This window comes from Micromonospora sp. NPDC048947 (assembly GCF_040649495.1).
In the GTDB taxonomy this organism is placed as follows: domain Bacteria; phylum Actinomycetota; class Actinomycetes; order Mycobacteriales; family Micromonosporaceae; genus Micromonospora; species Micromonospora alfalfae.
On record NZ_JBEZFO010000017.1, the window covers coordinates 113,090 to 168,284 of the forward strand.

Genomic DNA, 55,195 nt, shown 5'->3' on the forward strand with positions numbered 1-55,195 from the left:
GAACGAAGTGCCGCTGGAGCATAAAGAAGATCACCAGGGTGGGGATCGCGACGAGCACGCTGCCCGCCGAGACCAGGTTGTTGTCGGTGAAGAACTCACCGCGCAGGTTGTTGAGTGAGCTGGTCACCGGGAACTTGTCGCCGGTACGCATGAGGACCGTGGCCCAGAAGAACTCGTTGTAGATCCAGGTCACCTCCAGCGTCGCCAGCGCGGCCAGGGCCGGCCGGCACAGCGGCATGGTGACCTGCCAGTACTGTCGCCAGATGCTCGCCCCGTCGACCATCGCCGCCTCGTACAGGTCACGGGGCAGCGCCTTCATGTAGTTGCTGAGCACGAAGACGCAGAAGCCGCACTGGAAGGCCACGTTGATCAGGATCAGGCCCCAGTAGCTGTCGTAGAGCAGCTCCGAGTCGCTCATGAACTCCGGCAGCGGCACCTCGGTGAACAGCCGGAACAGCGGGATGAGCAGCGCCTGCTGGGGCAGCAGGTTGGCCGCGGTGAAGATTCCGAGCAGGACGAGGTTGAGCTTCCAACTGAACCGGGCGATGACGAACGCCACGCAGGAGGCGAGGAAGAGGGTGAGCAGCACCGCCGGCACTGTGATGTACACCGAGTTGAGGAAGTGCTGCCCGAACTCCGCCGTCCGCCAGGCGGTGACGTAGTTGTCGAAGGTCCAGCCGCCGAAGGAGACGTAGCCGTTCGCGGCGGTGTAGTCGTACGAGCGCAGCGAGGTCAGCACCGCCCAGGCGATCGGGAAGAGCCAGGCCAGCGAGACGGCGATGAGGAAGCCGTGCAGCAGCATCCGCAGCGGGGTCAGTTTGCGACGACGAACCGGAGTGTCCACGCTCATTCCCGGTTCTCCCTCATCACGGTCGCCAGGTAGATGGTGATGAAGACCAGCGAGACGACCAGCATGATCGTTGCCAGTGCCGAGCCGAAGCCGATCCGGCTGGCCTCACCGACCACGTTCTGGGTGACCAGCGCGGAGATCAGCTCCAGCCCGTTGCGGCCCTTGTTGACCACCCAGACCAGGTCGAACGCGCGCAGCGACTCGATCACTGTCACCACCAGCACGATGATGTTGATGGGCCGCATGACAGGGAACACGACTCGGAAGAACGTCCGGCTCTCCGAGGCGCCGTCGACCGCCGCTGCCTCGCGCAGGGACGGATCGACGCCCTTCAGGCCGGCGAGGTAGAGCAGCATGATGTACCCGACGTGCCGCCACCCGGAGGCGACCATGACCGCCCAGATGTTGACGTTCGAGTCGCCGTACCAGTCGATGGTGCTGCCGAAGACGGCGTTGATCAGCCCCTGGTCCCGGGAGTAGAGCAGTTGCCAGACGAAGCCGATCAGCGCCAGCGAGAGCACCACCGGCAGGTAGAGCGCTGTCTGGTAGAAGCGGCTGCCGCGCAGCTCCTTGTCCAACAGCACGGCCAGGAACATGCCGAACGGGGTGGCGACCACGAAGAGCGCTGCCAGCCAGAGCAGGTTGTGTTGGATCGCCGGTACGAACGGCGGGTAGATGTTCACCACGTCGCTGTAGTTGCGTGCGCCGACGAACTCGATTTCGTTGAGGGGGCCGATGCCGTCCCAGTTGGTGCCGGAGAGCAGCACTGTTGCTGCCGCCGGCAACCAGACGAACCCGGTGACGAGCAGCAGCGGGACGAGCACCATCAGCGTGATGACCACGCGGTCGGTGCGGGACAGGAGCCGTAGCCGCCGGCGACGACCACCAGTGGAGGTGGTCGCGGCCGGCGGCGGCACGGCGCGATCCGCTTGGATCAGGGGCAGGTCGGACACGATGTCCTCCCCCTTCCGCCGTCAGTCAGTGAAGATCGACTTTTTCTGGTTCTCAATGGACGAGGTGAGCCCGCCGATGTCCTTGGGGTTCTTGATGAACTGCTGGAGCGCCGGGATGATCACTGTCGAGGCGAAGTCCGGCCGGGTGTCCCGGTCGAGGAACTGGGCGATCTCGGTGGCCGACCCGACCAGTTCGGCTGCCTTCTTCTGCAGCGCGGTGTAGCCGCCGACGTCCGCGCCGCTGTTGGCGACGAGGACGGCCGGGTCGTTCTTCAGGTTGATGTCCGCGGCGGCCTTGCCACCGAAGTACTCCAGCAGCTTGCGCGCGTTGTCCTCGTTCTTGGGCTTGCGGGCCATCATGTAGCCGTCGATCGGGGCGTCCAGCGCTTTCGCGCCGATGGCCGGGTCGATCTCGGGGAAGGTGAAGAAGTCGAGATCGTCCTGCTCGTCGTTGCTGAACTGCTGACCGACGAAGAGGCCGAGCAGGTACATGCCGCTCTTCTTCTGCTGCAACGACTGCGCCGCCTCCTGCCAGGTGCGGCCGAGGCTGTCGGGCTGGTGCAGGGGGAGCAGTCCGGCCCAGGTGTCGAAGACCTTCTTGACCTTGTCGGAGGTCCAGGCTTCCTTGCCGGCCATCAGGTCGATGTGGAACTGGTAGCCGTTGATGCGCAGGTTGAGGATGTCGAAGGTGCCCATCGCCGGCCAGCCGTCCTTGTCGGCGAAGGCGATGGGGATGAGGCCGTCCCTCTTCATCTGCGCGCCGAGCGCGGTGAACTGGTCCAGGGTGGTGGGCACCTGGTAGCCGCGTTGCTGCCACACCGACTTGCGGTAGAAGACCGCCCACGGGTAGTACGTCCCCGGTACGAAGTACTGTTTGCCGTCGTCGCCGGTGGATGCCTTCTTGAAGGCGTCGGAGTAGCCGGAGAGCTTGCCCCACACGTCGCTGATGTCACTGGCCAGGCCCTTTTGCGCGAAGAAGCGCATCCGGTAGCCGGCGAACCAGGTGAACACGTCGTCCGGCTTGCCCTGTAGGTAATTGTTGATGTTCTCCTGGAACGTGTTGTGGTCGACCGTATTGACAGCTACCTGCACCCCGGATGAGGTCTTGAAGCCGTCGGTGATCTTGACCAGGACGTCTTTCGGCTTCGGGTCGGACTGGTTCGAGCCGAGCGACACGTCAGTGCTGGACCCGCCGGAGCCGGAGTCGTCGCCGCAGCCGGCGAGCAGGCCGGTGCCGAGCAGCGCGCCGGTGCCGGTCGCGCCGGCCAGCAGCGATCGTCGGTTGATGCCGGCGACTGAGGGCGGTACGAGCCGAGCCAGGTACTCGGCTTGGGATTGGGGACGGGACATCTGTGCCTCCTGCGGATGAGAAGGAGCTACGCCCAAGGGCCGTCAGTGTGGTGAAGGCAGGTCCGGCGTCGTGATCGCACATTGAGATCCACCGAGAATCCACATTGGCGAACACGAACGGCCATTGGGGCCTCAAGCTACCCTGCAGTCGAGCGCTGTCAAGAGGGCTGTTCGCCTCTGATAACCCAGTCGTGACACGGCCGTTACCTGGTAAACGTTGGAAAGAAGCTCGATGTTGGAACCTGTTGACTTCCGTAGGTCGGCGGGTGCACCCTCAGCTGTCATGCGGCGATGGCAGGGTGACAACATCCATTTCGGCGGCGACTACAACCCCGAGCAGTGGCCCGAAGAAACCTGGTCCGAGGACGTCGAACTGATGCGCCAGGCCGGGGTCAACCTGGTCTCCGTCGGCATCTTCTCCTGGGCGCTGCTGGAGCCCACCCCGGGGCGGTTCGAGTTCGGCTGGCTGGACCGGGTGCTGGGCCTCCTGCACGACGGCGGGATCCAGGTCGACCTGGCCACCGCCACCGCCAGCCCACCGCCGTGGTTGGCCCGCGCGCACCCGGAGACGCTGCCCCGCCGGGCCGACGGCGCGATCCTCTGGCCGGGCGGACGGCAGGCGTACTGCCCCAGCTCGCCTGTGTTCCGCGAGCGGTCACTGGAGCTGGTACGCGCGGTCGCCGGCCGGTATGCCGAGCACCCCGCCGTGGTCATGTGGCACGTCTCCAACGAGCTGGGCTGCCACAACGTGCACTGTTACTGCGACGTCAGCGCCGAGGCGTTCCGCGGCTGGCTGCGCGAGCGCTACGGCGACCTGGACCGGCTCAACGACGCCTGGGGCACCGCGTTCTGGAGCCAACGCTACGGCGACTGGGCCGAGATCAACCCACCCCGTACCGCGCTGACCTTCGCCAACCCGACGCAGCAGCTCGACTTCCTGCGCTTCTCCTCCGACGAGCAGCGCGCCCAACTGCGCGCCGAACGCGAGGTCCTGAAGACACTGGTCCGGCAGCCGATCACCACCAACTTCATGATCGGCATGGCCAAGCACATGGACTACCACTCCTGGGCGTCCGACGTGGACCTGGTCTCCAACGACCACTACCTGACCGCCGCCGACCCGCAGGCGCACCTCGGTCTGTCGCTCGCCGCCGATCACACCCGGGGCGTCGCCGGCGGCGATCCGTGGTTGCTGATGGAGCACTCCACCAGCGCTGTGAACTGGCAGCCGCGCAACGTGGCCAAACTGCCTGGGCAGCTGCGCCGCAACAGCCTGGCGCACGTCGCCCGGGGCGCCGACGGGGTGCTCTTCTTCCAGTGGCGTGCCTCCCGGGCCGGCGCGGAGAAGTTCCACTCCGCGCTGGTGCCGCACGCCGGGCCGGACACCAAGGTGTTCCGCGAGGTCTGCCAGCTCGGCGCGGACCTCAAGGCCCTCGCGGAGGTACGCGGCAGCCGGGTGGACGCCGACGTGGCGATCCTGTTCGACTGGGAGGCGTGGTGGGGCGTCGAGCTGGATTCGCACCCCAGCGTCGACGTCACCTACGCCGACCGGCTGAACGCGCTGTACGGCTCGCTCTGGCGGGCCGGCGTGACCGCCGACATCGTCCACCCGTCTACCGACCTCAGCGGCTACCGGCTGGTCCTGGTGCCGACCCTCTACCTGGTCCGGGACGCGGACGTCGCCGCGCTGCACCGGTTCGTCGCGGCCGGTGGCACGGCGGCGGTCACCTACTTCAGCGGCATCGTCGACAGCAACGACCACATCCGGCTGGGCGGCTACCCGGGCGCGTTCCGGGAGTTGCTCGGCGTCCGGACCGAGGAGTTCTTCCCGCTGCGCGAGGGCGAGCAGGTCCACCTCGACGACGGCGCCACCGCCGACGTGTGGACCGAGTGGGTGCACCCCGACGGCGCCGAGGTGCTCGCCTCGTACACCGATGGGCCCCTGCCGGGCGTGCCGGCGCTGACCCGGCACCGGGTGGGCGACGGCGCGGCCTGGTATGTCGGCACCCGCCTGGACGAGCCGGCCACCGACCGGCTGGTGGCCCGGCTGCTCACCGAGGCCGGTGTTCGCCCGACGGTGTCGGCGCCGTCCGGGGTGGAGGTGGTCCGCCGCCGCGACGGCGACCGGACCTGGCTGTTCGCGATCAACCACACCGACACCGAGGTACGCCTGCCGGTGCACGGCGTCGAGCTGTTGACCGGAGGACACTGCGCCGGTGAGCTGTCACTGCCGGCCGGTGAGGTGGCGGTGGTCCGTGAGGATCGGACCTGATTCTGACGACAGTCACTGCGCGAAGGAGGTTCCCCACATGCTCGCCCAGCAGCGGCAGACCGCCATCCTCGATCTGATCCGCCAACGCGGCGGGGTGCGGGTGAGTCACCTGGTCAGTCGGTTCGGCGTGTCAGACATGACGATCCGGCGTGACCTGGAGGTGTTGGCCGAACGCGGACTGGTCGACAAGGTGCACGGCGGCGCTACCCTCGCCGGGCCCGGCTCGGCCGAGGAACCCGGCTTCGCCGCCAAGTCGATCCGGCAACAGGCGGAGAAGCGGGCCATCGCCGAGCGGGCGGCGACGATGGTGGAGCCGGGGATGGCCATCGCGCTGTCCGCCGGCACCACCACCGCCGCGCTGGCCACGCTGCTCTCCGACGTACGTGGGCTGACGGTGGTGACCAACTCGATCCCGGTGGCCGACGCGCTCTACCAGAACCCGCGCGCCGACCAGACAGTCGTGTTGACCGGTGGCATCCGCACCCCGTCGGACGCGTTGACCGGGCCGGTGGCCGAGGCGGCGATCAGCGCGCTCAACGTCGACCTGCTGTTCCTCGGTGTGCACGGCCTCAGCCCACGCACCGGGTTCACCACACCCAACCTGCTGGAGGCCGGCGTCAACCGCTGCCTCATCGGCGCGGCCCGCCGGCTCGTGGTGCTCGCCGACCACACCAAGTGGGAGACCATCGGCATCGCCACCATCGCCCCACTGGAGGCTGCCGACGTGCTGATCACCGACCGTGGGCTGCCGACCGAGGCACGCACCACGATCGGCGAGCAGGTCGGCGAGCTCGTCATCGTCGAGCCTGACTGAGGCCGTCCGCTGTGCGTTGCGTCGATCATGGAGCTCTGGTGGCCGGAAGGGGAAGCCGTGCGGACTTTGTCCGGCACCACAACTCCATGATCGATCTAGGGATCGTCGACAGAGCAACAGGCATCGCCGTGGTCGGCCTTCCGCCCGCAGCGGCGGCGATCGGGCATGATCCGGTCGCAGAAAACCCAGTGTCGTACGTGCTGCGCGTCCTCGGCCGAGACGGTGGTGCCGCCGAGGTCGACCTGGGGCGTGGAGGCCAGGGAACGGGCGAGCGTCCGCGCCAGGTCCAGCGCCTCGGCCAGGTTGGTGACCGCCACCGGCAGGTGGATCACATACCGAGGTCTCTCCGTGTACGCCTCGACGGCAAACCGCGGCAACGGCGTGAAAAGCCCGCTGTACTGGTGCTCCCATCCCGGGCTCACGGCTGACGCCGCTCGGACCAGGCGCTCTGCCAATCGCGCAGCGCGCGCTTCACCCGGGCGTTCTCCTCGCTGAGCCGAGCCACATCGTGGTGCAGCGTCGCCAGGTCGAACGCGACGCGGTGCAGGAACCGCCGTACCTCCCGGGGATCCAGGCCTCGCCGGCCGAAACCGACGATGGTGAACTGCCGGTCGCGGACCTGGCTCGGGTGCAGCCGCGCCAGCCGAGCGCCGCCGTGGAGCGTGCCGTCGTAGAGAGTGCCTCGGGTCATTCATCACCTCACGCGTCGTCGATCGATGGGCGGGTCAGGGTCGCGAAGGCGCCCTTTGCCGTGGTAGTTATTCGTTCAAGTCGGTTCGGAGCCGGGATTCGCACATCCCGACGCTCTAGTTGAGACCCGACGAGAGCCGGTATGCGCCTGCCACTCGCGAGGCCGTCTCTCGTCACCTTCTCGGCTGTTGGCACAGCCGCGGTTGCCGTGTTTGCACCGGGCGTCCCCGGGGGCCGGCGATCACCTCACCCGAAGGCCACGTTTCCAGTGGCCCCGGTATTGGTGCAACGACACCAACAAAATTCGTCGTGAGGGTCCGCGAGGAGAGGGGCACCATGCCCGCCAGGCGTGAATCGTTCGTGCAGACATTGCGTGCCCAGTGGCTCGGTCAGCAGATGCGGCAGCTACGGGAGCAACGCGGCATCACTCTGAAGCAGGCCGCCGAGTTCCTGGAGCGCGACTTCTCGTCCATTGCCCGCTGGGAGCGCGCGGAGTGGCCGTTCCGACGCGGCGTTGTCGTGTCGCTGCTCGATCTCTACGGCGAGCACGACGGGCGCGAGCGGAACCGTTTCATCCAGCTCGCCGAGGATGCTTGGCGAACGGATCGGTGGGACGACGACTATGACGAGTTGGTTGACGCCTCATTCATCGACTTCCCCTGGCTGGAGAGCAGGGCCGAACGCATCTACTCGTGGGATGCCTTCCTCATGCCGGGGCTCATGCAGACGCCGGCTTACGCGGAGGCGGTGATCCGTAACGCGGAGGGGGAGGGGGCGACAGATTTCTCCGTCGGCAAATGGCTACAACTCAGGATTGACCGTCAACGTGTGCTGGCGCGGGACCCGACCGTCCGGGTGGCGGCGATTATCGACGAGAGCGTGCTGCGCCGACCTGTCGGTGGCCCTGCCGTGATGCGCGGCCAGCTCCACCACCTGGCTGAGCTGATCAAGCAGCCGAACGTCGATGTCCGAGTGCTGCCATCAAGGGTGGGGCTGCACGCCGGTCTCGATGGCTCGTTCGTACTCTTCGGGATGCCCAAGCCGTACCCGGAGGTCGCCTATGCCGAGACACTGGGCGGGCGCCGTTTCATGGAATCTCCAACGTCGAAGCGCTACGCGCCTGCGTACGATCGGCTTCGTGATGTCGCGTTGGATCGGCGCGAGGCGGCCGAGCTGATCGCGGAGATCAAGGAGGAACTGCCATGAGTGAAGCCTTGCCTGCGGTGGCCTGGCATGTCAGCACCCGGAGCAACAGCAACGGCGGTAGCTGCGTGGAGGCGGGGCCCGTCCTGGACGGTTCCGGCCGGGTGGCGGTGCGCGACAGCAAGGATCGCGCGGCGGCGACCCTCGTCTACCCGGCCGGCGGCTGGATGGCGTTCGTCGACGGGGTGAAGGGCGGCGAGTTCGCGCCCTGATGCGTGATCAACTCGGGTTCCTGGAAGTCGGGGTGTCACCGCGATCCGGATACCCCGACTTCAATGAATGCGAGTCGATCACCTCTGCTGGTGTCACCTTCCCGCACGCTGCGGCGCGGAAGCTCGGCCCGAACCTCGCTTGGCGGCCCGCGTCGCCGTCGACGATCTGATCGGTCGCGGGTCCAAGGTCGCGGGTCCAAGGGTGCTGCGCAGCGGAGGCCCGGACGCCTGATTCGTTTACGACATCAGCTCCAAAGGCTCGCCGACAGACATTGGCCCGCCGCTGACTGTGAACGTGGACGCCGACATCGGGCGGCCGAGGTGGCGCTTCACAGCCACCTCACAGGGGTGCTGGATAGGGTGCCGTTCGAGTCAACGTCCGACTCCAACCTGGAGCGGTCGGCGTCGCACAGGAGTTCCGATGGTCTTCAAGAAGATGTTGAGCGCGTTCGGTGTGGGCGGTCCCAGCGTGGACACCGTGCTGACCAACCCCAACACCCGGCCCGGTCTGACCCTCGACGGGCAGGTCAACCTCGTCGGTGGCGACGCTGAGGCAGCCATCGAGCAGGTGGTGATCGGCCTTGTCACCCGGGTCGAGGTCGAGGGACACGACACCGAGTACGCGGGCACGATGGAGTTCCACCGCATGGCGGTCAGCGGGTCGCTCGTACTCGCCCCGAAGCAGCAGCTCTCGATCCCGTTCCAGCTGCCGGTGCCGTGGGAGACCCCGATCACCGACGTGTACGGCCAGCGCCTGCACGGCATGACGATGGGTCTGCGCACCGAGTTGGCTATCGCCCGCGCGGTCGACAAGAGCGACCTGGACCAGGTGGCGGTGCACCCACTGCCGGTGCACGAGCGGATCCTGGAGGCGTTCCAGCGGCTCGGCTTCCGGTTCAAGCACGCCGACCTGGAGCGTGGTCACATCCGGGGCGTGCAGCAGACGCTGCCGTTCTACCAGGAGATCGAGTTCTTCGCCTCCCCGCAGTACGCAAGCACCATCAACGAGGTCGAGCTGACCTTCGTGACCAGCCAGCGCGGTGTGGAGGTCATCCTGGAGTGCGACAAGCGCGGCGGGTTCCTCAGCGCCGGGCACGACGCGTTCGGTCGCTACCAGGTGGCGCACACCGACGCTGACCGCGTCGACTGGGCGCAGGTCGTCGACGGCTGGCTGCGCGAGACCACGTCCCGTTACGGCAGCCTGCGCTCCCAGTACGGCCCCAGCCACGGTCACGGGCACAGCCGCGGGCACGGCATGGGCGGCATGGTGGCCGGAGCGGCGCTCGGCGTCGCCGGGGGCATGATCGCCGGCGAGATGATCGAAGACGCGTTCGAGGGCGACTTCGGCGACTTCGGTGGCGACGAGTAACTGGTCCACAAGCGACGACGGTGGCCTCCGGGAGTCCTCCCGGAGGCCACCGTCCTACGCGTGACGCGTCAGTGCTTGTTGCGTTCCTTGCCGGACCGGCGCGCGGAGCCGGCCTTCGACAGACCACGGCTGACCAGGTAACCACCGGTCAGAATGGTCAGGAACAGCCACGCCTGGTTCGGGTTGTTGATGTTCAGCCCGTTGGCGGTGGTGCCCTTCCAGAACGCGGCGATCACCACGAGCGCGACCGCAGCGGCGTAGACCCAGAATTCCGTCGTCAGGAACGCCTGCTTGGTCTCCGTGCCCGGCGACGGCATCGGGTCTCGGTGCCCGTCCCGCATGGACGGCATCTGCTGGGTCTGCATGTCCCGCATCGACGCGGGATTCTGCGGGTCGTTCATGGGCCGGTTCATCGGCCGGGTGGAAGCAGCCTGCGTGCTCATCTGGTCCTCCTCAGGATGCGATGAGTCGTACCTGCATTCCCTCGCCCCGCTACCGCGTGTCGGCCACGGCACGGTTCGCTTTCGTGGCGGGGACAACCCCCGACTACCCGAGGCCCCGGAGCAGGTAACACCGATCGCCGGCCGGAAAACCGGCCGGCGATCGGATGGTCGACGGGTCAGCGCAGGCCGTTACGCCTGGCCACGCTCACCAGAAGGTCCGGGTCGTCGGTGATGATGCCGTCGACGCCCAGGTCGATGACCCGCTGCATCACCGTCGCGTCATCCACGGTGTACGGGATCACCTTCAGGTTGTCGCGCGTCTGCAGGGTCCGAACGTCCGGTCCGTGGAAGTATGCCGGGTTCTCCCGCAGGTACCAGTCGGTCGAGGCGACAGTGCCCTGCCTCGGGTCGTGCACCTGCCAGTTGGCGGAAACCGTGCCAGCTCCCGCGGCCCGGGTCAGCTTGCCGAGGTCCTGGTACTTCCACCAGTCCAGCCCACCGGTCCAGGGGCTCTTCACCGACGGGTTGCCGTAGACCGCCTCCAGGGAGCACTCGTCCGCGAGGGTGACGCACTCGGCCGGACCGTACTGCCAGACCAGGCCGACAGTGCCGATGCGGCGGTCGAGCTGCTTGGCGTACGTGATGGTGCGCCAGTCGAACGACTGGATGGTGGCCCTGCTGGTGAAGCCGGCCCGCTGGATCGCGTCGACGAGTTTGCGGGTGAAGCTGCGGTACGGCTCGGTGTCGTTCACCACCGGACTGATCTTCGTTTCGATGTTCATTCCGATGTCGGTGCGGCCACTCGCCTTCACCAGGGCGAAGACCTCGTCAAGGGTCGGGATCCGGGCACCGGGCGCGGGCACCTGGGCGGGCAGTTCGGGCAGCGTCTTCGTGCCGCAGTCGACGGTCTTGAGCTGCGCCAGGGTCAACTCGTGCACCGGCTTGCCCACGTACGGGAACTTCCGGTCCCCCTTGCGCACCGGGGCGGTGTCGACGCAGTGCGACCCGTTGACGGTCCGGTCGTGCAGCACCACGAGCTTGCCGTCGGCCGTCACGTTGGTGTCCAGCTCAAGGGTGGAGATGGCCCGGTTGGACAGCGCGTTCGCGAACGCCGGCAGTGTGTTCTCCGGTCGGCTGGCCCGACCGCCCCGGTGTGCCTGGATGTCGAACGGCGCTGCGTACGCCTTCGGCAGCCGGTAACCACGCTGCGCCAGCACGCCGCGCAACCGGTCCGGGTAGTCGGTGATCATGCCGTCCACGCCGTCGTCGATCAGCTTGCTCATGGTCGGCACGTCGTCGACGGTCCACGGGATCACCTTGATCCCGTAGCGGTGCGCCTGGGCGACCATCTCCTTCGTGACGTACGGCTTGTAACCCGGGTCGGTGACAGTCCCGTTCTGCGGGGACCCGTGCACCGGCGAGAAGGCGCTGGCGCCGAAGCTACGGATCGCCTTGATCGGGTCGCCGCCGAAGTCGTCGATGTCCAGCCCGCCCAGCCACGGCGACGCACCCGGCTGACCGGTCTGCAGGAAGTCGTAGTTGGTCAGGGCGACCAGCGGCAGCTTCGGCTCGACCTGACGCATGCGCATCAGCGCGCCCCAGTCGAAGCTCTGGATGGTGACCTGCTTGAGCAGCCCGGCAGCGCGGATCTCGGCGGCGGTGACAGTGACGAACTGCTCGCGGGGGGCGGTCTCGGTCGGTGCGCCAGCCTCGACCTTGGTCTCGACGTTGAGCTTCACGTCCTTGGCCTGGTAGCGGTTGACCAGCGCGAAGACCTCACGCAGCAGCGGCATCCGGGCACCGGGGACGGCGAGTTGGCCGGGCTTGTCCGACAGTGTCTTCGAACCGCAGTCCAGCGAGCGCACCTGGGCCAGGCTGAGCGTGTTGATGTACTTCCCGACGTACGGGAACTCCGGGTCGCCGGGCGTCACCGCAGCGGTGTCGACGCACTTGGTGCCGGTGACCTTCCGGTCGTGGGTGACGACGGCCTGACCGTCCTCGGTGATCTGCACGTCCAGTTCGAGGGTGCTCACCCCGAGTTGGAGGGCGTTACCGAAGGAGGCGAGGGTGTTCTCCACCCGCAGCCCGAGGCCGCCCCGGTGGGCCTGCACGTCGAATGTCCGGTCCGGTCGTGGCTTCGCCTGGGCGGGCACCGCGAGCCCGGTCGTCACCGTCGCGGCCACCAGGGCCGCGACGGCGGTACGGCGTACTGTGCGCACGCTGTCATCCCCTCCTGCCGGCGGGCATCTCCCACCGGTCGCGGGACAGCATGGACATCTCGGGCTGCGGGCAGGCGGCCAGCGGGCGGCGTGCCGGTGAACCGCCGTGGACGACCTCCCGGTCACGCCGGGTTTGGTCGGCCGGTGGTCGGGCACCCAGTCAGTTCCACAGCTTCTGCGAGGTGATGGACGTGCGTGAGGACGACATGCGGCAGGACGCCGCCCGCGAGGCCGAGGACCGGATCGCCGGTGGCGTGTACGGCAAGGGCGCCCTCGACGAGGTGACTGTGCCACGCACCGATGTGGAGAGTCAGATCCAGCGCGACGACCCCTTCGATCCGGCCAAGGAGCGGATCGACCCACAGGTGCTGCGCGACGGTGGCCCTGTCGGCGGGCAGGGCGCGGTGACGACCACCGGTGGCACCGCCGGGCCGGCGAGCGTACGCCGGGTGGCCCGACAGCCGGAGCGACACCCGGGCAAGGTAGCGCCGACCACCACCGGTGATGCCACCACCGGCGGCCTGAGCACCCCGATGGGCGGTGGCACCAGCGACCAGTCCACGTCGGCGACCGGCCCAGCAAAGTCCATCAGGGACAAATCCACCGACTGACCCACCCGCCGCCCCGACCGCGTGACAGCTTCGGTCGGGGCGGTGAGCCTCGTGGTCAGCTCGCCGGGCGGAGGACGCCCAGGCGTTGAGTGGCGCGGGTCAGGGCCACGTACAGGTCGCTGCGCCCACGGGGGGACTCGGCCACCATCCGGTCCGGATCGACCACCAGCACCGAGTCGAACTCCAACCCCTTGGCCTGCGCGACTGTCAAGACCACCACCCGGCTCTCCAGCTCCGGATGCTCGCCGACGGCGGCCTCCGGCAGGGCGGCGGTCACCGCCGCGCCCAACTCACCCACCCGGCCGGCCGGCACGAGGACCCCGAGCCGCCCCTCGGTCAACCCGGCCGCCTCCCGGGTGGCCTCGGCGACCAACTCCGGCGCCAACCGGCCGGCGGGGACCGTCCGGTCCCACGGCGGTACGCCGCTCTCCCGCACCGAGCGCGGCGGCCGCAGTGCCGGGTCGATCTCGGCCAGTACGTCGGCGGCGACCGCCATGATCTCGGCGGGAGTGCGGTAGCTGACCGTCAGCTCGGTGAGCCGCCACCGCTGCTCGACGTACGGGGCGAGGGCGTCCGCCCACGACGGCGTACCGCTCAGCGCGCCGGTCTGTGCCACATCTCCGACGATCGTCATCGACCGGCTCGGGCAGCGGCGCATCAGCAGTCGCCAGGCCATCGGCGAGAGCTCCTGCGCCTCGTCCACGATCACGTGGCCGAACGCCCAGGTGCGGTCGGCGGCGGCCCGCTGCGCGGTGGTCAGCCGGTCGGCCTCCTCCTGCCGCTCCAACAGTCGATCCGCGTCGATCAGGTCGGTCACGCCCAGGATCTCACCGCCCTCGGCCTCGTCCTCGACGTCGATCGAGCGGGAACCCCTGGCGATCTCCAGCACGCCCTCGGCGTACTCCCGTTCCATCATCCGGATGCGGTCCCGCCGGGCGGCGGCGGCGCGTTCGTCCTCGCCGAGCAGTTCGGCGGCCTCGTCCAGCAGCGGGACGTCGGCCGGCGCCCAACCACCGCGCTCACGGTGCAGCAGCGCCCGCTCGTCCTCGCTGAGCATCGGCGCGGCGGCGGCGATCCGGTCCCTGTCGGCGTACAGGTCGGCGAGCAGCCGCTGCGGGGTGAGCACCGGCCACAGCCGGTCCAGGGCGGCCTGGATCTCCGTCTCCTCGCGCAGCTCGCGGCGGATCTCGGCGCGGTCCGCCTCGTCGAGGAGGTTGTCCCCGCCGAGCGGGTCGGCGCCGATCCGTTCGGCCACCTGGTCGGCGAGCGCGTGCACGATCTCCACGTCGAACAGCGCGCGGGCCAGGTTGTGCGGTCGGTCGGCGCGACGGACCCGTTCCCGGGCCGCGCGCACGATCTCCGGGTCGAGGGTCAGCGTCTCCCGCTCGACCTCGATCTCCAGCGGCTCGTCCGGCACCCACTGCCGGTCCCGTACGGCCAGCGCCAACACCTCGGCCAGCACCTCCCGGCCCTTGAGCGCCGCGGTCTCGGCCGGCTCGGTCCGTTGGGCGCTGACCCCGGGAAAGAGATCACCCTGGGTACGCAGCAGCACGCCGGTCTCGGCCAGCGTCGGCAGCACCTGGGAGATGTAGCGCAGGAAAGTCGCGTTCGGGCCGACCAGCAGCACGCCACGGCTGGAGAGTTCCCGGCGGTGCGTGTAGAGCAGGTACGCTGCCCGGTGCAGCGCGACAGCGGTCTTGCCGGTGCCGGGGCCGCCCTGGACCACCATCACGCCCGGAAGCTCCGCGCGGATGACCTCGTCCTGTTCGGCCTGAATGGTCTCGACGATGTCGCGCATCCGGCCGGTACGGCCCGCGTTGAGCGCGGCGAACAGCGACGCCTCACCGGTCAGCTCCTCGTGGGCGCCGGGGGAGGCGGTGTCGATGTCGAGCACCTCGTCGTTGAGCCCGGTCACCTTGCGCTGCCGGGTACGCAGGTGCCGGCGACGGCGTACGCCCTGCGGGTTGGCGGCGGTGGCGAGGTAGAACGGGCGGGCGGCGGGTGCCCGCCAGTCCATCAGCAGCGGGTCGTAGTCACCACTGGTGTCGAAGATGCCGATCCGGCCGATGTAGCGGCGGGAGTCGTCGTCGCCGTCGAGACGGCCGAAGCAGAGCCCGTTCTCCACTGCGGAGAACTGTTCGACCTGATCGGCGTACATCGCTACCGAGCTGTCGCGCTGCGAGCGATCCTGGAGGGTGCCGCCGGTGTTGTGCAGCTCGGCGGTGAGCCGGTGGGCGGCCTGCTCACGCAGCTCGTCCAGCCGGTTGTAGAGCATCGAGACGTACTCCTGCTCGCGACCGATCTCGTCGTCGAGCGGCAATTCGCCGGAACCGCCGGAGTGCCTTGACAAGCCGTCTCCCTAAAGATTAGAATCCTTTGCAGGAACGGCTTTAAGCCGTTCTTTTTTGTGCCTTCGAACTGTTGAAGATAGCGCGTTCCGCCGGTTCTCACCAAGCCGGGCGGTCCGGCGCGCCGGTGATCGCGAGGTGACGGCGGATGATCCTGCGGACCGGCCAACGGGTGGTCTTCATCGGGGACAGCATCACCGATTGTGGTCGACGCGACGTCGCCGCGCCGTACGGCAGCGGATATGTGAGTCTCGTGCGTGCCCTGGTCGACGCCCGGCACCCGGAGTTGGAGCTGGAGTGGGTCAACCGGGGTGTGGGCGGCGACACGGTGCGGGACCTGGCCGCCCGTTGGGACGACGACGCCATCGCCGAGCGCCCCGACTGGCTCGCGGTGCTGATCGGCATCAACGACATCTGGCGGCACTACGGTGACCGGCCGGATGAGGCGGTCGGCATCGAGGAGTACGAGCGCACCCTGCGCGACCTGCTCCGTCGGGCGGTCGACGCCACCGGCTGCCGCCTGATCCTCGGTGACCCGTTCTTCATCGAGGCCGACCGGAGCGTCCCGCAACGCGCCGACACCGACCGGTACGCGGCGGTCGTCGCGGGGCTGGCGACCGAGTTCGACGCGGTGCACGTGCCCAACCAGGCGGCGTTCGACAGGGTGCTGGCGGTGAGTCCGGCGACGCGGTGGGCCGACGACCGGGTCCACCCGCACCTGCCCGGCCACGCGGTCCTCGCCGACGCGTACCTCAACGCCCTCGGCGTCTCCTGACCTCGGCCTGACCCACAGCGAAGCGCCGGGCCGACCGTCAGGTCGACCCGGCGCGAACACCGCGGAGATCAGCCGCGCGCGGCCTGGTAGAGCCGCTCCGGCGTCACCGCTCCGGCGAGCACCCGGCCGTCGTCGGTGAGCAGCACGCTGAACAGTTTGCTGCTGAAGAGCCGACCGCTGCCCCAGTCGCCGCTGACCGCCGGCAGACCGCCGAGCAGCTTCGACATGTCCAGGTCCGACCCGGCGCCGGCGGGGGGAGCCGCCGGCTTCGGGGCGGGCTTCCCGGCGACATCGGCGCCGTCGAGGCGGCCAACCAGCACTGTCGTCCAGCCGTCGCCCACCGCGCGGACCTGCCTGTCACCCGCCGGCTCGACGTGACCGGGCTCGCCAGTCGGCTTTCCCGTCGGGCGCTCGGCCTTCTCCTCGTCGACGGTCACGCCGGGCGGCGGGTTGAAGCGGAACTGGTCGGCGTCCGGGCGGCGGTAGTCGACCTGGGTGAACGCCACCTCGAACGCCGGCCGGTCGCTGCCCTTCGCGAGCACCTCGAAGCGCAGCGGCACGTGCTGCTTGGCGTCGATGGCGATCCGCAGCTGGTGCACCAGGGAGTCCTGGTCGCGCGGCTGGAGCACCAACTCGTACGCGTCCCGGCCGGCGACGGTGGCCGACCGGCCGACGCTGACCTCGGTGCTCGGGTCGATAGCGTCCAACGCCAGGTCGGCGGCCTGCTGCGGGGTGGCCGGCAGGCTCGCTGCCGGCTCGGGAGCGGGCTTCCAGGCCCCGGCGTCGCCGCCCAGCGTGCGGTGGGTGGCGGTGTTGCTGCGGCTCTGCCACGTCCACAGGTCCCGGCCGTTGCGGATGATGTCCTGCTCGCCCAGCGTGTCCATCAGCGCGACCCGCTGCTGGTCCGGCCCGGAATACCAGACCCGCAGGGTGTGGGTGCCGGTCAGCAGGGTGGTCAGCTCGTTGCCGGGAATCAGCCCGACGAGGGGCGGCAGGCCGAGGTCGGCGCGTTGCACGACGGTCCCGGACAACCCCTCCAGCCGGGATGTCTGCAGGTCGACCAGGAGCTGAGCGGCGGTTCGGGGCGGCAGGCTCGGCTCGGCCTCGGCGGCGAACGTGCCGATCGCCGCGCCGCCGCCGATGACGGCGACGGCCGCGGTGGCCGGAACCAGCCAACGAAGGACGGGACGGCTTCTCAGGACGGACATGGTGGCACCTCCTGCGGCCATCTTGCCTCGTCCGTGCTGTGAACGCGCTGAGGACACCGAACCGTGCCGATTGACCCGGGTGGCACCCTTGAGCTGTGCGGGTGCTGGTGGTGGAGGACGAGGCCCGGTTGGCGGCTGCCCTGCAACGCGGTCTCCAGGCGGAGGGGTTCGCGGTGGACGTGGCGGCAACCGGCCCGGCGGGCCTGGACGCGGCCCGGCACGGCGGGTACGACGCCATGATCCTCGACGTGATGCTGCCCGGCCTCTCCGGGTACGAGTTGGTCCGGCGGCTGCGCGCGGAGCAGCACTGGTTGCCGGTGCTGATGCTCTCCGCCAAGGACGGCGAGTACGACCAGGCCGACGGCCTCGACTGCGGCGCCGACGACTACCTGACCAAACCCTTCTCGTACGTGGTGCTGCTGGCCCGGTTGCGGGCGCTGCTGCGTCGGGGCGCGCCGGAGCGCCCGACCGTGCTGGCGGTCGGTGACCTGCGGCTGGACCCGGCCCGACGGCGGGTGACCAGGGCGGACGCCGAGGTGGCGTTGACCGCGCGGGAGTTCGCGTTGCTGGACTACCTGATGCGCCGGCCGGGCCAGGTCATCTCCAAGATCGAGTTGTTGGACCACGTCTGGGACGCCAGCCTGGAGACCGCGCCGAACGCCGTCGAGGTGTACGTCGGCTACCTGCGCCGCAAGCTCGGCCGGGACCGGCTGGAGACGGTCCGTGGCGCCGGCTACCGGCTGGCGACGTGACCGTCGACGGCCCGGCACCCACCCGTCGGGCCTGGCCCGGCCGGATGCCGGTCCTCGGGCTGCGCGGGCGGCTCATGGCGATCGGTGTGGTCGGTCTCACCATCGGGCTGGCCCTGGGCGGGGTGGTGCTGCTCGGCGCGCTCAGCTTCGTGCTCCAGCGCACTGTCGACACCGAGGCGTTCCGCACCGCCGACGCGGTCGCCCTGCTCGCCGCCGAGGATGCGCTGCCCGACCCGCTGCCGGTGGCCGGGGGGCAGGTCCGCGTGCAGGTGATCGACGGGCAGGGACGGATCCGGGCGGCCTCGATCGACGCCGATCGCCTGGTGCCGATGGTCCGCCCGGAGCGACTGAACCGCGACGGTCGGCAGCGGCTGGAGGTGCCGGCCGAGCGGGTCGGGCTCGTCGGCCCGGTGCGGGTGGTCGCCGTGCCCGCCGGCACCGCGGCCGACCCGCTCACCGTGCTGGTCGCCCGCTCGATGGCCGACGTGCGGCACAGCACCCATGTGGTCCGGACCATCCTGCTGGTGGCGTTCCCGCTGCTGGTCGCGGTGTTGGCCGGGGTGGCGTGGCGGGTGGTGGGCGCCACCCTGCGGCCGGTCGAGGCGTTACGTCGAGGCGCCGAGGAGATCACCGGGAGGGCCGGCGCCGGCCGGCTGCCGGTGCCGGCGTCGGCCGACGAGATCCACCGCCTGGCGGTTACCCTCAACGGCATGCTGGGCCGGCTGGAGTCCGCCCGCGTCCGGCAGCGGGCCTTCGTCTCCGACGCCGCGCACGAGCTGCGCAGCCCGTTGACCAACATCCGGACCGAGCTGGAGGTGGCCCAGCGCCTCGCCGACCGGACCGACTGGACTGCTGTGACCGCCAACCTGCTCGCCGACACCGACCGGCTGAGCCGCCTGGTCGACGATCTCCTGCTGCTGGCCCGCCTGGACGAGACTCCGCCGGCCCGGGGGACCGGTCCGGTGGAGTTGGGCGCGTTGCTGACCGAGGTCGCCGCCCGCTACCCGTCACCGCCGGTGCGGGTGACGCCGCCGGCCGGCCCGCTCTGGACAGTCGGCACCGTCGAGGAGTTGCGTCGCGTGCTGGCCAACCTGGTCGACAACGCGGTACGCCACGCGTCCGGCAGTGTCGTGCTCGCCGCCGAGGCGACGTCGGCGGCGGGTGCCACGGTCGGGCCCGGCGTCGGGGCGTACCACCTGGTGACGGTGACCGACGACGGCCCGGGGATCGCGTTGGCGGACCGGGAGCGGGTCTTCGACCGGTTCACCCGGCTGGATGACGGAAGGGCCCGCGACGACGGGGGCGCGGGTCTGGGGCTGGCCATCGTCCGGGAGTTGGTCCGACGCGCGGGCGGCAGCATCACCCTGACCGACGCGCCGGAGCAGCGAGGACTACGGGTCTGCCTGCTGCTGCCAGCGTTGCCGGCCGAGGACGGTCAACGGTAGACGGTCCGTGAGCGCGGACGTGACCGCTAACCGGGGGCGAGCCGGACGAGTGGCCACGGCGCCCCCCCAACCGCCCGCCGGCGACCCTTTGCTCTGCACCTGCGGACGCGACAGTTACGTAACGTGATGCTTGCCGACGGGTGTCGAAGCGGGCTGTCGCGACGTTTCAGCTGCTCGTCGGGGATGGTGCGCATAGGTAAGCAGAGCAAAGCCTGGGCCGGAGTATGGACGGGGGCGTCGGGTGTGACGGTGTGTCACGGTGGGTTCGTCAACGGGTAGCCCACGCTGAGTGAGGTCTGCGGGGCATAGTCGGCAGGGCGTGCCGGGCAGGGCAGCGGCGGGCGGGGCACAGCCGGCGGGGCGTGGCGGACAGGGCAGTGGAGGACGGGTCAGCGGCGGCGGGTGCAGACCTGCTTGGAACGCGCCACGGTGTCGGTGGACCAGGCGACGGCGACGGTGAAGCAGAAGTCGTTGGTGCGGTTGAGCGCATAGATGACGAAGCTGGTGGTGCCGGCGGGCAGCGTCGCGAAGATGTTGTGGGTCTGGCCGGTGCGCCCACCCGCGATGACCACCGGGCCCTCGCCGCCGGCCGGATAGGTCCAGTTCAGCGCGATGCTGTCCCGGGTGTCGCGCAGGGTCACCGCGCTGGGTGGGGTGCCGGGTGGGGCCGCGGCGGCAGCCGACGTCGGTGCCGTGCCGCCCGGGGCGGGCGCGGTGCTGGCCGGCGCGCCGGCGGTGGGGGAGGCACTTGCCGGCGGCGGGTTCGGTTCGTCGTCGCCGTCGACCCGGGCCACCCCGGCGATCACCGCCGCCGCGCCGAGGAGCACCACGACCACCCCGGCCACCAGCACCGGGACCAGCCGGTTGCGCTGCTCCGGCGGCGCGCGGTGCACGGGCACCGGCAGCAGCCGCGACGGCGTGTACGGCTCGACCTGCCCGTACGGATCAGGCCGCGCGTACGGATCGGGCTGGGTGTACGGGTCGGGCTGGGCGTACGGGTCGGACGGTTGGTGCTGGTCGGACGGCGGGTTCGGGTCGGGCGACCCGTACGGGTCGGCGGGTCGGTGCAGTCGGTACACCCCGGGCTGCTCCTCCGTGCCGCCGGCCAGCCCGACCACCGACGGGGGCACCGGAGGGTCGCTGTGGTGGGGCGACGACTCGTCCGCCGCTTCGGGCGACCATCTGCCGCCCGACGACCCGACCGACTCGTCGGAGGGCAGCCGGGGGTTCGGCACCGCACCGGCGTGGTGGGTTGCGGCTGCCGGCGGGTGGTAGCCGGATTCGGCCGGCCCGTCACTGTGCGGTGGGACGCGGGCGGCCGGCACGACCGGCGTGTCCCGAGCCGTGGGCTGGTTGTCCGCGCAGGCGTGGTCGGGACTGGCCGCCGCCCGGGCCAGGGCCGCCACCTGGGTGGCCAGCGGGTCGTCGCCGGGCAGGTGCTGGCGACACAACTCGCGGGCGAGCGCCAGGTTGTCGTGTGCCTCGGCGAACTGCCCGCAGTCGCGCTGCATCGCCCCGAGCCGCGCCAGCATCTTGATGCCACTGGGGTGCCCGTCGCCGTACACCTCGCGGTGCAGCTCCCAGGCGTCCTGGAGGCGATCGCGGGCCACTGTGCACTGGCCGCGCGCGTACTCGACGGTGGCCAGGTCGGCGTGCGCGGCGAGCACCCGCAGCGACTCCGGGCCGTCCTGCGCGGTCAGCTCGATGATGACTTCCTGGTAGAGCCGCGCCGCCCGGGAGTGGCTGCCGACCCGGTGCAACACCGCGGCCAGGGTCGCCGCCGCGGCCACCGTGCGCGGGTCGGCACGGCCGTGCAGGCGGGTGGTGGCCGCGTACGCGAAGGCGGCCCACCCCCGGGCCGAGTGCGGCTCGCCGAGGGCGATCAGCACCCGCGCCTGGAGGCTGGCGGCCTCGGCCAGCTCGGGGGTGGCGTTGGCCGGGCGGGGGTCGGCGTCGGTGAGCGCGTCGGACAGCAGTTGCTGTGCGCCGGCCAGATCGCCGGAGGACACGAGGTGGTGCGCCTGATCAGTCAGTTCACCGAAGCCGGAAGACACGCCCCATCGTGCTCATCCGACGACGGTAAGTACAAGACCCGCGCCGGTGTCGATTGGTCAGGATCCGGTCAGGTGCTCGGCCAGGGTCTCGCTGATCCGGCGCAACTGGTCGACCTGGGCGGGGCTCAACGCGTCGAACAGATGTTGGCGTACCCCCTCGACGTGGCCGGGTGCGGCGGCCGCGAGGGTGGCGAAACCCTCGTCGGTGAGGACCGCGATCTGCCCGCGTCGGTCGGTGGGGCAGTCCTCGCGGCGCACCCAGCCGGCGGCCTCCAGTCGGGCCACGGCGTGCGAGAGCCGGCTGCGGGATGACCCCGCGGCCTGCGCCAACTGGCTCATGCGCAGTTGCCGACCGGGGGCCTCGGAGAGCTGAACCAAAATCTCGTAGTACGCGTGCGGCATGCCCGCGTCGCGTTGCAGCTCGCGGTCGAGAGTGTCCATCAGCACCCGGGAGGCGGTGAGGTACGCGCGCCACGTGCGCTGCTCGTCGGGGTCCAACCAGCGGGTCATGGCCGCCATCATACTCCCGATGGTTGAATGTTCAACTAAACCGCGCTAGTCTCGGGTCATGGGTATTCATCGGCTCAACCACGCGGTCCTCTACGTCAGTGACCTCGCCCGCAGCGTCGCGTTCTACAGCGACGTGCTGGGCTTCCGCCCGGTGGCGATGACCCCGGACGGCTTCCGGGGTGCCACCTTCCTCCAGGCCCCCGACTCCACAAACGACCACGACCTCGGCCTCTTCGAGATCGGCGCGGGCGCCGGGCGGTCGGCCGCCGGCCGGTCCACCGTCGGCCTCTACCACCTCGCCTGGGAGGTGGACACGCTCGACGAGCTGGCCGCCACCGCCGAGCGGCTCGCCGCGGCCGGAGCGCTGGCCGGCACCTCCGACCACGGCACTACCAAGAGCCTCTACGGCAAGGACCCGGACGGTCTGGAGTTCGAGGTGGTCTGGCTGATCCCGGCCGACCTGCTCGACGACACCGCGCTAGCTGCCCGCAAGCAGATCGGTCGGCTCGACCTGGACGCCGAACGGCAGCGTTACGGCGGGCAGACCCGGGGCGGGGTGGGGATCTCCGTCCCGGCCTGACCGCCCGTACGGTAGAACGGACCGATGCCGACCGACCGGACCACTGAATTCCTCCGCGAGCTGCTGGTCCGCCAGTTGACGACCTGGCTGCCCGCGGCCCTGCACCGCTCCCGGCGGGCCACCATCGCCCTCGCGGGCGCCGACGCGGGTAGCGCGGAGGCCGCGCTGCGCCTGGTCGCCACCCACGGCGACCAGGTACGCGGCCGGCAGGTGTCGGTGCTGGTGCTGGCCGACGCCGCAGCCGACCTGCCGGCCCGACTCGGCCCGATCGAGGCGGAACTGCCCGCCGAGGTCACCGTGCACCTGCTGCCCGGCGAGCCGTACCGACTGCCGGTCGCGGTCAAGGCCGCCGGGGCGGCCGGCGCGCCGCTGTTCTCCTTCGTGGACCTGCCCGGCGCGGTGACGCCGAAGCTGCTCACCGCCGCAACCAACGGCCGGACCGGAGAACTGCTGCTGCACACCGGCGACAGCGCCCGAGACATGCTCGTCTCCGCCGGCTTCCCCCTGGTCGCCGAGGTGGCACCGGTGCTGCCCGGCGGCGAGGCCGCCGGGGTGATCGCCTTCGGCAGTCGCTCCGACCGGAGTCTCGAGGCGGTCCGTGACGCCCTCTGGGCGATCGGCGCGGACCTCGACGTGCGCTACCGCGACCCACTCGACCCGACCGGCACGACTGTCGACGTGGTCGGCGATCCCGACCTCGAACCGCTGGCCCACGAGTTGCTGGCCGAGTTGCGGGCGGGTGGGCCACGGCCGGTCACCGAGCTGCGTCGGCACACCCTCACCGCGACCGTCTACCGCGCCGCCGACGCCAATCAGGCGCTCGTCGACCTTCTCGACGCCGGCGCCCTGCGACGCGATCGCGAGTCCGGGCGGCTGGCCGGCGACGAGATCATCACCCTGGCGCGCTGACCGCCCCACCCCACAGACGCCGAGCGGGGTGCCGGTGAATCACCGGCACCCCGCTCGACTCCCGGGATACTTACGACCGGGACTTGTCCTGCTTCCAGCTCAGTGGACCCGGCAGGTCGACCCGGTGCGCGCGGGCCTTGGAGTTCCAGGACCAGCGACCGATCTTGATGCTCCACGAGGAGAAGCCGTTCTCGGTGAAGTTCAGGATGATCGGACCGTACTTCTTGCGCTTGCGAAACATGAGGCCCATCGGAGGTCTCCCCTCGTCACCGTTCCCTGCCGTGTCGAGATCGAACATGCCCGAACCGACAACTTTTGAAACCCTCTCGCTGTCCGTCCTGGACGGTCGCCCACCGGATGCCGCAATCTCTACCCATCAGATATGTGTTGCGCCACGGTAAACCCTGTTCGGGGCGCTTCGTAACATCGGCAGCGATAGAAGTCTCACCTTCTGGAAGGCCGTTGACCGCTCGTTCCGATCGCGGGCAGCATGGGGTCATGTCGCAGCGGGATGAGCTTCTCCTCACCGCTCGTGTGCACGTCGACCTGGTCCGACACGCGAGCGCGCTCTGTTGAGCTGACCGGTCCCATCCGGCTCGGCTCCAGCGCCGCACCGGTCCCATCCGGCTCGGCTCCGCGCCGCACTCCCACCGCACGCCCGCGCACCGCGCAGCGGCGTGCCCGCACGCCCTCATCCGGGCGTTCCCGCTTCCCATCGTGGACAGATCAGGAGACTCCCCATGTCCCCACCCCGTCGTGCCATTCTGCGTGAGCTCGCCGCCGTTGCCGCGCTGGCCGTGCTCACCGCCACCGCCACCGCCACCGCTGGCTGCGCCGGTGACGCGGCAGCCGACGGCACCCAGGCCAGCGAGCTGCGCTACCAGGGCTCGGTCGGCCAGGTCACCCTCCCCGAACTCGCCGCCGATCTCGGCTACCTCGGCGACGTCAAGCTCAGGTGGATCGGCAACGTCACCGGTGGCCCGCAGGACATCCAGGCCACTGCCACCGGTCAGAGCGACTTCGGCGGCGCGTTCAACGGCGCCATCGTCAAGCTCGCCACCGCCAACGCCCCGATCACCGCGGTGGTCAGCTACTACGGCTCGGACGCGCACACCTTCCAGGGCTACTACGTGCTCGACGACAGCCCGGTCCGCAGCCCCCGTGACCTGATCGGCAGGAAGGTCGGCATGAACACCCTCGGCGCGCACGCCGAGGCTGTGCTCAAGACCTGGCTCGCCCGCGGCGGCCTCACTCCCGCCGAAATCAAGCAGGTCGAGCTGGTCGCCCTGCCACCTGTCAACACCGAGCAGTCGCTGCGGCAGCGGCAGATCGACGTCGCGGTGCTCGGCGGGGTGATCCGGGACAAGGCGGTCGCCAGCGGCGGCATCCGCACCATCTTCACCGACTACGAGCTGCTCGGCGCCTTCAGCGGCGGCACCTACGTCTTCCGGGACGACTTCATCAAGCGCAACCCGGAGACCGTCAAGGCGTTCGTCACCGGGGTCGGCAAGGCCATCGAGTGGGCCCGCACCCAACCCCGGGAAACAGTGGTCGCCCGGATGCGGGACATCATCGGCAAGCGCGGCCGCAATGAGGACCCGTCGCTCGTCGCGTACTGGAAGAGCAGTGGCGTCGCCGGCCGTGGCGGGGTGATCGGCGAGCAGGAGTTCGGCACCTGGATCGACTGGCTCGCCGCCGAGGGCGAGATCAAGGGCGACCGTCCGAAGCCGGGCGACATCTACACCAACCGGTTCAACCCCTTCGTGGACGGGGGGAGCGCGTGAGCACCGACAAGATCCTCTTTGATCGGGTGAGCAAGACCTTCCCGGTCCGAGCCAGCCGGCGTGGCGGCGCCGGCGCGGTCACCGCGCTGGACGAGGTCACCCTGGGGGTACGCCCCGGCGAGTTCCTTGTCGTCGTCGGCCCCAGCGGCTGCGGCAAGTCCACTCTGCTCGACCTGCTCGGCGGGCTCACCGAGCCGACAGCGGGGCGGGTGCTCGTCGACGGTCGGCCCGTCACCGGCCCCGGCCTGGACCGGGGCATCGTCTTCCAGCAGTACGCGCTGCTGCCCTGGCGCACCGCCGCCGGCAACGTCGCGTTCGGCCTGGAGGCCAAGGGGGTGCCCCGCGCCGATCGCGCCGCCCTGATCGAGCACCACCTGGACCTGGTGGGCCTGCGCGGGTTCGCCGACCGCTACCCGCACGAGCTGTCCGGCGGGATGAAGCAGCGAGTGGCCATCGCCCGCAGCCTCGCGTACGACCCGGACGTACTGCTGATGGATGAGCCGTTCGCCGCCCTGGACGCGCAGACCCGCGACTCGTTGCAGGACGAGCTGGTGCGGATCTGGGCCCGTAACGGCAAGACGATCGTGTTCATCACCCACGGCATCGACGAGGCCGTCCACCTGGGTCAGCGGGTGGCGGTGCTGACGTCGCGGCCTGGGCGGCTCAAACAGGTCATCGACATCGACCTCGGTGACCGGGACGCGGTCGAGGACGTCCGCTCCACCGACGCGTTCCGCCACCACCGTCACCAGATCTGGACCCTGCTGCGGGACGAGGTGCGGGCCGCGCAGGCCGCCGAGGGCGCCACCGGCAGCCGCACCGCGCACACCGGAGCAGTTGGTGCTCGTACTCCCGTCGTCGCCGGAGCCGACGCGCGGCGCGCGGCGCCAGCGGCGGCCCACACCGAGGAGGCCCGCGTTGGTTGACATCGCCGAACGTCCCGCCCGGCTGGCGGCCCATGCGGCCGTGCCCGATGCGGTGGCCGCCGTCGGACCCGGCTCCGGCGGGCTTGCCGGCCGGCTGCTCGGCATCGGCGCGAAGGTGCTGCACCGCACCGTCGCGATCGTCGCGCTGGCCGCGATCTGGGAGGGCGCACCTCGGCTCGGGCTGGTGGACCGGGTCTTCCTGCCGCCGCTGTCCGAGGTGCTGGTGGCCTGGTGGGAGTTGCTGCGCAGCGGGCAGCTCGCCGAGCACGTGGGCGCGAGCCTCACCCGGTCGTTGGCCGGGCTCGGCCTGGCGGTGCTCACCGCCATCCCGCTCGGGTTGCTGATCGGCTGGTACCGGCCGCTCGCCGAGCTGCTCAGCCCGCTGTTGGAGGTGTTCCGCAACACCGCCGCGCTGGCCCTGCTGCCGGTGTTCGTGCTCATCCTCGGCCTGGGGGAGACTTCCAAGATCGCCCTGGTGCTGTACGCGTGCTCCTGGCCGATCCTGCTGAACACCATCGCCGGGGTGAAGGGCGTCGACCCGCTGCTGATCCGGTCGGCCCGCTCGATGGGGCTCAACCACCTGCGGTTGTTCCAGAAGGTGATCCTGCCGGCCGCGGTGCCGACCATCTTCACCGGCGTCCGGCTGGCCGGGGCGTACTCGATCCTGGTGCTGGTCGCGGCCGAGATGGTCGGCGCGAAGGCCGGGCTCGGCTACCTCATCAACTACGCGCAGTACAACTTCGCGATCGCCGACATGTACTCCGGGATCATCACGATCTCCGCCATCGGCCTGGTCGTCAACCAACTCCTTGTCGCCCTCGAACGTCGCTTCTCCACCTGGCGCGTCGACGTCTCTGCCGGATAGGACGGACAACAATGACCCGCACTCTGCACCTCAACGCGTTCCTGATGGGCGTCGGCCACCACGAGGCCGCCTGGCGGCACCCCCGCACCGACCCGCGTCGGGTCACCGACGTACGGCACTTCCAGGAGCTGGCCCGGATCGCCGAACGCGGCACCCTCGACTCGCTCTTCCTCGCCGACGGTCTGTCGGTCGGGCCGAACCCCCGGCACAACATCCAGGCCGTCTTCGAACCGCTGACCCTGCTCGCGTCGCTCGCCGCGGTGACCGAACACATCGGTCTCATCGCGACGGTCTCCACCACCTACAACGAGCCGTTCCACGTCGCCCGCAAGTTCGCTTCGCTGGACCACCTCAGCGGCGGTCGGGCCGGCTGGAACATCGTCACCTCGGCCCAGGAGCGGGAGGCTGTCAACTTCAACCGGGACAGCCACCCCGAACACGCCGACCGTTACCGGCGGGCCGCCGAGTTCGTCGACGTGGCGATCAAGCTCTGGGACAGCTGGGAGGACGATGCGCTGGTCTTCGACACCACGGCCGGGGTGTTCGCCGACACCGACCGGGTGCACGAGGTGGCGCACCGCGGGCCGGAGTTCCAGGTCCGTGGCCCCTTGAACATCCCCCGGGGGCCGCAGGGTCGACCGCTGCTGGTGCAGGCCGGCTCGTCGCCGGACGGCATCGCCTTCGCCGCCCGCTACGCCGAGGCGGTCTTCACCGCGCAGCAGACCCTCGCCGACGGGCAGAGCTTCTACGCCGAGCTGCGCCGGCAGGTCACCGCCGCCGGCCGCGACCCGGACCTGGTGAAGGTCCTGCCCGGCATCGCGCCGGTGCTCGGCGGCACCGAGGCCGAGGCGCGGGCACTCGCCGCCGAGTTGGAGGAGCTGATCGTCCCCGACTACGCCCTGGCCCAGCTCTCCGGGATGCTCGGCATCGACCTGACCGGCCTGCCGCTGGACGGGCCGCTGCCGGAGCTGCCGGCCGCCGGCACCGTGCAGGCCCACCAGAGCCGCTACCAGCTCGTCACCGAGCTGGCCCGCCGGGAACAGCTCACCATCCGCCAGCTGATCGCCCGGCTCGGCGGCGGTCGGGGTCACCGGGTCGTCGCCGGTACGCCCGAGCAGATCGCCGACCAGATCGAGCTGTGGTTCACCCAGGGCGCCGCCGACGGGTTCAACATCATGCCGCCGCACCTGCCCGGCGGGCTCGCCGACTTCGTCGACCACGTGGTGCCCGTGCTGCGCTCCCGTGGGCTGTTTCGCACCGAGTACGCCGGTCGGACGCTGCGCGAGCACTACGGCCTGCCCCGACCGGCCAGCGCGTACGCCGCGTCGGGCCTGGTGCCGGCATGACCACGGTGGAGCGCCCGGCGGCGGACATCGCCGGGCTGCGACCGGTGAACCCGGACCTGTTCCGCGCTCTGCTGCGGCGCCAGGCCAGCACCGTCACAGTGGTCACCGCTGTCGCCCGCGCCACCGACCCCGCCTGCCTGGGTGGGATCGGCGCGCCCATCCGGGCGGGCTTCACCGCGACCTCGTTCACGTCGGTGTCGCTTGACCCTCCGCTGGTCTCGTTCTGCCTCGGGGTGGCGTCGTCGAGTTGGCCGGTGCTCGCCCGCGCCGAGCACGTCGCCGTGCACCTGCTGGGCGCGGGGCAGCGGGAGGCCGCCACTGTCTTCGCGACCAGCGGCATCGACCGGTTCGCCGCGTACCCGGACTGGACATCGGGACCGTTCGGGGTGCCGCTGCTCGACGACGTGCTGGCCCGGCTGCTCTGCCGGGTGGTGCACCGGGTCCCGGCGGGCGACCACACGCTGGTGATCGCCGAGCCGCTGGCGCTCGGCGACGGTGGCGACGGCCCGCCGCTGGTCCACCACCGGGGCGGCTACACCACCGCCGTGCCAACGTGAGCGCGGTCACCACTGCCGACCTGCTCGCGTTGGACCGGGCCGCCCAGGACCTGCTGTTCCGGGCGGCCCGCACTGCCAACACGTTCACCGACGAGCCGGTCACCGACGCCCAGGTCGCGGCGATCCACGACCTGATCCGGTACGGGCCGACCGCGTACAACGGTCAGCCGCTGCGGGTGTTGCTGCTGCGCACGGCGGCGGCGCGGGCGCGGCTGCTGCCGTTCGTGTCGTCGAGCAACCGGGCGAAGACGGCCAGCGCGCCACTGGTGGCGGTGCTCGCTGCCGACCTGGACTTCCACGAACGGCTGCCCGAGCTGTACCCGCACCGTCCGCAGGCCCGCGACTGGCTGCGCGACAGTCCGTCCCGCGCCGAGCAGGCCCGGTTCAGTGCGACCCTCCAGATCGGCTACCTGCTGGTGGGCGTACGTGCCGCCGGGTTGGCCGCCGGCCCGATGGCCGGGTTCGACGCCGCCGGGGTGACCCGCGAGTTCTTCTCCGACGGCCGGCACGAGGCGCTGCTGCTGCTCAACCTGGGCCACCCCGGCCCGGACGCCTGGGAGCGGCGGCTACCCCGACTCAGCACCGAGGAGGTGGTGTGGACGCTGTGAGCCGACCCGGGGTCAGCGGGGCTCCCACGCGTCGGGCAACGCGGTGAGCTTGCGGACGTGCGCGGGCAGTCGACCGCTGACGATCTCGGCGAGGCTCACCTCGTCGACGACCCGCCGCACGGCGGCGCGGACCGCCACCCACAGGCCGGGCAGGTTCTCCGCCGAACCCTCGTACCGGGTCTCCTCGGGGCGCAGCCCGCGTACCCCGGCCAGTGGGCCTTCGACGGCGCGCAGCACCGCGCCGACTGTCACCTCGCGTGGCGGCCGGGCCAGCGTGTAGCCGCCCTCGGCGCCGCGTTGGGCGCGGACGACGCCGGCCCGGCGCAGATCCGCCAGGACCGCCTCCAGGAACTTGCGGGGCATGTCCTGCTCCGCGGCGATGGCCTGGGTGGACATCAGCGAGGGGTACGCGGTGGCGAGGCTCAACGCCGCCCGTACCGCGTAGTCGCCGCGCGCGGAGATCTGCACCCTGCCATCATGCCCGCCCGGTGCCGCCCGGCCCTCCGGCGGGCGACCCGGGTCTCGTGGCGTGCCCGCCGTTGGCGGGTTCGCCGGGGGTGCCGGGGAGGAACCAGCCGCCGTTGACGCCCGTCGACTCGGCTGGCGGTCGAGGTCGGACCACCCGGCCGGCCACCGCCTGATCCCGGGCGGCCCGGAACGCGCCGGGGCTGACCCCGACCTCGCGGGTGAAGAAGCGGCCGAAGTTCGTGGGCTCGGAGAAGCCGAGCCGCCTGCCGATCTGGGCGATCGGCTGATCCGTCGCGGCCAGCAACCGGCCGGCCTGCAACGCGACCCGCTCGTCGATCACCTGTTTGGCGCTGCGGCCGGTGACGGCCAGGCAGGCCCGGGTCAGGGTCCGCACCGAGCAGCCGAGTTCGGCCGCGTAGTCGTCCACCCGCCGGGTGTGCTGATAGCCGTGCTCCACCTCGCTGCGGAACCGGTGGAACGTCTCGTCCTCGGGTCGGGACGGCGACCGGTCGTCGTGGGCCACGGCCAGCCGCAACAGCAGCACTGCCAGTTGATGCCGCAGCAGCGCGCGGGCGGTGGGGCCGTCGGGGTGCCGCCGACAGTCCACCGCCAACTGGCTCACCTCGCTGATCACCGCGTCCTCGTCCTCACCGGCCAACTGCCGCCAGGTCGCGGTGGTGCTCAGGTCGACGTCGAAGCCGCGCAGCGCCTCGGCATCCCAGGCGACCACTGTGGCGTCGAACTGCGGGCCGGCGCAGCGCAGCACCTGACCGGGGCGGACCCGCAGCAGCGTGCCGGGACGGCAGGGCAGCAGATGAAAGTCGAGCTCCGCGTCGCCGTGCCCACGCGTGGTGAGAATCAACAGCTCCCGCTCGACGATCACCGGCCGCCGCCAGCCCGGGGCACCGGCAAGATCGGCCAGCGCGAACGTGGCTATCTCGTCGGTGACGGGAGACGCCGTTCCGATCGATGGCGCGGGGGAGGGATCGGTGGAGACCATCGCCTGCGACGGTAGCCCGAACCGCAGGTCACCGCATCCCGATCGACGTTCGCAGCGGAATCCGCGGCAAGCTGCGGGCTTGTCCCGGTCCCGGCGGCCGGGCTACGTTACCCGGCGGTAGCGCCATCGGTCCGCGGTCCACCCGGTATCCGCCGGTCACCCGACCGGCCGGCGGCACCCGCCGACTCGCGATGGGATGGGCATGACGCAGCTGTTCTCGGTCGAAGGTAAGACGGTCCTGGTCACCGGTGGCTCGCGGGGGATCGGGCTGATGATCGCCCAGGGATTCGTCAGGGCCGGCGCACACGTGATCATCTCGTCCCGCAAGGCGGATGTCTGTGAGGCCGTGGCCACCACCCTGTCCGCCGAGGGCCGCTGCGATGCCATCCCCGCCGACCTCGGCGACGACGCCGGGGCCGAGACGCTGGCCGCCGCGGTGCGCGAGCGCTTCGGCCGCCTCGACGTGCTGGTCAACAACGCCGGCGCGACCTGGGGCGCACCGCTGGAGGACTACCCCGAGGCCGCGTTCGACAAGCTCTGGGCGGTCAACGTCAAGGCCGTCTTCCGGCTCACCACCGCGCTGCTGCCGGCGCTACGCGCCGCCGCCAGCGCCGACGACCCGGCCCGCGTGATCAACATCGGGTCCATCGACGGCATCCGGGTGCCGATGATGGAGGTGTACGCGTACTCGGCCACCAAGGCGGCCGTACACATGCTCACCCGCAGCCTCGCCCACCAACTCGCCGGTGAGCAGATCACCGTCAACGCGATCGCGCCCGGCCCGTTCGAGAGCAAGATGATGGCGTTCGCGCTCGACGACCCGGCGAGCCGGGCCGCCATCGAACAGCAGGTGCCGCTGGGCCGCATCGGGCGCCCCGAGGACATGGCCGGCACCGCCATCTACCTCTCGTCGCGCGCCGGCTCGTACCTCACCGGGGCGGTCATTCCCGTCGACGGCGGCATCACCACGCACGGCTGAGCACCGGCCGACCCGGGGGCGCGCTGTCCGCGTACCCCTGGGTGTGTGTGCCGGGGCCGCGCGGACTCGGCAGATCCGCGCGGCCCCGGTATGGCCGGTGTTGCCCGTTCGGGCGGTCAGCGACCGGCGAGCAGCCGGTTCACCGCCGTGTCGACGTCCAGGTGCTCGGCCTCACGGCCGCGCGGGACGACGACGTAGGTCCGTCGAAGGAAACGCACCAGGACGCTGCGCGGCACCTCGAAGAGGGCGTTGCCGTCCGGTGACGAGAGGGCCAGCGCGACGAAGTCGCCGCGCGGTGTGGCCCAGGGCCAGACCCGCACATCCCCGATTCCGGCCGGTTCGTCCAGGCCGGTGACCAGAAGTTCGCGAGCGAACGACCAACTCACCGCCTCGCCCCCTGCCGATTCGGCATGGAACAGGACATGGACCGCATACGGGTCAGCAGGGTCGTAACGCAGACTGGCACGCACCGGCAAGGCGGTGGCGTCAGGTGCGACGAGCCTTAGCGACGTCTCGACCTCTACGGTCGTCGGTCGGATGACACTCATGGACGTTCTCCCCCCGGCACCGCTGCGGAACGCGCGTGTCCCGCTTTTCCCATACTCAGGTGCTACTCCTGGCTACGCTCCGCCATACGCTGACTTCACCCAGTGGTGGGAAGGGGGACGGAAAGGCCGCGTGAATGTGAGCATTCATGTAGGATTTCCGGTTCTGCCCAGTGCGTGATCCCGCCCGGTATCGGGTGGCTCAGTCGTCGACTTACTCCGGTAACGTCCAGTCGGCCGTTGCAGTGACGGGCCCGAGCGACACTGGGGGGTGAAATGGTGACGAAGCAATCCTCAGTGGATCCGGCGGCGGCGCCCGGCCCGCCGAAAGTCGGGGTCCGAGCAGCCGAAAAGCGGGGGTACGGAGTGCCGATGGAGCAGCCCGAACGGGCCGGTCGGCCGGCGTCCGACGCCGGTCGTCCCGGCGGTGATGACGCCGGTCGTGGTGGCGACACCGCCGGTGGTCGTGGCGGCGGCGCCGGTGCCGGTGGAGTCGCCGTGCAGGAGCGGCCGAGACGCCCCCGCTGGCGCGAGCGGATCTCGCTGACCCTCGACCTGATCCGCGCCAACCCCACCGGCCGGATCGCACTCAAGATCTTCATTGCGATCGCCGGGGCGCTTGTGGTCACCATCGGCATCGCCCTCATCCCGCTCCCCGGGCCCGGCTGGCTGCTGGTGATCGCCGGCCTGGGCATCTGGGCGGTCGAATACCACTGGGCGCGCCGACTGCTCGGCTTCACCCGCCGCCACGTCCACGGATGGACACGGTGGGTGACGAGACAGTCGCTGCTGGTACGAATCGTGCTCGGCTCCGTCGGCCTGGTCTTCGTGGCCACGGTGGTCTGGCTGTCCCTCAAGTACAGCCTCGGCATCGACGTGGTGGCCGAGGCGATGCACTACCTCGCGACCCACTGACCCCGGATTTCCGGTCCGGTTCCACGATCGGGTAGAGTCAGTGGCGCTGAGGGCGATTAGCTCAGTGGGAGAGCGCTTCGTTCACACCGAAGAGGTCGCTGGTTCGATACCAGCATCGCCCACCCTTGGTTCGCGCAGGTCGGAAGCCCGTTGCCGGAGTCATCGGTAACGGGCTTTGTCGTATGCGCTGCTTACAGTGGGAGCAGATTGGGAGCAGCGGCTCTGGTTGGGTTGGGTAGTCCTGCGGGCGGCGACATCCGATGCCCCGATCGTTCGACCGCTCCGTCCAGATGCCAACTCCCGGCAGCATCACGAAGGCTGCGACAACAGCAGCCTCGCGGCTGCCCTACGGCCAGGTGATCTGAGACGCCCTGGTCGCGCGGTAGCACCTGAATCGGCTGGTCGAAGGTCCGAGAGGGGCTCGGCGCGAGGTGAGGCAAACCAGGGGTGGCCCGCTCTGGCTGATCGGCGGGACACCCGCTGATTCGCATTGTGCATCGTGGTCTTCAGCTCCTCGATGTGCTGGGGGTTCGAGGATGAGAGCCGCAGAGTGGGAGCGCCACAGCGTAAACCGTCCATGGTGTCTGGAACTGGGGTGAACCCCCAGGCGCGGCCATTAGACGGAAGTTGCGGTCCAGGCGTCGGGCGTAGATCGTATCGGCCGTGTTCGCCGGCGAGGGTCCGCGGCCGGAGCGGGTCGTGCATGCACCCTCTGCGCGGACCACGCCAGGATCGTCGCTGGTCCGGTGAGCGCGCGCTTGACGGGCCGGTTGGTCCGTGACTGCGCGCGCTATGCGGCTGCGGCGAGTGCGGAGATGACGGAGGTGGGCATCTGCCTTCCTGCAGGGCAGCTTCGCCCGTTTCGACGAGGACAAGCAGCCCGCCCACGCGCTTCAGGTCACGTTCGCGGACTGCACCTTCACGTTCGACCTGGTGCCGGCCTTCGAGGACGGCGACACCGAGGAGGGCGTGTTTATAGCCGACCCTGACCTCGACCGGTGGGAGTGGTCGAACACCGGCACCCTGCGGCGGGTGATCCGTGAACGCAACCTGGCCACCGTCGGCTGCCTTCGTGCGCCAGGTCCGGATGGGCAAGTCGTTCAGGACCAACCAGCCAACGCTGGAGAAACTGTCTGGCCTGGTCATCGAGTCCCTGTGGTACGCCGCGATCACGACGAAGATGTCCCAGGCCGCCACGGTCACCGCGCTCGACCATGCGGCCGAGGCGGTCATGGGCAAGGTGTACGACCCGACCGGCGTGGACGACCTGGCCAAGGACTGGACACCGAGCGCGGGCAGCATCACCTCCACCGGCCGGGCCGTGACCTCGCAGCGCGGTGCGCAGACCAACCGGCCGGCGAGGTCATGGCGTACCCGGTGACGGCGGTCCTGCAGGATCCCGCAGCGGCGGCCGGCCACCTCCTGCGCCACGCCGACGTGTTCGGCGTCGCGCAGGCAGCCGGCCACACCACCGCGCTCGGCGGGGCTCGCCTCGAGCTGACCCTGCTGTCGCTTCCCGCGTTAGCAGCCGACGGCTACCCGGTCGAGCGGATCCGGCTGGTCATCCTGCCGCCCGGCGACCAGGTGTACGCCTACCCGCGCTCTGGCAGCGACCCGTCCCTTCAAGCACCGCAACCTGTAGCTCGGGGATCTCTGCCTGCAGTACGACCGCGACGATCCCGCACTGCGGTGGCTTCCCAAAGACGGACTGGAGCCTCTGGTCACGCTCGTGCATCGGCATCTGATCTTCGAGGAGGCGTGGCGGCGCAGCGGCGAATGGCCGTGCGAGGATGCCCCCACGGCGATGACCGGCAGCCTCCACACCGGATCGCCACGACCGCGATGCGGAAGGAGATCGGCCGGTGGTCACGGACCTAACGACGCTCGCGCAGGCCGTGGATTCCGCCGCCGCCCAGCCGCCCACCATCACCATCGCCCTGGCCGTCCTCGGCTCCAGCGTGGTCGCCGGCCTGATCAGCGTCATCCTCGGCAACACCCGGGCGAATGCCACGGCACGCCGAGAACGCTACGCCCAAGCCGTGCGCACCCTCGTCGCCTGGGCCGAATACCCCTACCGCATCCGCCGCCGGACCAGCGACGACGCGGCCACCCTCACCGCCCTCGCCGACCGCGGCCACACTCTGCAGGAACAACTCGCCGAATCCCGCGCGTGGATCGCCGCCGAGAGCCGCGCCATGAGCGAGGTCTTCGACGCCTGCCTCGCCGACATCAACCCCCTGGTCGGACCCGCTTGCGCGATCGCCTGGCAGCAGCCACCCATCACCAAGAGTGCCGAGATGCTGCTCGGCAACTTCGGCCCTCGCGGAATCAACGCCATCGTCGCGCGGATGGAGTGCGCGATCATCTACCGCTTCGGACTGCGCCGCCTGATGTGGCGCCGCTGGGTATTGCGCAGGCTCCGACACTGGGCCTGCCTGCCCGAGACATCTTCCAACACTGTCGAGTAGGTCGCGACGAGGCGTCGTCGGGCCGGGTGGTGACAACTGGCCGTCCCGTTACTTTTTTGGGGCTCTAGACATCATCACCACCACGACCGCTGCCGTTCGGCGACGTTGCTGTCGACACCTATCCGCCTGAGCCAGGATGGACCTTCGTTACCCAAGCCACCCATCGGCTGCACGCTGTTGATCAACACGCCGGCCTGCGACGCCTCGCCGACAAGCTAGTTAACATTTGCAGCAACTTGGCATACTGTTCCCACAACAGCCACTTGCAGACGTGTCCACCATATGCGGGGTAAGCGTGCTCTCTTCCATCGAGTCGCTATCGCGACCTGCGTTCCCAAGAGAACAGGCCGTCCTCATCGTAGCCGACAACAGAGAAGCCGCCAGCGAACTCCGCGATGCATTTTCTCAGGCGGGCATGGGAGAGGTGACGACGGCCACCTTCGCTCAAGCAAGCGAAACGATCGACTGGGCCTCCATTACCCTTGCCTTGATGCTCCCCGCAATCTCAAAGGAGAGCTATTTCCTTATTTCTAGGATCCGCAAGAGTTGGCTAGCATCAAGCATTCCCGTGATTGTTGTAGCTGGACACGAGGGCAGTACTGAAGTCGTCGAGAACTTAAAGATGGGATTCGACGTCGCCATCCCCGCGCCAGCCGATCCCAACGTAGTCATCGAGTACGCAAAATCTTTGCTTCGCCGCCGCGCGATACTCGTCGAACAGTCGCCGCTGACCGAGATGCCAGGAGCCTCGGTCTTTCGATCGGTCGTCGAAAACCACGTAGCTCTACGGCGGGCTATCGCGGTCTGCCGAGTTGACATTGATCGGCTAAAATCGGTCGTTGACAAGTACGGCTTCGCTCGGGGCAGCGCCATAATCTCGGCGTTGGCGGAGGCTCTCGAGACGTCGGCATCGAAGACGCGTCCGCGACCGTTCGTCGCCCACGTAGGCGGCGACGACTTCCTCGTCCTGTGTCAGCCGCGCCTCGTACGGGCAATCACAACCAGAGTTACCGTGCTCTTTGAGCGAGCGGCGGACAAAATCTACGACCCTGACGACGTGCACCGCGGCTACGTCGAGCTTCTGAGTAGAAGGCAAGAGATGGTTCGCGCAGCTCTAGTCACCCTTTCGTCCGGTGTCGTCGTCACAACCCAGCGTCGAAAAATCAGTTATGAGGACTTGCTGCAGAAAGCAAACGAGATGCTAGTCGTTGCCAAGTCCCAGCCAGGATCCTATGTGGCTCTAACACGATATCCAGGATAAGGCGGGATCAAGAGGGATGGCGTTTAGCCTGCCCTTACGAGCGCCGCGTTGTTACCCGTGGACTTGACCCATGCGTCCGGCATGCGTCCAAAGCTGGCCGTCGGCGAGCGACCGAATCGCGCTCGGTGCTGGGCAAGCACCACACACTCCGCCACCTTGCGTTCCCTGACGGCCCCGGCGATCTCCGCGATGGAGAACTCGAAACTGGCGTCGCCAACGGTGTGCATGACCTTATCGTCGTCCAGGACGACGATCTCATCTGCGACGGCGCGAGGCTGCCCATCCGATCGCCGCGTAAACCTCGGCGAGTCGGTTGACTGGCAACAAGCGTCGTCCCAAGTTTCGGTGTATCCATCGAAGAGTTCCCCGGGATCGGGCAATGTATCGGCAAAGATCCCCTCGGTCTTCGTGACTTTGGAGAGTGCGGCCGATCATCTGGCGCACCTCTTCGACACGGGCCCGGAGCGGTTGCCGCGCCGGCACTCCGACTCCCACGAAGCCACGCGGGCTTGTCGCACACTCTGTGCGACAAGCCCGCCGCAGCCCAGATACCTTTACGCTCTACACTCCCTGAAAAAGGAGTCGATTCGGCGCAACATAACAAGGAGATCTTCCATTGAAGCCCGAATATCGCGATGATCGATCATCGAATTGGATCAAGAGTAGTCGCAGCACATTGACCCAAGAGTGTATCGAGGTGACTAGAAGCCGAGACCATCACCTGGTCAGGGATTCAAAAGACCCCGGGGGTCCAATTCTTACCTTCCGCCATTCATCTTGGAGGGTGTTTATTTCTAGCGTCCGTACTGGTTTCTACGAAACACGGACACGCATGCTCCGGGAAGCTCGGCCGCAGGTGGCTTCCTCATCAGTTTCGGTTGACCATCAGTCAGTAGCGAAGCACCCTCCGCTGATCGGCGGGAGCGCAGGGATCTCCGAAGTGGTGGACGAACCCGATTTCCTGCCGCAACTGGTGATTCACAGGCACCTTTGGGCGTCAAAGTCTGCCGAAAACCCGTCGCCCTGCTGGCTGTAGTAGGACTCCAATGGCCATCCCTGCCGCTACGCCAACAATGAGCATATGGCGGGAGCTACGCGATGATCGTCGTTCTGGACTTGAAACGGCAACCGCAACTCCTTGACCCCCAGAGGCTTCCGCAGCACCCCGGACAGCATTTTGGCACTCCTCGGAGAGGATTGTATGGAACCGCTTTCGTCGGCGGGAGCTAAGATATGAGCCACCGTTAACCTTCCACCATTCGCGAGCTATCCCTGACTCGAAAAGGCGTCTCGCCACAGTATGTAGGGTATTCTCGTTCATCTCGCCGAGATCCCACACCATTGCCCAGTGGCCGACAAATAGATTCGCATAGACCTTCAGTACCGCATCGGGATCGCCAGTCGCGGCTGATCCATCAACGTAGAGGAACTGAGGATTTTCGAGTGCCAACTTTACGATGTCAAACTGCCTTTGTCGAATCAGGTGAACTTGACTGATTCTATTTAGATTGTTTTGAATTAGCAAGGATATTGAAACACTAACGAGGGCAAGGCCGGAAAGTATGGCCGACGTGCCCCCGTATGCCTGACCGATATTCGAGAGGTCACTCCATTGGACCGAGAGGTCCGCCATCCAGGTCATCGCCACGGGAGAAAGTGCAATTAGGCCCATCGAAGCTATCGCAGCCAGTGAGATGAACGCCTTCCGGCGCCATGATGCCCAGGTCTGAAAGCTCGACATACCACTCTCCGATAGTTTCGCACTCGGCTACCCTCACCGCCAGCATGGGCTGGCCGCGCAAGTACGTCGATGCAAGAGATTTCCGCAGTCGTTTTGCCTGCATACCGATCGCGACGGTGATGTCGCAGCTGACCGGGCTGCCGACCGTCTTCGCCCGTAAGCAGGCCAAGGAGTACGGCACCGGCAGGGCGGCCGAAGGTGGGCCCGTGGACCGCCGACGCGTCGTGGGGTCGAGGACGTGGTGATCACCGCCGGGGCGTTACTGGCGTCGTGCCGGCAGCTGCGGGCCAGTGGCGCCAGGGTTGACTCGGTGGTCTGCGCCATCGACGCGAGCAGGGTGGACGGGAGAATCCTGCGGCCGAAGCGCTACGGTTACGCGCGGCCCTCACCCGCCGCGATCTGGAGTCGTCCCTGCCGGCGTGTCAGCTGAACCCTCTTACCGGGAGGATCAGCGGGTGACCACGGCACGCCGCATCATCGTCGCGCTCGACTTCGACACCGTTGACGACGCCGAGGCGTTCGTCGACTGCCTGGGGGATGCCGGCCAGTCATAAGAGGTGGGCCTGGAGGTGCTGACCGCCGCCGGCCCGGCCTTTGTGGCCAGGCTGGTCAGCGGAGGCAAGGATGTCTTCCTGGATCTCAAGCTGTTCGAGATCCCGACTTCTGTTACGGGTGCCGTCCGCGCGGCCGGTCGACTCGGCGCAACCATGGTGACCGTGCACGCCATGGGAGGCCCACAATGATGGTGGCCAAGCGGATATAGAGGGTGCGCGGCTGGCGCAAATTAGGGAGATGCTGATTTAGCTTCGGCGGCGACCGATTCGCGAGTTGACGGCAGTGTGTGCCTGGACTCCCATCGGCCCGCCAGCCATGCCAGGTTCCCCCAGTAGCTCTCGACCCGGTACCTATTCCGCATCTCGGCGATGTGCGGGCTCGCTATCTCACGGATCTCCAGAATGGAAGCGCCCCAGTTGTTGACGATGAAAGCCTCGTCCGCCATATTGGCACGAACGAACATGCCCGCCACATCAAAGCCGTTACAACGGACCGTGACTGCTGTCTTCTGCTCCTCGGTCCACTGACTGTAGGGGGCTTCGATAACCGACGGCAGTACCCGGGCGGCGGACCGCATTTCGGGCGAGGTTATCAACTTGACCACCTCCATCGTGCCCTGAACCTGTTGTGAACGGTGTGCCGCCTCGACCTGCCGCCCAGCGTGTCGAGCCTGACGAGCGCCAACCAGCAACGCTAGAGCGACGATTAGGGTGGAAACGACCTGGGAGATGGCGACGACGGTATTCACGCTGCGATTATTGCTTGTATCAGGCCGCAGGTCGAGTCCGTCAACGGTCTCGACTCCGAGCGCCGGTGCACTCAATTCGGCAGATCCGGACGCCGCCGGGTCGCGCAACATGACTGACTGTAGTTGATTGTTGCAGGGCAAGCTCGGCCGCTAGTTTGCAGCCGCACTCGTAGATGCCGATAGCTGCCGTGTAGTTGGTGGAGTACCCGGCTCTGCACTCGAAGCCGTGCGCCGACACCGCTGGGCGGGACGCGGACGAATACGACCGGTCACGAATAGGTGCGTTGCACCAATCCGCGCCGGCTTTACCGGAGCGCACTTGCTGTGGAGTGCCGTCGCCCGTTCGCGTCCTTCGACCGCCGCTCGTGTTCGAGGAGAACGTCGCCGCCCTGCTCCGACGGTAGGTGTCCGCCGTCAGCGGTGGTACTGGACCAGGCAAAACTCGTGGTCCTCCGGATCGGCCATGACGACAACCACGCCGTCGTCGTAGTCGTGCCGTTCGCCGCTGAACCGGCCACCGAGTTTGACGACCAGGGCCATGGCCTCGTCGATCTGGTCGACGGAGATGTCGAGGTGAACCCGCACCTTGCCTGTCCTGGCTTCCGACACCGGCTGGAACACCAGCCGTGGCTGAGGATCACCTCGTTCACCGAGGTAAACCCAGCCTTCCTGCGACGGACCGGGCTCGCGGCCGAGCAGGCCGCTCCAGAATCGGGCTACCCGCTCGGGGTCGAGGCAATCAATCGTCACACCGGACCAGACGTTCACCATGCGCCGATCCTGACGGAACTTCCGCTGCCCGGAGGCCGTGCATTGACCACGCTCGGCCGGGTGCTGCCGATCTGTAGTCGCGGCGGCTGCGATGCACAGTGGCGTCGGCACGTGTCGATGTGGATGCGCGGAGCCCTGGTCATGGCACCGTTGCGTCGAGCCAGTTCTCGATGAGTGGCGTCGCCTCGCCGAGGGTCCTGGTGATGTGATGTGCGGCGGTGAGCTGGGCCGCGGGATGGGTGGTGGTCAGTGCGATCACGGTCATCCGTGCCGCGCGGGCTGCTTCAATGCCGGCCGGGGCGTCCTCGATGACCAGGCAGTGCTGTGGCGAGGTTCGCAGCAGGGCGGCTGCACGGAGGTAGCCTTCCGGGTCTGGTTTTCCGAGGGCGACCTGCGTGCTGTCCACCAGGACCGGGGGGTCAGGAAGGCCGCCTGCTCGCAGTCGTTGCCGCACGGTAGGGGCCCGGCCGGAGGTCACCACACCCCATCGCTGGTTCCGGATGACCTTCAGCACGCTCCGGGCGTCGGGGTACACCGGGAACGCGTCGCCTTCGTCCACCATGAAGTCGCGTACCAGTCGGTATTGGGCTTCGGCGTCGAGGTGTGGAGCGACGACTGCGATGGTGTCGATCGGGCGGCGACCGTGGGTGTGCGCCCAGACGATCGCCGGGTCCAGGCTGTGGTGCAGCGCCCAGCGGTCCCAGATGCGGCGATATGCGGCGTAGGAGTCGACCAGGACGCCGTCGACGTCGAACAGCACGGCAGCACCGCTGTCGGCGTCTCCGCTGAAGCGAGCGAGGGACGTCATGGTCACCCAGTCCCGTCTGTTGTTCGAGTCGTGTGGCGCATCTGGTCGATGACGTTCACGGCCTGCGCTGTGAGTTCCTGGATGAGTTGGGCTGCCGGTCGGACCTCCCGGACGAGTTCGACCGATTGGCCTGCGTAGAGAGCCATGTCCGCCAGGTCACCGGTCATACCGGGTAGGGGCATCAGATCCTCGTACCGGTAATGGGCTTGGCCCGCGCTGTCGAGAGCTACGACTTGGCCTTCGCCGGGGCGGCCTGGCGCGGTAGGCGAACCGGCTAGTTCCCACCGTTGCAGGGTCGGGTTCCGCAATGCGCGGTGAGGGGCGTGGGGCCATCCGCCATCGAAACAGTGGGTGTGGACGGTGTCCTCGGCGGTGGCGGTGACGAGGTGTTGCCGGTACAGCTGGTGGGTGAAAGCTTCAGTGGCCGCCAGGAAACGCGTGCCCAGCCACGCGCCCTGTGCGCCCAGGGCCGGAACAGCGGCGAGGCCGCGGCCGTCGCTGATGCCGCCGGCGGCCATGACCGGAATCGGGCCCACCGCGTCGACAACGGCCGGCACCAGAACCATGGTGGCGGTCGTGCCGCGAACATGGCCGCCAGCCTCCCAGCCCTGCGCCACGATGATGTCGACGCCGCAGCTAGCGGCGTGCACGGCCTCCCTGACGCTGCCGATGGTGTGCATATGCAGCGCACCGGCATCACGGATCCGGTGGCTGACCGGCTTTGGATCACCCCAGAACGTGGAGATGACCGGTACGCCCTCGTCCAAGCACACCGCCAGCTTGTCAGCAATGGGAAAGTCGATTACCAGATTCACCCCGAACGGTCGCGAAGTCCGCTGCCGCACGTGGCGGATGTCGAGGCGCGCGCGCTCGGGACTCTGCCAGGTCGACGCCAGCATGCCTAGCCCACCGGCTTCGGCCACCGCCGCAGCCAGTTCGGGCGCTGCCGCGGAGCCGATCGGCGCCTGCACCACCGGCACGTCGATACCCAGCCGCTCGCACAAGGCGTTCCGCAATATGGACGTCACGTGTGCCCGACCCCCTGCGCTTCGAAAACCGAATCACTGGCGAGGAGGTACTGTATCGAAAAAAGAAGCACCAGGAGAAGTGGGGCGAGGCTATGGCAGCGCCGAGGCCGGGAAGCCCGGTTCGCGGATCGAACACTGGGCGCCCCTTGATGGCGGCACTCGACCTCTTCGGACGTCGATGGAGTCTGCGCATCGTCTGGGAGCTACAGCGCGGCGCACTCGGCTTCCGCGCACTGCAGCAACACTGCGACAACATGTCGTCCAGCGTCCTGCGGCAGAGGCTGACCGAGCTGTCAGAGGCACGCATCGTCAAGCAGGAACCGGATGCCACCTACGCCCTCACCCAGCTCGGAGAGGGCGCCTACCGAGCCCTGCGCCCCCTCGTCCGGTGGTCGGAGGAGTGGGCTCGCGCCCTCGCCGACGACGACCCGGCTACCACTGCGGAAACCCCGACGTGACTGGGAGTGTCGGCAACGACGTGACGATCGTCGACGCCTGCACCCGCCGCCGCCAAGGTGGCAGCCCTACCGCCGTGCTGATCGATGACATCACGCTCAGCGACAGCGCTCGGCGCGCGATCGTCCGGCGCGCTGGCACCTCGCACGCGGCGTTCGTCGACACCGACGCGGGAGCCACGCCCACGGTGCGGTTCTTCACCGCACACGGTGAGCTCACCAACTGCGGGCACGGCACGATCGCCGCCCAGGCCGTCCTGTTGCACCGTCGCCGGATCAAGGAACATCGCTCTCGCCAGCGGACCGGTGGCCGCACCTTCGACACAACCGCGATCCAGCGCGACGACGGCATCGAGGTCTGGTTCGACCAGGGCCCGGTGGAGATTCAGGGCTGCTCTGCCGCAGAACGAGACAGCATCCTCGCCACCCTTGGCATCAGACCCAACGACATGGCCACCGAGGACATCCCGTGTGTCGCCTCACCGGGAACACCACGCCTGCTCGTACCGGTCAGAACGCTGCCGACCCTGCTCTCGATACGGCCTGACCTCCGTCGACTCGCAGCCGAATGCCGCCGTCTCGGCTATCTCGGCTGCTTCGTCTACACGCTCTCCCCGACCCGCAACGCAGCGACCGCGCGGATGTTCGCGCCGGCGATCGGAGTCGCCGAGGACGTCGTCAACGCCAACAGCACAGGATGCCTCGCCGCGCACCTGTTCGCGACCCAGGGCCGCAACAGCATCGAAGTCGAGCAAGGGCACACTGCAGGCCGCCCCTCGTCGGTCTTCGCCACCGCCACCGCCACCGCGGAAGGCATTTCCGTCTGGGTCGGCGGAATTGCCAGGGTCCGATCCAGTCCCACCAGATGATCTCTACCGACTCCACCCAGCGCTCGGTGTTCTGCCGGGCCTGGCAGCCACTTCGTTGCGATCCTTGACGCGAAGTCGTCCAAGACGTGTTGGTCGGTCGTGGTCCATGCGGGAAGCTGGGTAAGCCACTGTTCTGCTTGGGGTACCTGTCAGAGTGGTTCATGCCCTTGAGCGCGTACCACCTCAGAACCTCGGTCGCCGTGTCCGACATTCAGAAGGCAGTGGCCTTCTACGAAGGCGCGCTGGGCCTTCGGGCGTTGCGGTCCGGCCCCAGCGCCACCATCGCCGACGGCAGCCGCGTCTACGGCTCCGGTGGTGGGCCTGCGTTGAACGTGTACCAGTCGGTCACTGCTGGGAAGACCCCGGCGACGCTGGCGACGTGGTACGTCGACGACATCGACCAGATTGTCGATGAGCTCTCCTCGTCCGGCGTCGAGTTCGTTCGCTACGAGCAGCTTGAGCACGACGTCATGGGGATCACCGCGCGGGCCGGAGGTGGACGTATCGCGTGGTTCCAGGACCCGGACGGCAACACCTTCGCTCTCGAAGCCGACGTGTGACCTCCTGGCTCCCGTTACCCCGCAATCGTGTGGACTGCGGCCTCTGAGCGGGTGGACTTCGACTCTGTTTCCACAGGGCAACTATTGCCTCATAGCAAGATCTTCCCTGTCGATGTGCCCACTGTCCGATGTGTTCACCATCTTGATTACGAGCGGGGGGTACCCACCTTCCACTGTGGTTGCTGCCAGTCTCGGCTGGCATTCACTGAGTGACCATGGGGGGATTAGTGAGAAAGCTTTCCTGGGGTGGCGTCGTGTTGCTCGCCGCGTCGACCGTCCTCGCCGCGCCGGTGGCCGCACCGGCCGCTGCCAAACCGGTCCCGGGTCCGGGCCGGACCAAGGCCGTCGCACCCGCCCAGCCCGGCTCGCCGGCGTCCGGCGACACGATCGCGCTGGGCCCGAGTCGGGGCACCGTCGCGCTGCTGGCTGGCCCGGTCTCGACACCGAAGGGCACCGGGCCTGAGCGGAACGCCACGTTCACCTCGTTCGATCTGACCGACCGGGTCAAGCTGCAGGTCAATGCCGGCTCGGGCAATCTGCTGTTCCGGACCACCGACCTGGTGCTGCCCGGCATCAAGGACAACCTGGTGCTCGGCGCCGCCTACAACAGCCTGCTGGTCGGCGGCGACATCGAGATCGGCGCGTTCGGCCGCGGCTGGCTGTCCCGCTCCGGTGCCGACATCAAGCTGATCAAGGCGGACGACAACTCGCTGACCTACGTCGCGGCGGACGGTGTGGTTGGGCGGTTCACCGTCAACGGCAACGGCTACAACACGCCGAACCAGTTCAAGGGCACAATGGCCAAGGACGGCGACGGCTGGAAGTTCACCGAGAACGAGGGCGGCCGCGAGCTCTACTTCACCTCGGCCGGCCTGCTCGATCGTACCGAGGACCGCGACAACAACGTCACCGACTACACCTACACCGCGGCCGGCTCGCTGACCAAGGTGGTGTCCGACCGCGGCTCTACTGGCGCGAAGACGGTCACCGTCACCTATGCCAACGGGCGGATCAGCCGGTTCCAGCAGTCGATCGACGCGAGCAACGCGCGCGAGGTGCGGTACCAGTACAACAACAAGAGCAACCTGACGGCTATCGTGCCGTCGAGCGGGCACGCGGTGCGGTTCACCTACGACTCGTCGCAGCGGGTGAAGAAGATCGTCACCGGCTTCGACTCGGAGCCGGGCACCGAGACCCGCATCGACTACGACAGCCAGCACCGGGTCGCTGCGGTGACCAGGGTGCTGCAGAACGAATCGGCCGACAACCCCGACGGACGGCTGTCGGTCACCCGGTGGGCCTACACGTCGTCGACCGAGACGCAGTTGGCCGACGCCAACACCGACCTCACCAAACCGGTGCCCAGCGTCCCGCGCACCACATACACGATCAACGACGAGAAGCGCGTCACCAAGGCGGTGGACCCGGCGGGCAAGGAGCGCTCGAAGGAGTACACCCAATACAACGACGTGAAGAGCTCGACCGACGGCATGGGCAAGACGACGACCAGCTCGTACGGTGCCAACAGCGGCCAGTCGCTGACCGCGACCAGTTCGCCGACCGGTGCCGGCGCGTCCGCCAGCTATGGCAACGCGGCCACGCCGAGCAACCCGACCGGCAATTTCCAGCCGTCGTCGACGACGGACGCGCAGAAGAACCAGACCACATACACCTACAACGGCGCGGGCAACCAAACCTCGGCGAAGGACGCCGAGGCCGCGCAGGCCGACGTCGACTACAACAGCGACGGCACGGTCAAGACCAGCACCGACCCGACCAACAAGAGCAGCAACAACGCGACCAGGTACACGTACTACGGCGACAAGCAGCTGCAGACGATCACGCCGCCGACCGGCAACAGCCTCGGCGCGCGCGACTTCACCTACGACGCGTTCGGGCGGATCCGCACCCAGACTGACGGCGCGGGCAACACGCAGACTCTGGAGTACGACTCCGACGACCGCACCGTGAAGATTTCCTACTCCGACGGCCGCTCGCCGGTGGAGTTCCAGTACGACGGCGCGGGCAACACCACCTACCGCTCGGACGCGGAGTCGGACGAGACGTTCGTCTACGACCGGATGAACCGGCTGATCCAGCGTGGCGACGAATACTCGCCGGTGCAGTACACCTACGACCCGGTCGGCAATCTGACCAGGTTGCATGGTGACTGGCGCGGTGACACCGACTACACCTACGACAACCGCAACCTGCTCACCAAGATGGTGGTTGACGACGACACCGAGTACACGTTCAGCTACGACGACGAGGGCCGGCGCACCGACTCCAAGATGGCGGGCATCTGGAGTGCCCCCGACACCGTCGCGGCGACCCACAACACCTACGACGACTCGGGCCGGCTCACCCGGACCACCTCCAAGCGCTGGCAGAAGGTGAACAACGCCGACCAGGAGACGGTGGTCTACGACGTCTCCTACTGCTACGCCAAGCGGGTCGGCACCGCCTCCTGTTCCACCGCGAAGACCGATGACACCGGCTTGCGCCAGTGGGAGACCCAGCACCACCGCGGCGGCACGGTGCAGGTCTACACGTACGACAAGGCCAACCGCCTGACCAAGGCCACCGACACGGCCAGCGGCACCTACGACTACGCGTACGACAGCAACGGCAACCGCACCAGCGTCAAGACCAACGGCACTGAGACACAGAAGCTGACCTACAACTCGGCCAACCAGATCAACACGAGCGGATACACCTACGACGGCGCGGGCAACCAGCTCAATGGCTCGGGCATGAAGAGCGCCGTCTACAACGCCGCCGGCCAGACCGCCGAGAACACCCAGGGCCCGAAGGAGTTCTCGCTCAGCTACCTCGGCCCCGACCAGATGCAGCTGGACTCGGCCGTGGACTACAACGACGAGGAGAACGGCGACTACTACTACGAGTGGGGCCGCGACGACCAGCACAGCGTGCCGATGGTCGAGGACTACCAGGTGCCCAGCTACGACCACCACTTCCTCGAGCGGGACGCTGACGGCACGCTCATCGGCCTGCGCGTCAACACCAAGAAGGATGACGCCTGGTCGAGCTACTTCGCGGTACTCGACGGGCTCGGCTCGGTGGTCGCCATGATCTCCGAAGACGGCTCACTGGCAGGCACCTACACCTACGACCCGTGGGGCCGCACCACGGCCACCGTCGCCAACGAGCCGTTCATCAACGAGCTGGCGGTTGGTTACGCCAGCGGCCTCAAGGTGGGCTCGCTGATCAAGTTCGGCAAGCGCTGGTACGACCCGGCGACCGGCCGGTTCACCCAGCAGGACAGCCTCAACCGGATCGGCGACCCGGCGCACGGCAACCGATACGCATACGCCGGTGACAACCCGACCAACAACCTCGATCCGACCGGCATGAGCGCACTGGGCGATTTCATGGGCCACGTGGACGGTTTCATGGGGTTCGGCGCGGTCGTCGGAACCATCGGGGGCTGCGCTCTGGGTGCGCTCGCCTTTGGTGTCGGTTGCCTGGCCGGCGCCGAGGTCGGCGCCATGATCGGCGGCGTCATCGGGCTCGGTGTAGGGATGATCGACTACGGACTCAACGAGGTGTGACTCATGGCTCGATGGCAGGAGCCCCCTGGCTTCGGCAAGCGTTTGCTGACCGCCCTGGCGGTGGCGCTGGTCGTCACGATGGGGCTGGCAGTGGCAGTCGACTTCGTGGGCCTGTCCCGGACGGGTGTGCTCATTTCCTACGCGGTCATCGGGATCGTCTGCGGGGTGGCGGTGCTGTTCGTCGCCTTCCGCTCGCAGGGCCGACCCACCAACCGTAAGTAGTCCGAAGGGAGGTGGCCGGTGCGTTCGCGCCCGCCACCTCCCTTTCTCAACCGAGGGACCAATCATGATCAACGGACGGCTGCGTGCGGCCGCGATGGCCGCCGCTGTGGTCACCGTCGGATTCGTCGGGTACGCGCTGGGCACGTGGTCCGGACCGGCTGGCTCGCCGGCCGCGGCGGAGACCCCGGTCGTTGAGGACCCGCCCGCCGCTCCGGCGCCCGCCGCGGGGACCGGCCGGGACGCGCTGACACCGAACGAGATCGCCATTGCCCGGGAAGTGGCAGTCGACGCCGCGCTGCGGGCCGAGACCACCGATGTGACCGGGGCACCCGGGCCGGAGTTGCTGTCCGTGGCGTTGGCTGGGGGAGACGGTCCGCGTCGTGCGGCGGTCCTGCTCTACGACTATCGCGACGATCGCCTGATCAAACGGGTGATCGACCTCGCCGGGCGTGCCGTCGCGGGCTCTTTCTCGGCGAGCGACCGGCAGCCGCCGCCGACCGAGCGAGAGGTCGCGACCGCGACCGACCTGCTCTGGGCCGACCCGGCAGCGAAGCTGCTGCGTGAGCGCTTCCACACCGCGACCGGCCGCGACCTGACCGCCAGGTCAGATGTGGAGGTCGAGGCGCAGACAGTTCCCGACGGCACGGGTGCGGCGGCAGCCTGCGGAGCTCACCGCTGCCTGATGTTGCTGCCTCGCCCGCGCGATGCCGCCTACCTCGACCTGACCGACCTGGTGATCGACCTTTCCACTCGTAAGGTGGTGCAACGATGAGACTTCGTGCGTCGCTCGCGGCGCTGGCGCTGGTCGCTGGCATGATCCTGATCCCGCGCGTTGCTCAGGCGGAAGATCCGCAGGCCCGCTGCGGCGCGGCGTCGATGGTTGCGCAGACCCTGCCTGGCGGCACCCGCTGGCGGATGTGCTGGCACATCGACCCGCAGACCGGCCTGGTCCTCGAGGACGTGTCGGTCGCCTACCGCAGCGCGCCGGAACCCATGCGGGTACTCGAGTCGATCACGCTTGGCCAGCTCAACGTGCCCTACGACTCGGGCCAGACGGAGTGGAACGACATCACCTCGTTCGGCTTCGGTGGCGACGCCATGCAGGAGCTGACCGGCCGGGAGTGCCCGGACGGGTCCCGGCGCGCGCCCTATGGCGGTGCCGCCAGGGTGCTGTGCGTGACCGCCGACGCTACCGGCCCGGCGCAGCGCGTCAACGACACCGCGGAGCAGACCCTCTACACCCGCGAGGGTCACGACTTGGTGCTGCGCACCGTGTCCAAGGTCGGCTGGTACGAATATCTGACCGAGTACCGCTTCGGCGACGGCGGCCGGATCACCGCCCGGCTCGGCGCGACCGGCGACCTCTCGCCCAACGACTACACCATCGCCAAGGCGGGCTGGCCGATCGGCGAGGGCCAGCAGGACAACGCGGCCGCTCACCACCACAACGCGATCTGGCGGGTCGACTTCGACCTGGCTGGTGGTGGTGGCGAGCGGGTGGAGCAGCTTGACAGCACGCCCACCGGCAGGCAGGGCCGTAACTCGGCGATCCTCGAGTTGACCCGCACCCCGATCCCCGCCGAGGCCAACCTCACCACGGCAAACCGTCGCTGGTGGCGGGTGGTCAGCACGACCAGCGTCAACACCGACGGCCACCCGCGCTCATACGATCTGGCGCTGGGCGCGGGCGACGTCTACGAGAGCCGCCCCGAGACCCGGCCGGACGTGTCGGTCACCCAGCAGCGGGCGTGCGAGAAGTTCGCCACCTTCAACCTGGACCCGGAGTGCGGTGCCCGCTCGGTGCTGCAGTACGTGAACGGCGAGCAGCTGACCGACCCGGTGATGTGGGTCCGCATCGGCTTCCACCACGTCCCACGCGACGAGGACCAGAGTCCGATGCACACCCACTGGCAGGGTTTCGATCTCAACCCGCGCGACTTCACCGCGACCAACCCGCTGGCACCCAGCGCCCGAGCGACGATCAACGGCCGCCCCTAGCTTGATCTTCAACCCCAGGGGAGAGGCCCCGCGAGTTGAAGGTCGAACTAGGCGGCTGTATGGAACTGACGGTGGTTCGACCGGATCCGCCGTCGGCTTGACGGGGTCCACCCGGCCCCCAGCTATTGACGGGGGCCGCCTAATTTTGTCGGCTGCGTCGATCGTTTGGGCGCGGGCCGTCAGAGCGGGTCGAGGCGGCGCTTGAGCAGGCAGAACTCGTTGCCTTCTGGATCGGCCAGGACGTGCCAGGACGCATCCGCGGGCTGACCGATGTCGACGAGTTTGGCCCCGGCGGCCAGGAGGCGTTCCAGCTCGGCGTCCTGATCGCGGTCGGTGGGGTTGACGTCGATGTGCAGTCGGGCCTGCCCGTTCTTCGGCTCGTCGTCGCGGATGAGGAAGATCGTCGGCTGCGGGCCGCCGAACCCTTCGCGCGGGCCTATCTCGATGTAGACCTCCGCTTCGCGATCGAGCTCTATGAAGTCCAGGACCTCGCACCAGAACCGCGCCAGCGCCTCGGGGTCGCGGCACTTGAGAACGAGCTCACCGATACGGCATGCCATTTGACGAAACCTACTCTCAGCACGGGAACTGCCGGGGCTGCCGCACGCGGATCTCATGGGGTCCCTGCAGTGAGAACAAGTTCGCGATCGTACCGGGGCTGTGGAAGTGTCCCGCTGTTGCGTCAGTGATCCGCCGAGGTGCTTGGGTGCGCCAAGGTCGCCTTCGACCAAACCGGGGCGTCGGCCTCCGTCGTTAGGGGCAGCGGCTTGCCGGAGGACCGGTATGGCAACTCGCGGGTGGGGCTCGGGTCGGCCAGGCTGCACCCGACGAACGTTTGGAGGTGATGAGACGCCCCCACCGGTCCGAAGCCAGCGGGGGCGCAACAGTTGCAGCCGCCTGAGGCTACTGTTCGGCACCGACAAGGCTTGGCGAGTCGCCCTCTCCCGACACCTTCGCACTCACCAGCGAGGTGAGCACCGACAGCACCGCCGCACCGGACGCGATGCCACCGGCCGCTGCCCAATCCGCCTGCCATGCGTTGAACACGACGTCAGCGCCCCAGTAGAGCAACAGACCCTGCGCGGCGCTCTTCACCGCCCGCTCGGCGGTGGCCTTCCAGAACTTTGTGGTGAACATTGTGGTACCTCCAGGGGTAGGTTCATCGGACGGTCCATACGTCAAGAATGCCTGGTCAGGGGCGGTTGGTGCTTGCCGCGCTGTCCGGGGTCGCCGGCCCACGGCGGCGGCGGTGACCAGAACGCGATTCGGGCGCAAGCCGACAGCGTCCGGGGCGGGGCGGACGCGTTGAAGCGCAGCAGGCGGGGAAGGTGACGCGCGACCTGTGACGGCCTGAGGCGGCAGGCAGGCCGGTGGCGGTGGGTTGGTGGGGCGCAGCGCCGAGTGGGTCGAAGCTGGGTCGCATCGCGCGTCCGTCGTGCTCGCCGCCCGCTCGCTGACAGCGGCAGATCAGTGCGACCGGTCTTGTGGGCTGTCCACCCCGCCGGGGCGGCGGAGGCCGGTAGCTCCGCGGCTGCGGCCTGCGCGAGCAAGCAGTGGGCGCAGGCGAGTGTCAGAATCGTGTCGACGGAGCCGGTGCGTGGGGCGAGGAGAAGACATGAGTGACTGGAACGACAAGATCATCGCTGAGTTTCGCGACAACGGTGGGCAGGTCGGCGGTCAGTTCGCAGGCGCACCACTGCTGCTGTTGCACACTGTCGGCGCCAAGAGCGGCCAGCCCCGCGTGAACCCGATGATGTATCAGAAGGTGGACGGTGGCTATGCCGTGTTCGCGTCCAAGGGCGGCGCCCCCAGCAATCCCGACTGGTACTACAACCTGCTCGCCGAACCGAAGGCCCAGGCGGAGATCGGTACGGACAAGGTCGAGTTGGTAGCCAGAGTCGCCGCCGGGGACGAACGGGAACGGATCTGGACCGCGCAGAAGGCCGCGTACCCGGGCTTCGCCGACTACGAGCGGAAGACCACCCGCCAGATCCCAGTCGTCGTACTGGAACCCAGGCAGTAGAGGGCCACCTCAGACAGTTGTCGGCGTGCCAGCCCAGCCTCAGTCATCTCCGTATTCGTCCACGTCCAGCTCGGCCCCTGTGTGGCGAAGGAACTCCAGGGCTCGGCGATCGAGGTGCCAGCCGAGACGGTGCTGCTGGTCGCCATCGTCGTCATTGAAGTAGCGCACCACCTGGAGTGTCGAGGTCCGACCCTCACCTTCGGACTCGTCGATCACTCGCACGAGGGCCGCGATCTCATCTGCGACAGGCGCAAGGCGGTCGATGATGCGGTGAATCTGCTCATCGACCGTCAAGCCGCTGTCCCGACAGACCACCCTCCACGAATGGACGCGCGGCATCGGAGGGTTTTCCCTCTTGCTCCCCAGGACGCTGATCTCGTCTGGCTCCATGCCCAACCGTGTCGCCATCTCGTGCGCCGGGAGATCGCGTGAACGCATCGAGAAATACACGTACTGGTGTACCCGCATGGCCCCGATCGTGGCAGTGAACCGGCACAGCAAACACCCGCAATACCAGGGCATGCCCGATCCGTGCCCGACACCGCTGTCAACAACGGAGTCGGCGGTGGTTGGTGTGCGCCGCTGCGAGCCGGCATGGCAGGTCAGACGTGTCGAGTGGGTCCGTCGGCGGGGCGTACTCCCGCCGACGGACCTCAGCAGCAGACGGAGCCTACGGTTTGCGGGCGAGGAGCCCGACGAACGTGTGATAGGTGTCGGTCTGCACCGTAGCGGGTGCGTCAGGCTCTGGGCGCCACTCGGCCAGCGGCACCAGCCCCGGCTCCAACACCGTCAGCCCGTCGGCGAACGAGAGGATCTCCTCGTCGGTGCGCCAGCGGCCGGTGCCCAACGATTCGTTGAAGACCCGTTCGACCTCGCGGGCCTTGCGGGAGCCTTCCGGGTCTCGCTCGCCCGGGTCGCGGAAGTGCGAGATCGCCACGTAGCTGCCCGAGGGCAGCGCGTCGATCAACGCGGCGGCGACCGCCTTCGGGTCCTCGTCGTCGCCAAGGTGGTGCAGGATCGCGAAGAGCAGCAAGCCGATCGGCCGGTCGAAGTCTAGGAACCGGCGTACGTCCGGGTGGTCAAGGATCTCCCGCGGCTCCCGGATGTCCGCCTGGATCACCGTCGCGGTGCCTTCCGCGGCGAGCAGGGCTCGCCCGTGTGTCAGGACGATCGGGTCATTGTCCACATAGACCACCTGAGCCTTCGGGTTCTGCTCGGTGGCGACCTCGTGCACGTTGCCCTGGGTGGGCAGCCCCGATCCGATGTCGAGGAACTGGTCGATGCCCGCCTCAGCGACAAGGAAGCGGATCACCCGACGCAGGAAGGCCCGGTTCGCCTGACCGGCGGCCGGCCCGTCCGGGGTGATGCGCAGGGCGTGCTCGGCGACCCTCCGGTCGGCCTCGAAGTTGTCCTTGCCACCCAGGAAGAAGTCGTAGACCCGGGCCACGCTGGGAATGTTGGGGTCGATACCGGGGGGTGCCGCCTTGTCGCGGGTCACAGGCGTCTCCATTCGATGGGGATTGGCGCAGGTCGAGGTCTGCGGCGGTGCCGGCGTTCCGGCGAGTCTAACGATCGGGCGGGTTGAATTTTGCCCCACTGGTATCGCTCCCAGTGAATCGTCCCATCGGTAATGGCGACACACCGGGTCGCGGCCGGCGGCCGGCCGCGACCCGCCCCGCCCGAACGACGCGGCCCCGGCGTCAGGAGCAGTTCTTGCCCTTGTTGATGCAGGTGGCGATGCGTTGCATCGTCTGGGCTGAGTTGACGTTGACGAAGTCGTTGTGGTCGGAGAAGGGGTTGTGGTTCTCCTCGGGGAAGGAGTCGAGGGCGTACTGGCCCTTGACCTGCACGTCGCGGGCGATGTCGTAGGCCACTGTGATCCGCAGTTGCGGGATCGCCCGGAAACCCTGTGGGCAGGCGCCGGTGGCCTTGTCGGCGAACGCGACGTGGTTGCGGTGGTTGTCGCTGTCGACGTTCCTGCCGTCCCAGCAGCCGGGGAAGTCGTGGACACGCTGCACCTGACTGCCGGCGGGGCAGATCGGGTACTTGTCGGAGAGCCGGTCGGCGAAGCCCGAGCAGGTCCAGGTGGCGCGGGCGTTGGCCGGGCCACGGCTGGTGGGCTTGGCGTCGCCGGTGAGGGCCCGGAGGAACTTCGGCATCGGCACCACAGTGCTGACGGGGTTGCCGCGGTATTCGATCAGCACCTGCGCCGGGCGGACGATGCCGCCGGTGTTGCCGGGCAGCTCAAGGTTCGGTCCCTGCGGGTCGGGGAGCGCGGCGGCGGTGGTGGTGGGTGCGCTGCTCGGTGCCGCCGGGGTGCTCGGGGCCTGGTCCAGCGTGCAGCCGGCGAGCGCGTCGAGACCCTGCGGGCGGGGGGCCTGCCGCCCGATCGCGGTGGCGATCCGGTCGAGCACGGCGACCCGCTTGGCGCGCAGCGGTCCGAGGATGGCGTTGTCGACGAAGGCCGGGCCGCCCTGGCCACGACTGGTGACCAGGCGCTCGTTGGCCTCGGAGATCTGCCGGTCGAGGTCGTCGAGGTTGCGGTTCACCTCGGCA

The 55,195-nt window shown here is 68.8% G+C and carries 59 protein-coding genes and 1 tRNA gene (2 of these 60 cut by a window edge); 35 read left to right on the plus strand and 25 right to left on the minus strand.

All coding sequences use genetic code 11. From position 1 onward, the window contains the following. The 3 genes in view from AB0B98_RS23640 to AB0B98_RS23650 are tightly spaced (at most 21 nt apart) and all read right to left on the minus strand, a layout consistent with a single transcriptional unit that may run on beyond the window. Positions 1–850, minus strand: partial view of a carbohydrate ABC transporter permease gene (locus AB0B98_RS23640; RefSeq protein WP_357365335.1) — the 5' portion only. Its footprint begins 32 nt before the window's first position; the window shows 850 of its 882 coding nt (coding positions 1–850); it begins with the start codon at positions 848–850; its stop codon lies beyond the left edge, outside the window. Then, entirely contained in the window at positions 847–1,803 is a 957-nt protein-coding gene (locus tag AB0B98_RS23645; RefSeq protein WP_238671523.1) for a sugar ABC transporter permease, read from the minus strand. The genes AB0B98_RS23640 and AB0B98_RS23645 overlap by 4 nt, the downstream gene beginning before the upstream one ends. A gap of 21 nt (positions 1,804–1,824) precedes the next feature. Beyond that, complete coding sequence (locus tag AB0B98_RS23650; protein WP_357365337.1) at positions 1,825–3,153, minus strand: ABC transporter substrate-binding protein; 1,329 nt, start codon at positions 3,151–3,153, stop codon at positions 1,825–1,827. A 283-nt stretch (positions 3,154–3,436) separates the two neighbouring features. On the opposite strand from AB0B98_RS23650, the gene AB0B98_RS23655 reads away from it, so the two are divergent. After that, positions 3,437–5,425 (plus strand): beta-galactosidase, encoded by a 1,989-nt coding sequence (locus tag AB0B98_RS23655; RefSeq protein ID WP_357365339.1) that lies wholly within the window; start codon positions 3,437–3,439, stop codon positions 5,423–5,425. A 37-nt stretch (positions 5,426–5,462) separates the two neighbouring features. Further along, a complete protein-coding gene (locus AB0B98_RS23660; RefSeq protein ID WP_112675483.1) occupies positions 5,463–6,239 on the plus strand; it encodes a DeoR/GlpR family DNA-binding transcription regulator in 777 nt (258 codons plus the stop codon). Between the two features lie 95 nt (positions 6,240–6,334). Here AB0B98_RS23660 and AB0B98_RS23665 read toward each other — a convergent pair whose 3' ends face one another. After that, entirely contained in the window at positions 6,335–6,571 is a 237-nt protein-coding gene (locus AB0B98_RS23665; RefSeq protein ID WP_357365341.1) for a hypothetical protein, read from the minus strand. A gap of 86 nt (positions 6,572–6,657) precedes the next feature. Further along, positions 6,658–6,930 (minus strand): DivIVA domain-containing protein, encoded by a 273-nt coding sequence (locus AB0B98_RS23670; RefSeq protein ID WP_357365343.1) that lies wholly within the window; start codon positions 6,928–6,930, stop codon positions 6,658–6,660. 335 nt (positions 6,931–7,265) lie between these two features. Here AB0B98_RS23670 and AB0B98_RS23675 point away from each other — a divergent pair, with 335 nt between their 5' ends. From AB0B98_RS23675 to AB0B98_RS23685, 3 genes are all read left to right on the plus strand, one after another. After that, positions 7,266–8,135, plus strand: coding sequence for a helix-turn-helix transcriptional regulator (locus AB0B98_RS23675; protein ID WP_357365345.1), 870 nt, complete (start codon positions 7,266–7,268; stop codon positions 8,133–8,135). After that, positions 8,132–8,344: a DUF397 domain-containing protein gene (locus AB0B98_RS23680; RefSeq protein WP_357365347.1), complete on the plus strand. Its 213-nt coding sequence runs from the start codon at positions 8,132–8,134 to the stop codon at positions 8,342–8,344. The genes AB0B98_RS23675 and AB0B98_RS23680 overlap by 4 nt, the downstream gene beginning before the upstream one ends. Before the next feature lie 421 nt (positions 8,345–8,765). After that, complete coding sequence (locus AB0B98_RS23685; RefSeq protein ID WP_357365349.1) at positions 8,766–9,713, plus strand: sporulation protein; 948 nt, start codon at positions 8,766–8,768, stop codon at positions 9,711–9,713. 68 nt (positions 9,714–9,781) lie between these two features. Here AB0B98_RS23685 and AB0B98_RS23690 read toward each other — a convergent pair whose 3' ends face one another. Together AB0B98_RS23690 and AB0B98_RS23695 are read right to left on the minus strand one after the other, a co-directional pair. Beyond that, entirely contained in the window at positions 9,782–10,156 is a 375-nt protein-coding gene (locus AB0B98_RS23690; protein ID WP_357286889.1) for a hypothetical protein, read from the minus strand. A 176-nt stretch (positions 10,157–10,332) separates the two neighbouring features. Beyond that, positions 10,333–12,375, minus strand: a complete 2,043-nt coding sequence (locus AB0B98_RS23695; RefSeq protein ID WP_357365351.1) for a glycerophosphodiester phosphodiesterase family protein — start codon at positions 12,373–12,375, stop codon at positions 10,333–10,335. 191 nt (positions 12,376–12,566) lie between these two features. On the opposite strand from AB0B98_RS23695, the gene AB0B98_RS23700 reads away from it, so the two are divergent. Continuing rightward, complete coding sequence (locus AB0B98_RS23700) at positions 12,567–12,986, plus strand: hypothetical protein (protein ID WP_357365352.1); 420 nt, start codon at positions 12,567–12,569, stop codon at positions 12,984–12,986. A 55-nt stretch (positions 12,987–13,041) separates the two neighbouring features. Here AB0B98_RS23700 and AB0B98_RS23705 read toward each other — a convergent pair whose 3' ends face one another. Beyond that, positions 13,042–15,336, minus strand: a complete 2,295-nt coding sequence (locus AB0B98_RS23705; RefSeq protein ID WP_357365354.1) for an ATP-binding domain-containing protein — start codon at positions 15,334–15,336, stop codon at positions 13,042–13,044. A 146-nt stretch (positions 15,337–15,482) separates the two neighbouring features. On the opposite strand from AB0B98_RS23705, the gene AB0B98_RS23710 reads away from it, so the two are divergent. After that, positions 15,483–16,109, plus strand: a complete 627-nt coding sequence (locus AB0B98_RS23710) for an SGNH/GDSL hydrolase family protein (protein ID WP_357286877.1) — start codon at positions 15,483–15,485, stop codon at positions 16,107–16,109. A gap of 68 nt (positions 16,110–16,177) precedes the next feature. On the opposite strand, the gene AB0B98_RS23715 is transcribed toward AB0B98_RS23710, so the two are convergent. Further along, positions 16,178–17,317, minus strand: coding sequence for a sigma-E factor regulatory protein RseB domain-containing protein (locus AB0B98_RS23715; protein ID WP_357365356.1), 1,140 nt, complete (start codon positions 17,315–17,317; stop codon positions 16,178–16,180). A 95-nt stretch (positions 17,318–17,412) separates the two neighbouring features. Between AB0B98_RS23715 and AB0B98_RS23720 the strand changes: the two genes are divergently transcribed. After that, a complete protein-coding gene (locus tag AB0B98_RS23720; RefSeq protein WP_124816037.1) occupies positions 17,413–18,069 on the plus strand; it encodes a response regulator transcription factor in 657 nt (218 codons plus the stop codon). Positions 18,070–18,143: 74 nt separating this feature from the next. Continuing rightward, positions 18,144–19,514, plus strand: a complete 1,371-nt coding sequence (locus tag AB0B98_RS23725; protein ID WP_357365441.1) for an ATP-binding protein — start codon at positions 18,144–18,146, stop codon at positions 19,512–19,514. 389 nt (positions 19,515–19,903) lie between these two features. Here the strand turns inward: AB0B98_RS23725 and AB0B98_RS23730 are convergent, their stop codons facing one another. After that, a complete protein-coding gene (locus AB0B98_RS23730) occupies positions 19,904–21,568 on the minus strand; it encodes a tetratricopeptide repeat protein (protein WP_357365358.1) in 1,665 nt (554 codons plus the stop codon). A gap of 57 nt (positions 21,569–21,625) precedes the next feature. Beyond that, entirely contained in the window at positions 21,626–22,087 is a 462-nt protein-coding gene (locus tag AB0B98_RS23735) for a MarR family transcriptional regulator (RefSeq protein WP_357365443.1), read from the minus strand. 49 nt (positions 22,088–22,136) lie between these two features. Here AB0B98_RS23735 and AB0B98_RS23740 point away from each other — a divergent pair, with 49 nt between their 5' ends. Together AB0B98_RS23740 and AB0B98_RS23745 are read left to right on the plus strand one after the other, a co-directional pair. Further along, positions 22,137–22,658, plus strand: a complete 522-nt coding sequence (locus tag AB0B98_RS23740; protein ID WP_238671508.1) for a VOC family protein — start codon at positions 22,137–22,139, stop codon at positions 22,656–22,658. 24 nt (positions 22,659–22,682) lie between these two features. After that, positions 22,683–23,567: a hypothetical protein gene (locus AB0B98_RS23745; RefSeq protein ID WP_357365361.1), complete on the plus strand. Its 885-nt coding sequence runs from the start codon at positions 22,683–22,685 to the stop codon at positions 23,565–23,567. Between the two features lie 70 nt (positions 23,568–23,637). On the opposite strand, the gene AB0B98_RS23750 is transcribed toward AB0B98_RS23745, so the two are convergent. Continuing rightward, positions 23,638–23,817: a DUF4236 domain-containing protein gene (locus AB0B98_RS23750; protein WP_030333600.1), complete on the minus strand. Its 180-nt coding sequence runs from the start codon at positions 23,815–23,817 to the stop codon at positions 23,638–23,640. 248 nt (positions 23,818–24,065) lie between these two features. Between AB0B98_RS23750 and AB0B98_RS23755 the strand changes: the two genes are divergently transcribed. The 7 genes from AB0B98_RS23755 to AB0B98_RS23785 all read left to right on the plus strand — a co-directional run bounded on the left by AB0B98_RS23755 (position 24,066) and on the right by AB0B98_RS23785 (position 29,653). After that, a complete protein-coding gene (locus tag AB0B98_RS23755) occupies positions 24,066–24,143 on the plus strand; it encodes a putative leader peptide (RefSeq protein ID WP_349881247.1) in 78 nt (25 codons plus the stop codon). A gap of 164 nt (positions 24,144–24,307) precedes the next feature. Next, entirely contained in the window at positions 24,308–25,351 is a 1,044-nt protein-coding gene (locus AB0B98_RS23760) for an ABC transporter substrate-binding protein (RefSeq protein WP_357365362.1), read from the plus strand. Then, positions 25,348–26,277, plus strand: a complete 930-nt coding sequence (locus AB0B98_RS23765) for an ABC transporter ATP-binding protein (protein WP_357365364.1) — start codon at positions 25,348–25,350, stop codon at positions 26,275–26,277. The genes AB0B98_RS23760 and AB0B98_RS23765 overlap by 4 nt, the downstream gene beginning before the upstream one ends. Continuing rightward, a complete protein-coding gene (locus AB0B98_RS23770) occupies positions 26,270–27,142 on the plus strand; it encodes an ABC transporter permease (RefSeq protein WP_357365366.1) in 873 nt (290 codons plus the stop codon). The genes AB0B98_RS23765 and AB0B98_RS23770 overlap by 8 nt, the downstream gene beginning before the upstream one ends. An 11-nt stretch (positions 27,143–27,153) precedes the next feature. Then, entirely contained in the window at positions 27,154–28,488 is a 1,335-nt protein-coding gene (locus AB0B98_RS23775) for an LLM class flavin-dependent oxidoreductase (protein WP_357365367.1), read from the plus strand. After that, positions 28,485–29,045, plus strand: a complete 561-nt coding sequence (locus tag AB0B98_RS23780) for a flavin reductase family protein (protein ID WP_357365369.1) — start codon at positions 28,485–28,487, stop codon at positions 29,043–29,045. The genes AB0B98_RS23775 and AB0B98_RS23780 overlap by 4 nt, the downstream gene beginning before the upstream one ends. Continuing rightward, entirely contained in the window at positions 29,042–29,653 is a 612-nt protein-coding gene (locus AB0B98_RS23785; protein ID WP_357365371.1) for a malonic semialdehyde reductase, read from the plus strand. The genes AB0B98_RS23780 and AB0B98_RS23785 overlap by 4 nt, the downstream gene beginning before the upstream one ends. A gap of 12 nt (positions 29,654–29,665) precedes the next feature. On the opposite strand, the gene AB0B98_RS23790 is transcribed toward AB0B98_RS23785, so the two are convergent. Together AB0B98_RS23790 and AB0B98_RS23795 are read right to left on the minus strand one after the other, a co-directional pair. Next, positions 29,666–30,121, minus strand: a complete 456-nt coding sequence (locus AB0B98_RS23790) for an Rrf2 family transcriptional regulator (protein WP_238671500.1) — start codon at positions 30,119–30,121, stop codon at positions 29,666–29,668. A gap of 7 nt (positions 30,122–30,128) precedes the next feature. After that, positions 30,129–31,121 (minus strand): AraC family transcriptional regulator, encoded by a 993-nt coding sequence (locus AB0B98_RS23795; RefSeq protein ID WP_357365373.1) that lies wholly within the window; start codon positions 31,119–31,121, stop codon positions 30,129–30,131. Positions 31,122–31,323: 202 nt separating this feature from the next. Between AB0B98_RS23795 and AB0B98_RS23800 the strand changes: the two genes are divergently transcribed. Then, the gene (locus AB0B98_RS23800; protein WP_357365374.1) at positions 31,324–32,100 is read left to right on the plus strand and encodes a glucose 1-dehydrogenase; all 777 of its coding nucleotides are present in this window, start codon (positions 31,324–31,326) and stop codon (positions 32,098–32,100) included. Positions 32,101–32,216: 116 nt separating this feature from the next. Here AB0B98_RS23800 and AB0B98_RS23805 read toward each other — a convergent pair whose 3' ends face one another. Continuing rightward, complete coding sequence (locus AB0B98_RS23805) at positions 32,217–32,648, minus strand: SsgA family sporulation/cell division regulator (protein ID WP_007457244.1); 432 nt, start codon at positions 32,646–32,648, stop codon at positions 32,217–32,219. Between the two features lie 273 nt (positions 32,649–32,921). On the opposite strand from AB0B98_RS23805, the gene AB0B98_RS23810 reads away from it, so the two are divergent. From AB0B98_RS23810 to AB0B98_RS23835, 6 genes are all read left to right on the plus strand, one after another. Beyond that, positions 32,922–33,560 carry a TIGR02611 family protein gene (locus AB0B98_RS23810; protein ID WP_357365375.1) on the plus strand — a complete coding sequence of 213 codons (639 nt, stop codon included), beginning with the start codon at positions 32,922–32,924 and terminating at the stop codon, positions 33,558–33,560. A 50-nt stretch (positions 33,561–33,610) separates the two neighbouring features. Further along, a tRNA-Val gene (locus AB0B98_RS23815) sits at positions 33,611–33,682 on the plus strand. A gap of 917 nt (positions 33,683–34,599) precedes the next feature. Further along, positions 34,600–34,941 (plus strand): hypothetical protein, encoded by a 342-nt coding sequence (locus AB0B98_RS23820; protein ID WP_357365377.1) that lies wholly within the window; start codon positions 34,600–34,602, stop codon positions 34,939–34,941. A gap of 481 nt (positions 34,942–35,422) precedes the next feature. Continuing rightward, positions 35,423–36,028: a hypothetical protein gene (locus tag AB0B98_RS23825; protein ID WP_357365379.1), complete on the plus strand. Its 606-nt coding sequence runs from the start codon at positions 35,423–35,425 to the stop codon at positions 36,026–36,028. Between the two features lie 295 nt (positions 36,029–36,323). Next, positions 36,324–37,289, plus strand: coding sequence for a diguanylate cyclase (locus AB0B98_RS23830; RefSeq protein ID WP_357365381.1), 966 nt, complete (start codon positions 36,324–36,326; stop codon positions 37,287–37,289). Between the two features lie 616 nt (positions 37,290–37,905). Then, positions 37,906–38,325 carry a DUF397 domain-containing protein gene (locus AB0B98_RS23835; protein WP_357365383.1) on the plus strand — a complete coding sequence of 140 codons (420 nt, stop codon included), beginning with the start codon at positions 37,906–37,908 and terminating at the stop codon, positions 38,323–38,325. On the opposite strand, the gene AB0B98_RS23840 is transcribed toward AB0B98_RS23835, so the two are convergent. After that, positions 38,287–39,030 carry a DUF6082 family protein gene (locus tag AB0B98_RS23840; RefSeq protein WP_357365385.1) on the minus strand — a complete coding sequence of 248 codons (744 nt, stop codon included), beginning with the start codon at positions 39,028–39,030 and terminating at the stop codon, positions 38,287–38,289. The two genes, AB0B98_RS23835 and AB0B98_RS23840, sit on opposite strands and share 39 nt — an antisense overlap. Before the next feature lie 119 nt (positions 39,031–39,149). Here AB0B98_RS23840 and AB0B98_RS23845 point away from each other — a divergent pair, with 119 nt between their 5' ends. Next, positions 39,150–39,275, plus strand: coding sequence for a hypothetical protein (locus tag AB0B98_RS23845; protein WP_357365387.1), 126 nt, complete (start codon positions 39,150–39,152; stop codon positions 39,273–39,275). A gap of 312 nt (positions 39,276–39,587) precedes the next feature. Continuing rightward, entirely contained in the window at positions 39,588–39,773 is a 186-nt protein-coding gene (locus tag AB0B98_RS23850) for an orotidine 5'-phosphate decarboxylase / HUMPS family protein (protein WP_357365389.1), read from the plus strand. 41 nt (positions 39,774–39,814) lie between these two features. Here AB0B98_RS23850 and AB0B98_RS23855 read toward each other — a convergent pair whose 3' ends face one another. The 4 genes from AB0B98_RS23855 to AB0B98_RS23870 form a co-directional block, all read right to left on the minus strand. After that, positions 39,815–40,444 carry a hypothetical protein gene (locus AB0B98_RS23855; protein WP_357365391.1) on the minus strand — a complete coding sequence of 210 codons (630 nt, stop codon included), beginning with the start codon at positions 40,442–40,444 and terminating at the stop codon, positions 39,815–39,817. A 303-nt stretch (positions 40,445–40,747) separates the two neighbouring features. Continuing rightward, a complete protein-coding gene (locus AB0B98_RS23860; RefSeq protein WP_357365394.1) occupies positions 40,748–41,104 on the minus strand; it encodes a VOC family protein in 357 nt (118 codons plus the stop codon). 139 nt (positions 41,105–41,243) lie between these two features. Further along, entirely contained in the window at positions 41,244–41,912 is a 669-nt protein-coding gene (locus AB0B98_RS23865; RefSeq protein ID WP_357365445.1) for an HAD-IA family hydrolase, read from the minus strand. 2 nt (positions 41,913–41,914) lie between these two features. Then, positions 41,915–42,940: a nitronate monooxygenase gene (locus tag AB0B98_RS23870; protein WP_357365396.1), complete on the minus strand. Its 1,026-nt coding sequence runs from the start codon at positions 42,938–42,940 to the stop codon at positions 41,915–41,917. Positions 42,941–43,089: 149 nt separating this feature from the next. Between AB0B98_RS23870 and AB0B98_RS23875 the strand changes: the two genes are divergently transcribed. From AB0B98_RS23875 to AB0B98_RS23905, 7 genes are all read left to right on the plus strand, one after another. Then, positions 43,090–43,398 carry a helix-turn-helix domain-containing protein gene (locus AB0B98_RS23875; RefSeq protein ID WP_357286785.1) on the plus strand — a complete coding sequence of 103 codons (309 nt, stop codon included), beginning with the start codon at positions 43,090–43,092 and terminating at the stop codon, positions 43,396–43,398. Positions 43,399–43,418: 20 nt separating this feature from the next. Beyond that, positions 43,419–44,264 carry a PhzF family phenazine biosynthesis protein gene (locus tag AB0B98_RS23880; RefSeq protein ID WP_357365398.1) on the plus strand — a complete coding sequence of 282 codons (846 nt, stop codon included), beginning with the start codon at positions 43,419–43,421 and terminating at the stop codon, positions 44,262–44,264. Between the two features lie 200 nt (positions 44,265–44,464). Continuing rightward, positions 44,465–44,824 carry a VOC family protein gene (locus AB0B98_RS23885; protein ID WP_357365400.1) on the plus strand — a complete coding sequence of 120 codons (360 nt, stop codon included), beginning with the start codon at positions 44,465–44,467 and terminating at the stop codon, positions 44,822–44,824. A 227-nt stretch (positions 44,825–45,051) separates the two neighbouring features. Then, the gene (locus AB0B98_RS23890) at positions 45,052–48,396 is read left to right on the plus strand and encodes an RHS repeat-associated core domain-containing protein (protein WP_357365402.1); all 3,345 of its coding nucleotides are present in this window, start codon (positions 45,052–45,054) and stop codon (positions 48,394–48,396) included. A 3-nt stretch (positions 48,397–48,399) separates the two neighbouring features. Next, positions 48,400–48,618, plus strand: a complete 219-nt coding sequence (locus tag AB0B98_RS23895; protein WP_357365404.1) for a hypothetical protein — start codon at positions 48,400–48,402, stop codon at positions 48,616–48,618. 64 nt (positions 48,619–48,682) lie between these two features. After that, the gene (locus AB0B98_RS23900; RefSeq protein ID WP_357365406.1) at positions 48,683–49,390 is read left to right on the plus strand and encodes a hypothetical protein; all 708 of its coding nucleotides are present in this window, start codon (positions 48,683–48,685) and stop codon (positions 49,388–49,390) included. Then, a complete protein-coding gene (locus AB0B98_RS23905; RefSeq protein ID WP_357365408.1) occupies positions 49,387–50,616 on the plus strand; it encodes a primary-amine oxidase in 1,230 nt (409 codons plus the stop codon). Before AB0B98_RS23900 ends, AB0B98_RS23905 begins: the two co-directional genes overlap by 4 nt. Positions 50,617–50,795: 179 nt before the next feature. Here the strand turns inward: AB0B98_RS23905 and AB0B98_RS23910 are convergent, their stop codons facing one another. Both AB0B98_RS23910 and AB0B98_RS23915 read right to left on the minus strand, forming a co-directional pair. Continuing rightward, positions 50,796–51,176 (minus strand): VOC family protein, encoded by a 381-nt coding sequence (locus tag AB0B98_RS23910; RefSeq protein WP_357365410.1) that lies wholly within the window; start codon positions 51,174–51,176, stop codon positions 50,796–50,798. Positions 51,177–51,519: 343 nt separating this feature from the next. After that, positions 51,520–51,753 (minus strand): holin, encoded by a 234-nt coding sequence (locus tag AB0B98_RS23915; protein WP_088990712.1) that lies wholly within the window; start codon positions 51,751–51,753, stop codon positions 51,520–51,522. A 478-nt stretch (positions 51,754–52,231) separates the two neighbouring features. Here AB0B98_RS23915 and AB0B98_RS23920 point away from each other — a divergent pair, with 478 nt between their 5' ends. After that, positions 52,232–52,639 (plus strand): nitroreductase family deazaflavin-dependent oxidoreductase, encoded by a 408-nt coding sequence (locus AB0B98_RS23920; RefSeq protein ID WP_357365412.1) that lies wholly within the window; start codon positions 52,232–52,234, stop codon positions 52,637–52,639. A 39-nt stretch (positions 52,640–52,678) separates the two neighbouring features. Here the strand turns inward: AB0B98_RS23920 and AB0B98_RS23925 are convergent, their stop codons facing one another. The 3 genes from AB0B98_RS23925 to AB0B98_RS23935 all read right to left on the minus strand — a co-directional run. Next, positions 52,679–53,107, minus strand: a complete 429-nt coding sequence (locus tag AB0B98_RS23925; protein ID WP_357365414.1) for a DUF4279 domain-containing protein — start codon at positions 53,105–53,107, stop codon at positions 52,679–52,681. Between the two features lie 202 nt (positions 53,108–53,309). Beyond that, positions 53,310–54,137 (minus strand): SAM-dependent methyltransferase, encoded by an 828-nt coding sequence (locus AB0B98_RS23930; RefSeq protein WP_238671489.1) that lies wholly within the window; start codon positions 54,135–54,137, stop codon positions 53,310–53,312. A gap of 202 nt (positions 54,138–54,339) precedes the next feature. Beyond that, positions 54,340–55,195 carry the 3' portion of a DUF1996 domain-containing protein gene (locus AB0B98_RS23935; RefSeq protein ID WP_357365416.1) on the minus strand. It continues 908 nt past the right edge of the window, so only the last 856 of its 1,764 coding nucleotides appear in the window; its start codon lies off the right edge, out of view; the stop codon is at positions 54,340–54,342.

Excerpts from the sequence above, each read along its gene's own strand:
- AB0B98_RS23650 (WP_357365337.1), bottom strand. The coding sequence starts at position 3,153 with ATGTCCCGTCCCCAATCCCAAGCCGAGTACCTGGCTCGGCTCGTACCG.
- AB0B98_RS23655 (WP_357365339.1), top strand. The coding sequence starts at position 3,437 with ATGCGGCGATGGCAGGGTGACAACATCCATTTCGGCGGCGACTACAAC.
- AB0B98_RS23660 (WP_112675483.1), top strand. The coding sequence starts at position 5,463 with ATGCTCGCCCAGCAGCGGCAGACCGCCATCCTCGATCTGATCCGCCAA.
- AB0B98_RS23670 (WP_357365343.1), bottom strand. The coding sequence starts at position 6,930 with ATGACCCGAGGCACTCTCTACGACGGCACGCTCCACGGCGGCGCTCGG.
- AB0B98_RS23675 (WP_357365345.1), top strand. The coding sequence starts at position 7,266 with ATGCCCGCCAGGCGTGAATCGTTCGTGCAGACATTGCGTGCCCAGTGG.
- AB0B98_RS23680 (WP_357365347.1), top strand. The coding sequence starts at position 8,132 with ATGAGTGAAGCCTTGCCTGCGGTGGCCTGGCATGTCAGCACCCGGAGC.
- AB0B98_RS23685 (WP_357365349.1), top strand. The coding sequence starts at position 8,766 with ATGGTCTTCAAGAAGATGTTGAGCGCGTTCGGTGTGGGCGGTCCCAGC.
- AB0B98_RS23690 (WP_357286889.1), bottom strand. The coding sequence starts at position 10,156 with ATGAGCACGCAGGCTGCTTCCACCCGGCCGATGAACCGGCCCATGAAC.
- AB0B98_RS23710 (WP_357286877.1), top strand. The coding sequence starts at position 15,483 with ATGATCCTGCGGACCGGCCAACGGGTGGTCTTCATCGGGGACAGCATC.
- AB0B98_RS23715 (WP_357365356.1), bottom strand. The coding sequence starts at position 17,317 with ATGTCCGTCCTGAGAAGCCGTCCCGTCCTTCGTTGGCTGGTTCCGGCC.
- AB0B98_RS23725 (WP_357365441.1), top strand. The coding sequence starts at position 18,144 with ATGGCGATCGGTGTGGTCGGTCTCACCATCGGGCTGGCCCTGGGCGGG.
- AB0B98_RS23735 (WP_357365443.1), bottom strand. The coding sequence starts at position 22,087 with ATGGCGGCCATGACCCGCTGGTTGGACCCCGACGAGCAGCGCACGTGG.
- AB0B98_RS23740 (WP_238671508.1), top strand. The coding sequence starts at position 22,137 with ATGGGTATTCATCGGCTCAACCACGCGGTCCTCTACGTCAGTGACCTC.
- AB0B98_RS23745 (WP_357365361.1), top strand. The coding sequence starts at position 22,683 with ATGCCGACCGACCGGACCACTGAATTCCTCCGCGAGCTGCTGGTCCGC.
- AB0B98_RS23750 (WP_030333600.1), bottom strand. The coding sequence starts at position 23,817 with ATGGGCCTCATGTTTCGCAAGCGCAAGAAGTACGGTCCGATCATCCTG.
- AB0B98_RS23755 (WP_349881247.1), top strand. The coding sequence starts at position 24,066 with ATGTCGCAGCGGGATGAGCTTCTCCTCACCGCTCGTGTGCACGTCGAC.
- AB0B98_RS23760 (WP_357365362.1), top strand. The coding sequence starts at position 24,308 with ATGTCCCCACCCCGTCGTGCCATTCTGCGTGAGCTCGCCGCCGTTGCC.
- AB0B98_RS23775 (WP_357365367.1), top strand. The coding sequence starts at position 27,154 with ATGACCCGCACTCTGCACCTCAACGCGTTCCTGATGGGCGTCGGCCAC.
- AB0B98_RS23780 (WP_357365369.1), top strand. The coding sequence starts at position 28,485 with ATGACCACGGTGGAGCGCCCGGCGGCGGACATCGCCGGGCTGCGACCG.
- AB0B98_RS23795 (WP_357365373.1), bottom strand. The coding sequence starts at position 31,121 with ATGGTCTCCACCGATCCCTCCCCCGCGCCATCGATCGGAACGGCGTCT.
- AB0B98_RS23800 (WP_357365374.1), top strand. The coding sequence starts at position 31,324 with ATGACGCAGCTGTTCTCGGTCGAAGGTAAGACGGTCCTGGTCACCGGT.
- AB0B98_RS23805 (WP_007457244.1), bottom strand. The coding sequence starts at position 32,648 with ATGAGTGTCATCCGACCGACGACCGTAGAGGTCGAGACGTCGCTAAGG.
- AB0B98_RS23810 (WP_357365375.1), top strand. The coding sequence starts at position 32,922 with ATGGTGACGAAGCAATCCTCAGTGGATCCGGCGGCGGCGCCCGGCCCG.
- AB0B98_RS23840 (WP_357365385.1), bottom strand. The coding sequence starts at position 39,030 with ATGTCGAGCTTTCAGACCTGGGCATCATGGCGCCGGAAGGCGTTCATC.
- AB0B98_RS23845 (WP_357365387.1), top strand. The coding sequence starts at position 39,150 with ATGTCGCAGCTGACCGGGCTGCCGACCGTCTTCGCCCGTAAGCAGGCC.
- AB0B98_RS23855 (WP_357365391.1), bottom strand. The coding sequence starts at position 40,444 with ATGTTGCGCGACCCGGCGGCGTCCGGATCTGCCGAATTGAGTGCACCG.
- AB0B98_RS23860 (WP_357365394.1), bottom strand. The coding sequence starts at position 41,104 with ATGGTGAACGTCTGGTCCGGTGTGACGATTGATTGCCTCGACCCCGAG.
- AB0B98_RS23865 (WP_357365445.1), bottom strand. The coding sequence starts at position 41,912 with ATGACGTCCCTCGCTCGCTTCAGCGGAGACGCCGACAGCGGTGCTGCC.
- AB0B98_RS23875 (WP_357286785.1), top strand. The coding sequence starts at position 43,090 with ATGGCGGCACTCGACCTCTTCGGACGTCGATGGAGTCTGCGCATCGTC.
- AB0B98_RS23895 (WP_357365404.1), top strand. The coding sequence starts at position 48,400 with ATGGCTCGATGGCAGGAGCCCCCTGGCTTCGGCAAGCGTTTGCTGACC.
- AB0B98_RS23900 (WP_357365406.1), top strand. The coding sequence starts at position 48,683 with ATGATCAACGGACGGCTGCGTGCGGCCGCGATGGCCGCCGCTGTGGTC.
- AB0B98_RS23905 (WP_357365408.1), top strand. The coding sequence starts at position 49,387 with ATGAGACTTCGTGCGTCGCTCGCGGCGCTGGCGCTGGTCGCTGGCATG.
- AB0B98_RS23910 (WP_357365410.1), bottom strand. The coding sequence starts at position 51,176 with ATGGCATGCCGTATCGGTGAGCTCGTTCTCAAGTGCCGCGACCCCGAG.
- AB0B98_RS23915 (WP_088990712.1), bottom strand. The coding sequence starts at position 51,753 with ATGTTCACCACAAAGTTCTGGAAGGCCACCGCCGAGCGGGCGGTGAAG.
- AB0B98_RS23920 (WP_357365412.1), top strand. The coding sequence starts at position 52,232 with ATGAGTGACTGGAACGACAAGATCATCGCTGAGTTTCGCGACAACGGT.
- AB0B98_RS23925 (WP_357365414.1), bottom strand. The coding sequence starts at position 53,107 with ATGCGGGTACACCAGTACGTGTATTTCTCGATGCGTTCACGCGATCTC.